Below are 56,371 nucleotides of genomic sequence, written 5' to 3' on the forward strand. Positions count from 1 at the left end.
CGTGCCGATCTGATCCCCACCGTCCGCGAGTTCCATGCCGGGCTCGATGCGATCTGGACGGCGCTCGCCGCCCGCGCCGGCGCCGAGCCGAACCACACCCGCACGGTGATGAACGCCACCATGTGCCTCGTACGCGGCATGATCAGCCAGACCGTGCTGCGCCCGGACGACCCGGTCTATTACGCGAGCCTGCTGCAGTTCTGGAAGGGGCAGGTCCGCCAGCATTTCCCGATCGAGCCTGCTGAACCGGCCTCGGCCGGTAGTGCCGCCCGAATCCGATGATATCGAGCCCGCCCGAAGGATCAGAACAGTGACCTCAACCCTCTTCACCAATGCCCGCATCGTCGACGGCACGGCGCCGGAACCCGGCGCCCCCACCAGCGTCCTCGTCGAGGGCGGTACGATCCGCGAGGTCGGCAAGACGGTCACCGCGGCCAAGGCGAAGGTGGTCGACCTCAAGGGCAAGACCCTGATGCCGGGGCTGATCGACGCCCATGTCCATGTCGTCGCCGGCGTCGCCGATCTCGGCCTCAACTCCCGCCTGCCCGACTCGCTCGTCACCGCCCGCTCCTTCGTGATCATGCGCGAGATGCTGCTGCGTGGCTTCACCACGGTGCGCGATGTCGGCGGCGCCGATTTTGGGTTGAAGCAGGCGACGGAGGAGGGGCATTTCCCGACGCCGCGCCTCGTCATCTCCGGTAAGGCGCTGAGCCAGACCGGCGGCCATGCCGACTTCCGCGGCCGCTACGACGACCGTCCCTCGGTCATCGAGCGCCACAGGCTCGGTGCGCTCGGGCGCATCTGCGACGGCGTCGAAGCTGTCCGCCGCGCAGCCCGCGAGGAGATCAAGGGTGGTGCCGAGTTCATCAAGATCATGGCCAATGGCGGCTGCGCCTCGCCGACCGATCCGATCCATTTCTACGGCTTCTCGGTGAGCGAGCTCGAGGCCATCGTCGAGGAGGCGAAGATGGCCGGCACCTATGTCTCGGCCCATGTCTATACCGACGACGCCATCCGCCGCTGCGTCGAGGCCGGTGTGCATTCGCTCGAGCACTGCAACCTGATCCAGCCCGAGACCGCCAAGCTCGCCGCCGCCAAGGGCGCGGTCGCTGTGCCGACGCTGGTGACCTACGACAAGTTGGTCTCGGACGGGCCGAAGCTGGGCTTCCCGCCGGATTCGGTGGCCAAGGTCGATGTCGTCCGCTCGGCTGGCATGGAGTCGCTCGCGATCATGAAGAAGGCGGGCCTCGCCATGGCCTATGGCAGCGACCTGCTCGGCGAGATGCACCGCTACCAGTCCGAGGAATTCGTCATCCGCGGCCGCGCTCTGCCGGCGCAGGAGGTCATCGCCTCGGCGACCTTCATCGCTGCGAAGCTCCTGAAGCTGGAAGGCAAGATCGGCACGGTTGCTGCCGGTGCCCATGCCGACCTGATCGTCGTCGATGGCGATCCGCTGAAGGACCTGTCGCTGCTCACCCGTCAGGGCAAGCACATGCCGCTGATCATGAAAGGCGGCGCCTTCGTCAAGCGGAGCAGCCTGAACTGAAGAGCCCATCGGGCCGCGGCGGCTCCTCCGTCGCGGCTCGCAATGCACACTCGACAGGCAGGGTCAGTCCTGCTCATATATCAGTCAATCGGAGCTGGCGTCGCTTCCGCGCCGGCTTGCTCGGAGAGGGCTCATGACGGCGTTCCACTTCAAGAATTTCGCCCTGCTCGAACCCGCCTACGGCGAGCTGCGCCAGGGCTACGAGCTTCTGGTCGAGGGCGACACGATCCGCGAGCTCTCTGACAAGCCGCTGAAGTCGGCGAAGGCCGATGTGATCGACTGCGGCGGGCGCACGCTGATGCCGGGGCTGATCGACAGCCACGTCCATGTCTTCCTCTCTGAAGTCTATATCCGCACCATGGAGAGCATGCCGCTGACGCTGATGACGGCGCGCGCCGTCCGGCTGATGAAGGGCATGCTCGACCGCGGCTTCACCAGCGTGCGCGACACCGGCGGCGCCGACTGGGGCATCAAGGAAGCGGTCGAGAAGGGCGATGTCGCAGGCCCGCGCCTGTTCATCGCCGGCGCCGCCATCGGCCCGACCGGCGGCCACAGCGACCCGCGCCGGCGCACCGACTTCGGCGCGCGCTGCCATTGCTGCAACGCCATGGCCTATACGATGAACGTCTCCGACGGCGTCTCGTCCGTGCGCAAATCTGCCCGCGAGCAGATGCGGCTCGGCGCCGACCATATCAAGATCATGATGTCCGGCGGCGTCGCCAGCCCCTACGATCCGCTCGACTCGATGCAGTTCAGCGTCGACGAGGTGAAGGCTGCCGTCGAGGAGGCGAAGGCCTTCGGCCGCTATGTCTGCGCCCACGCCTATACGCCGGAGGCGATCACGCGGGCTGCGCAATGCGGCGTGCGCGCGATCGAGCACGGCAACCTGATCGACGAGGCCTCCGCCAAGCTGATGGCGGAGAACAACATGTTCCTGACCGCCAACCTCGTCGCCTATTATGCGATGAAGGAGCGGGCGGCCGAGTTCGGCATGACCGGCGACATGCTGGCCAAGAACGACCTCGTCATCGACGGTGGCCTGCGCTCGCTGGAGATCTGCAAGCGCGCCGGCGTGCCCGTGGCCTATGGCTCGGATCTGCTCGGCCAACTTCAGGTCGATCAGTCGCGCGAGTTCCTGCTGCGCCGCGAGGTGCTCTCGCCGCTGGAGATCATCCGCTCGGCGACGACGGTCGGTGCCCAGATCCTGCGCATGGAGGGCAAGCTCGGCACGTTGCAGGCCGGCGCCTTCGCCGACATGATCCTCGTGGATGGAGATCCCCTGAAGGATCTCGGCCTGTTCCAGGACCAGGGCAGGCATCTGGCGGCGATTGTGAAGGGAGGGGCCTTCTACAAGAACACCCTGCACTGAAGCCAGGAATGCTCCTGAATTGCAGGCTGCCTCATGGCTGGGCTCGCATGAGAGAAAAACAGGCTTCACTGTTTGTAAGTTGCATCGCAGAATTCGAGGCGAACGAGGAAGTGGCCTTGGCCTTCATGTCGAACAGGATGGATCGCGAAACCGGCTCGAGCCGCCGGGCAGGAGCGGGCGCGTGAGCGCCGGCTCGCTGCGGCTTGGGCGCTACGCGCTGAACGGCGCGGCCGGGCTTTCGCTCGGCTTCATCCTGATGCCGCTGATCTTCGTCACCTGGCTCGCCTTTTTCCGGCAGGAGATTCCCTCCTTCCCGCCGGAGGGTTATTCGCTGCAGTGGTTCGCGGCGGCGGCGAAGAACAAGCCCTTCATCGACGGCTTCCTGCTCAGCCTGCAGGTCGGCGTCGCGGCGACCCTGATCGGCCTCGCCCTCGGCGTGCCGGCGAGTCTCGCCCTCGTGCGCCACCGCATCCCGCTCGGCCCGGGCGTCTCCACCCTGCTGCTGCTGCCGCTGGTGATGCCGGGCATCGTGCTCGGCACCGCGACCTATGTCTTCCAGATCGAGATCGAGATCGCGACGGAAATTCCCGTTCTGGGTTCGCTCCTCGGGCTCGTCGCCGCCCACAGCCTCGTCGTGATCCCCTGGGTCGTGCGGCTGGTGACGGCGAGCCTCGTCGGCTTCGATCGCTCCATCGAGGAGGCGGCGCAGAACCTCGGCGCCGGCCCGTTCACGACCTTCTGGCGGGTGACGCTGCCGAGCATTCGCCCCGGCCTCGTCGCGGCGGCGCTGTTCGGCTTCGTGACCTCCTTCGGCAATCTAGAGATGAGCCTCTTCCTCGTCGGGCCCGGCCGTACGACGCTGCCGATCGCGATCCTCCAATATCTCGAATGGAAGATCGATCCGACGGTGGCGGCGGCCTCGCTGATCCAGATCGTCCTGATCGGCGTCGCGATGATCGTGACCGACCGCTATGTCAAACTGAGCCGGGTGGTCTGAACCGATGGCAAGATCCTAACGATGGCAAGATCCTAAGATGGCACGTCTCTCGATCTCGCATCTGAAGAAGATCTACGGCGACTTCATTGCAGTCGACGACGTCGATATTTCCGTCGCCGAGGGTGAGTTCCTGGTACTGCTCGGCCCCTCGGGCTGCGGCAAGACGACGACGCTGCGCATGATCGCCGGCTTCATTCCGCCGACCGCTGGCAGCATCACCATCGGCGAGCAGGACGTCACCAATCTGCCGCCCTGGAAGCGCCATTGCGGCCTTGTCTTTCAGAGCTATGCGCTGTTTCCGCACATGACGGTGGCGCAGAACGTCGCCTTCGGCCTGGAGATGCACAAGGTGCCGCAGGCCGAGCGCGGCCCGCGTGTCGCCGAGGCGCTGCGTCTCGTCCGGCTGAACGGCTTCGATGAACGCTATCCACGCCAGCTCTCCGGCGGCCAGCAGCAGCGCGTCGCGCTGGCTCGTGCGTTGGCGATGGAGCCGAAGGTGCTGCTCCTCGACGAACCGCTCTCGAACCTCGACGCCAAGCTGCGCCTGGAGGTCCGCGTGGAGATCCGCGAATTGCAGCGCAAGCTCGGACTCACCACGATCATGGTGACGCACGACCAGGAGGAGGCGCTGACGATGGCGGACCGCCTCGTCGTGATGGAGAAGGGCCAGGTGCGCCAGATCGGCACCCAGCGCGAGCTCTATGAGCGGCCGGCCGACCGCTTCGTCGCCGGCTTCATCGGGCGCAGCGCCTTCCTCGATGGCGAGGTCACCGCGCCGGGCCTCTTCAGGACGGCCGGCGGGCTCGACATCGCCTGCGCCGCCGCCTCGGTGCCCGGCCCTGCGACGCTGGCGCTGCGGCCCGAGCGGATCGCCGTTGGCGCGGAAGTCGAGGGGCTGCCCAACCGCTTCACCGCGCGGGTCGAGCACGCTTCCTACCTCGGTGCGCTGCTCGACATCCAGGTTTCGCTCGACGAGCATGACCGCATGCTGCTGCAGATTCCGAACCGGGCGGGGCTCATCGAGCCGAAGCCGGGCGAGAGCATTTCGATAGGCTGGGCCGAAGACGCCGGGCTCGTCTATCCGCGCGGGGCATAAGTCCCGTTCGGCGTCCTAAAACAGGGGAACGATCATGACTAAATTCGACAGGCGCGAGCTTCTTAAGGGAGCAGGTGCGGTGGCGCTCGCCGCTGCCGCAGGCACGCCGGCTCTGGCGCAATCCGCTGGCCGCGTCGTCGTCGGCACCTGGGGCGGTGACTATGCCCGGCTGCTGACCAAGAACATCGAGGACCCGATCCTGAAGCCCAAGGGCATGGAAGTGGTTCAGGACCAGGCCGGCGATGCGCCGCGCCGGGCCAAGATGGTTGCCGAACGCCGCCTGCCGCGCGGCACGGTCGACATCCAGGGCCTCTCGGCCGCCAACATGTACGAGATGAACGAGGCCGGCGTCATCGAGACCCTCGACTTCTCGAAGATTCCCAACGCCAAGAATCTGCTGCCGACGATGAAGTATCCCTACGGCATCGGGCATATCTATTCGGGCAATGTGGTGATCTACAATCCCAAGATCATCAGCCCGGCCCCGACGGGCTTCAAGGACTGGCTCGATCCCAAGCACGGCAACAAGATCGGCTTCATCGACATCCAGTATCAGTCGATCATGATCGCTGCCTCCATGGCCGCCACCGGCGGCAAGGACATGAACGACATGGAGAAGGCCAAAGAAGTCCTCATGGCGGTCAAGAAGGCGGGCGCCCGCGTCTATCCGACCAACGAGGCCTTCGCCGCCGCGATGAAGAACGAGGAGATCGGCATCAGCGCGATCTGGAAGGCCCGCGTCGTGCAGTGGCAGAACGCCGGCATCCCCTGCGAGGCCGTCTCGCCGGTCGAGGGCATCCCGGCCTATGTCTCGGGCTTCGTGATCCAGAAGAACGCGCCGAACAAGGACAATGCCTACGCCTATATGAACGCGATGCTGGAGAAGGCGCCGCAGGAGGCCTTCGCGGTCGACATGGGCTATAACGGCACCGTCACGGGCCTCAACGTCGATCCGGCGCTGCAGAAGCGCATCGGCTTCACGCCGGAAGAAGAGAAGAAGCTCCGCGACCTCGACTACGGCTTCCTCGCCAAGAACGACTCGGCGATGAAGGAGTGGTGGGACAAGGTCTTCAAGGCCTGAGATGGCTCGCCCGTTCTACTATCGCGGCCGCCTGACGTGGCTTTCTGCGCTTCCGGTGCTCACGGACAGATGTCCGCTGCGCTCCGGTTCTCGAAAGCCGCGCCACTCGGCTCGCGCTAGCGAACGGTCCAGCCACGTCAACCGCGCGCTTCAGGAACTCCATTCATGAGCACGAGCGCTCCCGAAGCCGTGGCCGGCGCCCGGACGAACCTCGCCGGCCTGCTCGTCGTGCCGGCGACGTTCTTCGTCGCCGTCATGCTCATCGGCCCGCTGGCGATCCTGTTTCGCTATTCGCTCAACAAGTTCGTGCCCGGCCAGTTCATGGTCGATGCGTTCGTGATCGAGAACTACGTCAAGTTCTTCACCGACGCCTATTATCTCAACGTGCTCGCCCGCACCGTGCGAGTCGCGGTGATCTGCACGGTGGTCTGTCTCATCCTCGGCTTCCCGCTCGCCTATGTGCTGGCGCGCACGCAGAGCCGCTTCAAGAACCTGCTCGTCATCGCGGTGGTGCTGCCGCTCTTCGTCGGCAACGCCGTGCGCGCCGCCGGCTGGATGACGGCCTTCGGCAGCCGCGGCGCGCTCAACGCCTCGCTGACCGGGCTTGGGCTGATCGATCAGCCCCTCGAGATCATGTACACCGAGGTCGCGGTGCTGATCGGCATCATCGCGGTCAATCTGCCCTTCATGGTGCTCTCGCTGCAGAGCGTGATCGAGGGCATCCCCCGCAATGTCGAGGAAGCGGCTTTCAGCCTCGGCGCGAATCCGGCCGCGATGTTCCGTCGCGTGCTCTGGCCGCTGGCGCTGCCCGGCATCCTCGCCGGCACGATCCTGACCTTCATCCTGGCGATGAACGCCTATGCCACGCCCGTGCTGCTCGGCGGGCCGAAGTTCCAGATGATGGGGCCGCTGGTCTACGGCCAGTTCGCGCAGCAGAACAACTGGCCCTTCGGCGGGGCCATCTCCTTCATCCTGATGACGGCGACGATTCTGCTGACGGTCGCAGCCCATCTCATCGTCCAGCGTCGCTATCGCTGAGCTGTCAGCGCAGTGGTCTCGCGGGGGAGGGGCGCCTCCATCGCGGTAACGTTCTCTTCATCATGATCCGAGGCATTTGAGCCAAATGCCTCGGATTGCGGAACGAGCCTCACGGCATCGGATTATCTCGTCAGGACGGGAGTATCGATCCGATGCAGCACCGCATGACCCTGGACTTCTGGCTCTGGCTCGCCGTGGCGTTCAACCTGGCGCTCATCGCCTCGGTCAGCCTGCGCCCCACGGCCGCGATCCCTCAGGTCTTCTGATCGCGTTCTGAGCCGGGCTCGCGGCCGGCGGCCCCTTGCTATCGAGCCGACGCACCGACACTGAACAAGCGCTGCCGGGCCAGCAGCAACGCCGACAATTCGTGGTGCGTCTTGGCCAGCGCGCCCGCATTCGCGGCGGTCAGCGCGTCGGGATGCGACAGTCCCCAGCCGACGGCGATGCTATCGATGCCCACCCGCCGCGCGGCGTCGACATCGCGAACCTCGTCCCCGACGGATATCGCCTGCGCCGAAGACAGCTTCAGCTGCTTGAGCACCCGCTTGAATTTCGTGGACTTGCCGAAAAGCGAGGAGCCCGTCTCGTAGATGTCGATCAGGGCGGCCGAATCCGCCAGGATTGCGCGAACGTTCTCCTCGGTGTTGGAGGTGACGACGGCCAGATACAGCCCCTCGTCCTTCAGCTCGCCCAGCAGTTGGGCCACCCATCCGTAGATCTCGATCTGATCCAGGTTCCGCGCGGCGAGCCCGCGCAGGTGCTGCGCAATGATCGGGACCTTCCATTTCGGAACGCCCAGCGAATCGAGAATCTGCAGCGGGGTCTGGCGCCGCAGCTCTTCGCGCTCCTCGGGCGTCGTCTCACGGAAGCGGTAACGGCGGGCAACCTCGTTCAGGACGCGATAGAACCACTCCACGCTGTCCGCGAGAGTTCCGTCGAAATCGAAGATCACCAGGCGCTTCTGGCCCATCATGGCCTCAAACTTGTCCGCGCCGATCTCGCAAGATCTGTGCCTGATCAACGCCGCGCCCGTCCCTCTGCCCTTCGTGCATGACACTCTGCGGCAGGGAAGCACCTGCCTGCGCCGGGGGCAAGATGGTAGCCGCCGAAGGACTCATAGCGATATCACGACGCTGGACGCTTACCGCACGCTTACAAGTTTGATGGGACTCTCCGGGGCCTGTCGCCGTGAAGGCTTCGCCCGGTACGCGAAGCCCCCACGCTTGGTGATGGTAGGGTGTCTCAGACCTGCGCCAGCCCTCCATCGACGAAGACTTCGCCCCCGGTCATGTAGCTGCTGTCCGCGGATGCCAGGAACGCGGCGACGGCGCCGGTCTCCGCCGGATCGCCGAGGCGACCGAGCGGTGTCATCGCGCCGAGCGCCTCGAATGCCTCCTCTCCGACGACTTCGAGCGCGAGATCGGTCTTTGTCGGCCCTGGCGACAGCACGTTGACGCGGATGCCCGTGCCGCTCAGGTCCAGAGCCCAGCTACGCGCCAGGTTGCGGATCGCGGCCTTCGTCGCGCTGTAGATGCTGAACTGCGGCGTCCCCATCACGCCGGTGCTGGACCCGGTCAGGATGATCGATGACCCGGCCTTCATCAGCGGCAGGGCCTTCTGCACCGTGAAGATCACGCCCTTCACATTGACGTCGAAGATCTGGTCGTAATGCTCCGGGGTGATCTCGCCGAGCGGCGCGAACGAGCCGGTGCCCGCATTGGCGAACAGGATGTCGAGCCCGCCTCGTTCCGCCTTCACGCTCGCGTAGAGTCGATCGAGATCGGCCGGATCGGTTACCGAACCGCTCACCGCTCGCGCGTTGGGCCCAAGCTGGGCCAGCGCTGCGTCGAGCGCCTCCTGTCGCCGTCCGAAGATAAAGACAAACGCGCCTTCGTCGATGAACCGCTTGGCGGCTCCGAGTCCGATGCCGCTTCCGCCGCCGGTCACGACCGCTGTCTTGCCTTGTAGCCTGCTCATGATGTGCTCCTTCATTGAGGTTGCACTGAGCTGGAGGGCTACCCACTTATCGACAAGTATGCACCTTTTGGTAAGTATCAGAAAATGACATCAGATCGCTCCGACCGGGCGCCGGTGCCCGATTCTTCGCCGGCCCAGAACTGCACTCCGACGCTGCCCGGGTTCACCTGTGGCCTCGACGCGACGTTGCGGGTCATCGCCGGCAAGTGGAAGCCGCTGATTCTCTACTTCCTCGCCCAGGGCGGTCCGACGCGTTACGGCGAGTTGCGCCGAGCCATCCGCGACGTCAGCGACAAGATGCTGATCCAGCAGCTCAAGGAGCTGGAGGCCGACGGCCTGGTGAAGCGGACCGACTACAAGGAGGTGCCGCCGCGGGTCGATTATGCGCTCACTCCGCTCGGCCGCAGTCTGGCGGAAGCCCTCGTGCCGCTCTGTAGCTGGGGCACCGAGAACGTGGCCGAGGTCACCCGCTTGTTCGCACGGCGCGAGGCCCTGGCGCGGCAGGGGCCGCAAGCGGCCACTGCGCCGGATGCTGTCAGCAAGGAGTAAGCTTGGCCGCCAAGATCACGCCATCCTGACCAATCGGAGGCAATGAGCATGCTCGATGGCGATATCATCTCGAGGGGCAAGCGGGCGGTGCGGCCCGACAAGCCGCAAAGGACGGCAATTCACGCAGGCGCCGGGCGCTCGCCCGGGATGGTGGGCGGATGGAGCGGTCGCGCGCCGTGGCTGGACGGCTCCAGCCACGTATGCCCGGTGATCGGCACCTTCATCTCAGCCTGGCACGAAGGGCTGGCGGAGCAGGAGCGGGCTATTCTCGTGCCGCTGTTCCCGAGGATCGTGCGGACACGCACCACACCCCCTGTCGAAGAGCAGCGGGCGCTCCTCGCAGCGGACTGGCTGGTCCGAACTTATGCCCCGGCATGGCTCGATCTCGCCGGCCTGCGGGAGCTGGCGCAGATGCTCTACGACTTGCCCGAGATCACCGAGCTCACCCACGCCTTCGAGATCAGGGCGGTGCTGGCCCAGGTCAGCCATCGCGCGAATGCAGAGGCGCTTGGCGTCGGCGAGGCGGCCTGGATCAAGGCTTCCGATGATTGCTGGGCTTCCGGCTGGGCTGGGGCATTCGATGCCGCCCGGCTGGCTGCGAATGATCCTGCCTGGATCAGCGCCGCTGCAGCTTCGCGCGCGGCGGCGGGCCTCACGGCATGGACGATGCCGCATGCCTTCAAGCTCGCGCTGCAGACCTCAGCCGCCGAACTCCTCCTCAGGATGACGAGGCTCGGACACGGGTCTGCCGTCTGAAGGCTGCGGCCCGTTGCCGACAGGCGCATCTCCAACGCCTCGGGCTGCGCCGTCCGCTTCAGGCCGGCACAGGAGGCTGGAAGCCCAGCGTGAACGTCACCGTTCCCTCGCCGGAGGCGACGCCGACGGTGCCCCCGAGGCGCTTCATGACGGCATCGATGATCGAGAGGCCGAGGCCGCTGCCGCTGGTGCGGCGATCCTTCTTCCAGAACCGTTCGAACATCGCCTTCCGGGCGTCCTCGGGGATGTCGCTGCCGGTATTCGCGACCGAGATATTCGCCCCGTCGATGAGCACGCGAATGGCGCTTCCCGCGCGGGAGTGGCGCACGGCATTGTCGATGAGATTGCGCAACGCGATCTCCGCCAGCCCGAGATCGCCACGCGCTGTCGCTTCGCCGTCGCCGCTGCGCTCGATGGCGATCTCCTTGCCGGCGGCGATGACCGCCGGCGCCATATCCGCGACGACCTCTCTCGCCAGCGTCACCAGATCGAAGTGCCCCGCTGCATCGATTGAGCGGCTGTCGGCCTCGGCCAGCGCGAGCAACTGCGCCAGCAGGCGCGCGACCTTGTCGAACTGAACGGCGAGGATGGAGCGCGCCTTCGCGGGAACGATGGCCTCGACCTCTGCCCTGAGGGCGGCGATGGGCGTGCGCAGTTCATGCGCGGCGTTCGCCGTGAATTCCCGCTGGAGACGCCAGGCCCTGTCGAGACGCGCGAGAAGATCGTTGAAGGCGAAGACGAGCCCGCGCATCTCGGAGGGCACGTGATCGAGAGAAAGGCGGCGATCCAGGGTTGAGGCTTCCATCTCGGTCGCCTGCTGGGAAACGCGCCTTATGGGCTTCAGCGTGAACCTCACGATGATCGGGATCGCGATCATCGCCAGCAGCAGCGGCAGGAGCACCGCCAGCACGGTTCCCTCGGTGAAGGTGTACATGATGTCGGTGATGGCGATCCTGCTGTCGATCAGCGGCATCGACGCCTGCACGAGATAGCCGTCGCGGGCGGTGACGGTGACGACGATCCGCTGCGCCCCGTTGGCGTCAGGCAGGATCAGCATGACCGGGTCCCCGCTGTTCGGGTCGAGCCACCGCTCGATCGAGAAGCCGAAGGGGTCGTCCGTGTCGTAGCGCTCGATGACCGCCGGCGAGACGTCGACCCCTCTGACGCCGTGCGATTCGATCACGTGTCCCTTCGGATCGAGCAGTGCGTAGGAAATCGGTTTGCCGGCTTCTTTTGCAAACTCGCCGAGATCCAGGGTCGGCGGTCCCCGGGTGGCGCGCAGGCGGTCTTCCAGTGTGTCGACCTGCACGGTGAGGCTGTTTCGCTGGACGCGGAAGAGCCCGTACTTGGCCTCCTGCACCAGCACCGCGAATGCGCAGGAAAGGGAAGCCATGAAAACGAATGTCGTGGCGATGACGAGCCGCAGGCTGAGAGAGTTCAAGGTCCACCGCCTATGATGTCGATTCCGCGACCATGATGTAGCCGAGCCCGCGGACCGTTCGGATGGAGGGGCGGGCGCCGCTGCTCTCGAGCTTGCGCCGGACGCGATGGACATGCACCTCCACCGCGTTCTCCGTGTACTCCTCGTTGAACGAATAGATGCTCTCCGCCAGTTGCTCCTTCGTGACCACGCGCCCGAGGCTGCGCATGAAGCGCTCGATGACGATGCCTTCGGCGCGCGAGAGCGGAACATGGTCGCCATTGACCGACATCATGCGCGAGATCGGATCGAAGGATGCGTTCTCCACGGTCAGCGCCATCGCGACTGAGGTACCGAGCCGTCGCTGCAGGGCGCGCAGGCGCGCGATCAGTTCGTCGACCGAGAACGGCTTCACGAGGTAGTCGTCGGCTCCGGCATTGAGGCCCGTCACGCGATCATCCACCGATCCGAGCGCCGTCAGAAGCAGGACAGGCAGGTCCAGCCCCGACCTGCGCGCCGCGGCGAGCGCCTCGAGCCCGCTGCCGTCCGCCAGCATGATGTCGAAGACGGCGGCATCGTAGCGGTGCGTCTTCAGCGCATGCAGCGCATCGTCGCGATTCTCGACGAGATCGACGACGAAGCCGGCAGCGGTCAGCGAGGCCGCCGTGGCCCGGCCGACGGCCTCGTCGTCTTCGGCAAACAAGACGCGCATCTGCGGTATCCCCCATTCCCCAGCGCTGCTGCACTAAGGCAGCCAACTTACAGCAACCTTTCAGGGAAGGTGTGGCCGCACGGTGGTCGTTCGTAAGCGGCCTGTAAGCTTGGCGGCCGAACAGCGCATTCGCGAGGCACGAGCCTCTCGTCTCACGGAGATACGAATGCGCATTCTAGGAACCGCCATCGCCCTGGCGGCCGTGGCCGGGCCGGCAACCGTGCTGGCCGCCGATCTGACCAAATCCGCCGCACGTCAGCCGCAGCCTCAGCCGCCGGCGCCGCGCTCGCCCTGGAACGCGCATATCGCGGTCGGCGGCATGATGATGCCGGAATACCCGGGCTCGAAGGACTATCAGTACATGCCCTTCGGGCTCGCCCGTCTGGCTTATCAGGATTACTACATCGAGGTCGCTGGTCCTCGCGCCAAGATCAACCTGGTTCCCGGTGGCGTCTTCGAGGCCGGCCCCCTGGTGGGCTACGAGGGCGGGCGCGACAACGATGTGAAGAACCGTCGCGTCAAGCTCCTTCCCGAAGTCGACAGCTCCGTCGAGTTCGGCGGCTTCGCCAAGCTGAATTTCAAGCAGGTGATAACGCAGATCGATACGCTGTCCTTCGGCGTGGAGTTCGCGAAGGCTGCCGAAGGCCATGAGGGTTACAAGGCCAGCCTGAAGGCGAGCTACGGTCTCCAGTTCTCCCGAGCCTTGCACGTCTCCGTCGACGCCGAGGTGCAGTACGGCGACAAGAAATATTCCAACGCCTATTTCGGCGTCAGTCCGGTCGGTTCGGCCGCGAGCGGGCTGCCGGTCTATACGGCGTCGGCCGGCGTCACGCAGGCCGGGGTCGGGTTGAACGCCCGGTACATGTTCTCGCCGAACTGGGGCGTGACCGGTCGCGTCGCCTATGAGCGGCTGCTCGGCGACGCTGCCAAGTCGCCGATCGTGAAGAACGGGGGCTCCGAGAACCAGTTCCGCGGCGCTGTCGGCGTTCTCTACAGGTTCTGAGATTCGTCGGGCGGCGGCCAAGAGACGCCGCTCCCTATGGTGATGTCTCGAAGGCGGGCTTCGGTTCCCGCCTCGTCGAGGCAACCGCGACATCGCCATTCCAGCCTCCCGGCGACGAGCGCCCGCGCCCGTCGACGCAGTTCTGCGCGCTCATCGTTGGGCCGGGCGCGCCTGATGACAGGAATGCCCCATGCCATCTCTCCGGAAAACGTTCGCCCTCAACGGCCTGGTCCTCGTCGCAGCCCTCGCCGCGGCCTATGTCTTCGCCCTCACCCGCACGGAGCCGCCCCCGGTTTCTCCTTACAGCACGTCCGCCGGGCTGATGCCGATTCTCGCGACCGACGGCGTTGCGATCGCCTCCGCGCAGGAGGCGCTGACCTTCGCGCGCTACCATCGCGACGGCAGGCTGCGCCTGATGCGCGTGGACCGCTACGAGAAGGGCTTCGTCAGCGGAACGGACATCACCTGGCTGCAGACCTCCGGCGAGGCGGACCCGGTCACGCTGTGGCAGCAGTCGAGCTACGATGCGATCGCGCAGGCGACCGGCGCTGCCGTCAGCATCGAGGCCGCCAGGCTGTCCGTGCCGTTCGCGTCCACCGATCGGCAGATCGGCATGGGCGGCACCTACCCCGCCCATGCGGCGGAGACGAAGATCCCAACGCCTTTCGTGTTCCCCAAGCTGCAGCCGGCTCATCACTGGAGCGTGCCGGTCCCGACCCGCGCTTACTTGCTGGATTATGAGGTGGAGCTCGGCATCGTTGCCCTGGAGCCACTGAAGGCAGGCCGGAAAGCGCCGCATTTTGGCTTGGTCCTGGCGTCCGACTACACAGACCGTGATCGGCTGCTCCGCGACCTCGGCATCAGTGATGTCAGCACCGGCCTGGCCTTCGCCGCCTCCAAGTCGGTCGTGCCGGCAATGCCGATCGGCAGCCTGTTCGTGATCCCGCGGGATGTGCGCAGCTTCTACAAGACGCTCGAACTACGCCTGCAGGTGAACGGCCGGCTGCGCCAGATCGCGATGCCGAAGGATCTGCTCTGGGACATCGATCAGATGGTCGACGAATCGCTGGCGCGAAGCGCCCTGGCTTTCCCGATCGGCCGGAACACCGTGACACTGCCGATCAATGCCGATGGTGAAATTCCGCAGCGGACCATTCTGCTGTCCGGCACGACTGACGGCGTCGTCGTTCGCCCACCATCCGGGCGTCAGATCTTCATCGGCGTCGTGCAGTGGCTGGGCAGCCTCCGCTGGAACATGCCGGGCGTGCTGGTCGAGCGCGCGATCCTCGAAGCCCATGCCGATGGTCATTATCTTCAGCCGGGCGACCGCGTCATCATGCGCGCCGACTATCTCGGCTTGATCGACAACGCCGTCGTTCACTGACGTCTGTAGGTCGCATCAGGGTCGATATTTCCCCGCGTCGACGAGCGCCTCACTCTCCTGTTTGCGGCACGCGTTCCAGGCCGTCAAACCCGTCCCGATTTACCGACTGTTAACCATTCGCTCATACACCGAAGACACCGAAAATTTACCAAGATAACCGACGTGTTAACGCAACCCCGGCCTATCCGCCTCAAGGGGCGGTCCTACCTTGCACTCACGCTGACCCCGGAGCAGCCCTTCGAGGACTGGCTGGTGAGGCTCGACGATCTCGCCTCGCGCTCGGCCGGCTTCTTCCTGCGGCGGCCCGTCGTGCTCGATGTCGCGGGGCTCGATATCGACCGGGCTGAGCTTCGCGAACTCGTCACAAAGCTCACCGCGCGGCAGGTGCGGATCATGGGCATCGAAGGCGCATCGTCGGCCCTGCTCGGCTCGGACCTGCCTCCGGCCATGGCCAACGGGCGCACCACGGCCGACTTCGAGCCTCCGGCCGCAGCCGAAAAGACTGAGGACCATAGCAGTGTCGGCGCGGCGCCGGCCGTCCCGGACCTGCCGAAGGCGGCGCCTTCCCTGATCGTCACGCAGCCGGTTCGTTCCGGACAATCGGTGGTCTTCCTCGAGGGGGATGTGACGATCGTCGGCTCGGTCGCATCGGGCGCCGAGGTCGTCGCCGGCGGATCGATCCACATCTACGGGACCCTGCGCGGGCGGGCGATGGCCGGCACGACGGGCAACGCCGCGGCGCGCATCTTCTGCCGCAAGCTCGAGGCGGAGATGATCGCCATCGACGGGTTCTACAAGACGGCGGACGACATGGAGCCGGCGGATCGCGGCAAGGCCGTCCAGGCCTGGCTCGACGGCGAGACGTTCAAAGTCGAAGCGCTGGCCTGAAACGAAAACATCAACAGTCAAAGGAGCGGTCTATGGGCAAGGTCATCGTGGTCACTTCAGGCAAGGGCGGCGTCGGCAAGACGACATCGTCGGCCGCGCTGGGCGCTGCGCTCGCGCAGGGCGGCGAAAAGGTCGTCGTCGTCGATTTCGATGTCGGGCTGCGCAACCTCGATCTCGTCATGGGGGCCGAGAGGCGCGTCGTCTACGATCTCGTCAACGTCATCCAGGGCGAGGCCAAGCTCACCCAGGCGCTGATCCGCGACAAGCGGGTCGAGACGCTCTACCTGCTGCCCGCCTCCCAGACCCGCGACAAGGACAACCTCACGGAGAAAGGCGTCGAGGCGGTCATCGGCGCTTTGAAGGCGAATTTCGACTGGGTCATCTGCGATAGCCCGGCCGGCATCGAACGCGGCGCGACCCTCGCCATGCGCCACGCCGATATCGCTGTCGTCGTGACCAATCCGGAAGTCTCCTCGGTTCGCGATTCCGATCGCATCATCGGCTTGCTCGACTCCAAGACGCTCAAGGCGGAGACCGGCGAGCGCATCGAGAAGCATCTGCTGCTCACGCGCTACGACCCCGCGCGCGCTCTGCGCGGCGACATGCTGAAGGTGGACGACGTCCTGGAGATCCTGTCGATCCCGCTTCTTGGCATCATCCCGGAAAGCATGGATGTGCTGCGCGCCTCCAATATCGGCTCACCCGTCACGCTGGCCGATCAGACGAGCGCCCCGGCCATTGCCTATTTCGATGCTGTTCGCCGGCTCCGCGGCGAGCAGATTCCGGTCACGGTCCCTGGCGAGAAGCGCAGCTTCCTCGGCAAGTTCTTCGGAAGGAAGGCGGCATGAACCTGCTTCGTCTCTTCTCCCGTCCCCGCTCCGCTCCCGCCGCACGCGAAAGGCTGCAGGTGCTGCTGGCCCATGAACGCGCGGCGGCCGGCGATTCCGATCTCGTCGCCAAGCTACGCGATGAAATCCTGCGCGCCATCTCCATGCACATGCAGGTCGACGACGACAAGGTCAGCATCCGAATGGAGCGCGGTGCACAGGTCTCGACGCTCGCCGTCGATATCGAGATCCCGTTCGACGCGGGCAAGAAGGCGGCCTGAGCCGGGCGCTGAAAGATGCATCCTGTGCAGAAAAGAGCGCCGTCATTCCGGGGCAGGCCGAAGGCCTGAGCCCGGAATCCATGAACACAGGTCTTTGAAGAGCGGGCGGCAGTGATGCCGCCCTTTTGCGTGGACAGAATTCATGTGTTCCGGGGGCTCTTCGCTGACGCGAAGCCCCGGAATGACGATGTCGTTCCTTGCAAAACCCGTACGTCTCAGCTCCCGGAGAGAATCCGGAACGGAGCGCCAATGATGGTGATCGGCAGCTTCACTAAGGCTTCAAGCGATCCCTCTGCAATCTCCCCGGCTTTCGCGGATGGGTGCGGCCTGGCGGCGCCCCGTTCGAGAGCCGCAGCGAGCTTGGGCGCGACGGCGGCCAGTTGCGCGAATTTGCCGTGATTGGAGGAATCGAGCCCCTTCACCTCAGTCATATCGAGGACGATGGCGCCCAGCGCGGCCAGTTCCTCCGGGTCGGAATCGGCCCCGAGCCTGCCCCGGCCACCAGCGATGAAATTGGAGGCGCCCAGCGCCTTGTCGTCCTTCGAGAGCACGATGACGAAAGGCCTTTTCGGCTTGCCGAAGCGGCGCATCTGCGACTTGAAGACATCGATGTCGATATCGGGCGCGGCGAGCACCACATGCCCGACTTTGGATGCCTGCGGCACGATTCCGGAAATCCGGATCTGCCGCAGCGCCTCGACCGTCACCCAGTTTCCCATGGAATGCGCGAGGATGTTGACCTGATCCGCATTGCTGGCAAGGAGGAGCCTGATGGTGCGCTCGAGATCGTCGCGCGCCGCCGTGGCGCTGTTGGTGTCGTAGACATACTGTGTCACCTGGCCGCGCGACGCCCAGGTGAACAGGACCGGCACACCTTCCGCCCGTGAATCATGCACGAGCTGGGCGAAGCGATAGAGCCCCTCGGCGAACATCGTGTTGTAGCCGTGGATGAAGAGGAAGATGTTGCGCTTCCCCTTCGGCTTCGCGGCGAGCTGCGCGTTCAACGCGCTGACGAAGGCCTTCTCGCTATCGAGATATCCGGCCTGGCGGACGACGAAATCGGTTTTCGGATTGCCCGGCGCCGTCGATGCCCATTCGATCTCGCCCTCGGCATGCTTCTCCGGCACGGAGACGACGATCCGGGCAAAATCGAGCGGTGTGCTGCGCTCGCCGCTGAACAGGGTGCCCGGCCGATCGTCTCGCTTGCGCGTGGTTGCTACGAGCAGAGTGTGCGCCGTCGAGCCGGAATCGGCCTCGGCGACCGGCGCGAGAAAGCCCGTTTCGGGTCGTGATGCGCAGCCGGCTGCCAGAACCGAAGCCACGAACACCAGCGCCAGACAGGCGCGCTTGCCGGCGACAGGCCTCCTGGCGGCCCATAGCCTTCCTGTCGACGCGGCGAAGAGAAATCGCATGTAACGCTTCTCACCGAAAAAAAACACGGCCGCTATCTGCATACGCCGACTTCACTCTTTGACATAGAGCGACATCGAAGCTCGGCTGTCCAAAGGCGATGAAATGTCGTTCTCGACATCACGCTCCTGGCGGGTAGGGCGTCTCCTTGGATGTCGGTGAATCGGCCAAGTGCGCCCGGCACGCCGCGCCACTATCATAGCTCGGGCACAGTCAGCTCGGCGTTCTCTTTTGTCCGCAATCGGAAGCAGGATCGGGTAACCGATCCTGCTTCCGACCACTTCATAGAGCAGTCGCTCTCAGCTCCAGAAGGCGCTCTTCCATAGGCTCAGCTTCTCGCCGACGCCGTTCTTCAGCGCGTTCTCATAGACGCGATAACCGCACATCACGTCGTAGATCGCCATGCCGCGCGCGAAATAGACGATCACATCCTTGTCGTCACGACGGCCGCCGGTCTCGCCGGCGATGATCTTGCCGAGATCGATGATCTCTTCTTCCTTGGCGAGGCCGCGATCGACCATGACGCTCGGCGTCATCGTCTTGCGTTCCATGCTGATCGCCGAGTTCATGACATAGCCGTCGGCGCGGGCGAGCGTCTCGAAGGTCGCATCCCAGATCGAGAGATCGACCAGCAGGCTGCCGGGCTTCATCCAGTCCGGAGCGATATAGGCATCGTCGATGGTCTGGACGTTGGTGGCGGGGATAACGACGTCGGCGTCGGCGACCGCTGCGCGCGCCGAATCGACAGCACGGACATCGATGTTCAGCTTGCGCGAGTATTCGGCGGCGAAGGCTTTGGCGCGCTCGGTGTTGAGGTCATAGACATAGGCGACCTCCAGCTCCGGCATCACCTCGGCAGTGCAGGCGATGGCGGCCTGGTTGATGGGACCGACGCCGATCAGGCCGACGCTGCGCGAGCCCGGGCGGCGCAGATGCTTGACGCCGATCGCGCCGAGCGCGCCGGTGCGCATGCAGCTGATCACCATCGCGTCCATCAGGGCGATCGGATAGCCGGTCTCGGGATCGAGGATCGTGACCAGGCCGGAGGCGCGGGGTCCCTTGCCGTTGATCGGGTTGTCCGGATTGCTCGGGATGTTCTTCAGGGCGACCTTCATCACGCCGTTATCGTCGAGATAGCCGGCATGGATATTCGCGCGCTTCTTGCTGGGATAGCCGACGAAGTTCTTCAGCTTCTCGGCCGGAACGCCCCAGAACAGCGTCGCAGTCGGGGCCTCGATCGCCTTGCCCTGATATGCGAGCAGCGTCGTGCGCTCGGTATCGGCGACGGTGGCCGCGACGTCGCCCGCGCCGCAGCGCACGGCGTCTTCCTGGCTGAGATAGATGAAATTGGCTTCGCTCATGACAAGGCTCCGGGTGGTCGTTTCGCGCGGGGCGGCGTCAGTCGCGCTGCCGCAGTTTCGGGTCGGTGGCGTCGCGCAGGCCGTCGCCGAGAAGGTTGAGCGCCAGCACGGTCAGGAAGACGAAGACGCTCGGGAACACGGCCAGCCACCAGGCCTCGAGGATGTTCTCGAACCCCTCGCGGATCATGCCGCCCCAGGTGGCGGTCGGCGGCTTGACGCCCAGCCCGATAAAGCTGAGCGAGGCCTCGGTCCGGATCGCGGTCGCCATCCACAAGGAGCCCATCACCAGGATGTCGGCGATGAGGTTCGGCAGGATATGGACGCGCATGATGCGCTGGTGGGTACAGCCCATCGAGCGGGCCGCCTGGACGAATTCCTGCTCCTTGAGCACGAGCGTCGGCGCTCGCGCCAGCCGCACGAAGGGCGCGATCTCCGTGATCGCGATCGCGATGATCAGGTTTTCCAGGCTCGCCCCCAGCACCGCGGCGACGAGCATGCCGAGTAGGAGGCTCGGGAAGGACAGCATCAGGTCGACCAGCGCCATGACGAAGGCGTCGAAGCGGCCGCCGATATAGCCCGAGATCACGCCCAGCGCCGTGCCGAGCGTCATCGCGATCAAGATCGAGACAAGCCCGACGAAGAGCGATATCCGTGCGCCGTAGATGATGCGCGAGAGCACATCGCGGCCATAGGAATCGGTGCCGAGCCAGAACTCGCTGGAGGGCGGCATCAGGCGGTTCACGATGTCCTGCGTCAGCGGGTCGTAAGGCGCGATCAGCGGCGCGAAGACCGCCATCAGCACGATCGCCGCGAGCAGGCCGAGGCCGACCCAGGCGAACGTGCCGCCCCGTGAGATGAAACGCGTCGTATCGCGCATGATGGAAAGGGTTGCGCTCATGGTTCAGGCGTTCCTGATCCGAGGATCGACCGCCGCATAGGCGAGGTCGGTCAGCACATTCGCGAGCACCACGAAGGAGGCAAAGATGATCATCAGGCCTTGCAGCAGGGTGTAGTCGCGAGTGTTCAGCGCACTTAGGATAAGCCGCCCGAGCCCTGGCCGGTTGAAGACGATCTCGGTCAGAACCGCATTGCCGATCAACGTGCCGAAATAGAGCCCGACGACGGTGATGATCGGCAGCAGCGAGTTCGCGAGCACATGGCGCAACGCGACCGTGGTCGGCCCAACGCCCTTGGCGCGGGCAGTGCGGACATAGTCCTCGCCCAGCGTCGCCAGCATCGAAGACCGCGTGACCCGTGCAACATAGGCGCTCATGATGATGCCGAGATTGAGCGCCGGCAGGGCGACGCCGAGGAAGCGACCCCAGGGCCCGGCGTTCTGGCTGGTCCCGATCACCGGGAACCAGCGCAGCTGTATCGCGAAGGCCAGCAGCAGCAGGATGCCGGAGACGAAGGCCGGCAACGACAGGCCGATCAGCGAGAACAGCCGGCCGACATAGTCCGGCCAGGCATTGCGGTGGACGGCGGCGTAGACGCCGAAGGGCAGGCCGAGCGCCAGGCCGACGAAGATCGAGGCGGCGGCGAGTTCCAGCGTGTTCGGCAGCACGCGAAGCGCCTCTTCGAGCACGGGTCGCTTGGTGACCAGCGAGGTGCCGAGATCGCCTTGGAGAAGCCCGCCGAGAAAGCCGAGATATTGCTGCGAGAGCGGCCGGTCCAGCCCCAGCTCGACGCGCAGCGCATCGAGCGCGGCGGTGCTGGCCTGGTCGCCGAGGATGACGGCTGCGGCATCGCCCGGCACGACGCGGATGATCACGAAGATCGCCGTGAACATGGCGAGCAGTGTCGGCAGGCCGAGCAATATTCGTTTCAGTGCGTATTGCATGGCGGTTCTTGCAGTCGCGGTGGCGCGACCTCCTTCTGGCGAATATCGGCAGGCGATGCTAAAACGTCCAACAACGTTTTTGGCCCAGTGTATTCCAGAGAGTTATGCCAAGAAGCATCAATCTGCGGCAGGTCGAGGCCTTTCGCGCGGTGATCGAGAACGGCACCGTCAGCGCTGCCGCGCTCGCGTTGAACGTGACGCAGCCGGCGGTCAGCAAGCTCGTCTCCAATCTCGAATATGATACGGGTCTGCGCCTCTTCGACAGGGTGAAGGGCAAGCTCACTCCGACGATCCAGGGTGTGCGGCTCTACGAGGAGGTCGATCGCGTCTTCTCCGGCCTGCACCAGCTCGAACGCGCGGTCGAGACTGTCCGCCGGGAGGAGAAGGGCCGGCTGGTTGTCGGCGTGCTGCCGGCGCTCTCGGGCCATTTCATCCAGCAGGTGACGATGCGCTTTCTCGAAAGCGAACCGCATGTCTTCGTTTCGCTGATCGTGCGCGGCTCGCCGGGCCTCACCGACTGGCTCGCCACGCGGCAGGTCGATGTCGGCATCCTGAACGCCAGGGTCGAGCATGCCTATCTCGAGACCGAACCGTTCCTCTCCCATCCTCTGGTCTGCATCATGCCGCCGGCGCATCCGCTGGCGCGGAAATCCGTGATCAGGCCGGCAGACCTGCATGACGAGCCATTCGTCGGTTTCGATGAGGGCGTCGAAATCCGCCGCGTGGTCGATGAGGTCATGGCGAATTACGGCTCACAGCCGAGGCTGGTGCTGGAGGTGACCACCGCGCCGACGCTGTGCGAGTTCGTCGCGCATGGGCTCGGCCTGTCGCTGGTCCACCCGCTGATGGCCGGGCCGGTGCAGGGGCGGGTCGCGATCCGGCGCTTCGAGCCGGCGATCGACAATCATTTCCTGCTGGTCAAAGCGCAGAAGGCCCGCAATGCGGGCCTTCTCGATCTCTTCATCCAGCATGCCCGCCGTTGTGGCGGAGAGCTGATGCGCGAGGCGCTCAGCGCGTGACGGTCGTCTTCTCGGTGATCTGCGGGGCGATGTTGATGGCGCCCTTCAGCTCGTAGCCGTAATCGACCTTCTTGCTGCGCGCCCAGACCTGCTGCAGCTCGAACAGCGGCACGGCGCAGACATCGTTGTTGATCTTCTCCTGAGCCGTCTTCCACACCGCCATCTGCTTGGCCGCATCGGTCTCCTTGCGGGCCTGCTCGATCTCGGCATCGGCGATGGCACAATGCGAAAAATTGGTGATCGCTGTCGGCTTACCGACCGTGGCGGCCGAGTGGTAGAACTCGGTCAGGTAGGTGTCGGCCACGGGGAAGCGTGCGGCGCCATAGAAAACCAGCGCACTGGCGTTCTGGCGGATCTGCTGCTGATAGGTGGGGTGATCGACCACCTTCATGTCCAGCTTGATGCCGGCCTTGCCGAGCTGGTTCTGGATCACCTCCATGATCGGCAGCTGCGAAGAGATGTTCGAGACCACGACCGTCAGCGTGATGCCGTCGGGATGGCCGGCCTCCTTGAGCAGGGCCTTGGCCCGCGCGACATCGGCCTTGACCGTCCAGGAGCAATCCTCGCCGCGATAGCCCGGCGGCACGATGGAACAGCCCTTCTTGGCGACGTCGGGGCCGACGAAGCGAACGATCTGGTCGACGTCGATCGCGGCCGCGATCGCCTGCCTCACGCGAATGTCGTCGAGCGGCTTGATGCTGCGGTTGATGTGCAGCGTGCGGAACTCGCCGAGGCCGAAGATGTCGACCACCGTGTCGGGGCGGGCCTTGACCTGCGTCACCCAGCGCTGTTCGCGCCGCCCATAGATCATGTCGAGCTGACCGGACTGGAAGGCGAGGTCGCGGCTGCTGTCGGAGAGGACGAAGCGCCAGAACACCTCGTCGATCTTCGGCGCGCCGCGGAAGCTGTCCTTGTTGGCGGTAAGCCGGACATATTGCTGCGGCACATGCTCGGCGATCGCAAAGGGCCCGGTGCCGACCGGCTTGGCCGAGAAGCCGGCGCCCAGCTGTTCGGCCGCCTTCTTGCTGACGATGCGCCCACCATTGAAGTTCGAGAGCAGCCCGAGCAGCCCGGCGTCCGCATATTTCAGCTCGACGCGGACGGTCATCTCGTCGACCTTAACCACATCCGCGATCGCCGAGAAATTACCGGCGAAGGACGAGGTCTTGGGATCGGCGGCGCGCTTCAGCGAGAACACGACGTCGTCGGCGGAAACCTCGCCGAAGCCGCCCTGGAACTTCACGCCCTTGCGCAGATGGAAGGTCCAGGACTTGCCGCCCGGCGCGGTCTCCCAGCGTTCCGCGAGATCGGCCTCGAGTTTCGCAGGATCGGCGCTGCCCGGCGGAAACCGCACGAGGCCGTCGAACACGTTGCTGAGCAACATTGAATCGAAGCCGTTGGCGCGATGGGGGTCGATGTTGGTAATATCCGACGTCCCGACAGCAACCTGCAAAGTTTCCGCCGCCACCGGAAACGAGGCAAAACTCGGTGCAGCTATCAGGCCGGCCAGAACGGCCATCGTGGCTTTCTTCATCGCGATACTCCCCGTGCTTTGGTGCATGAGGCCGATAGCATCACATGCCGTCAAATGAACTTTGGGAAGCACCCTATAAACAACGGTTATGAAAAGCTGGATGCAAAGGGAGCGCTGCCTGTCAAAGGCACTAACTCTCGGGAGCAGATCCCTCCAGAAGCTGGATTTCTGCCGGAAGTGGCCCCGAAATCTGCATTCATCTGCAATAATTTAGGTGAGATCTTCGCCTTTGCACTGCGGTTGCAATGTCTTTCGGCATGCCAACGCCACGCGCACAACTCTGCAAATCCCGCATTGCCGAAGCAGCGCCAATCAGCTATCCAGCCTTCACGGTTAGCGCCCGTAGCTCAGCTGGATAGAGCGTTGCCCTCCGAAGGCAAAGGTCACACGTTCGAATCGTGTCGGGCGCGCCATTTGATCTCCCAAGGCATCGATATTTTTGGCGACGCTTGGTGATTTGGGCCTTGCGGTCCGATCAGGCGGCGCCGGGCCGCCGCTGCCGTCGGACGGCGATCTCCAAGGGTGATCGGCGCAATGTCGAGCGCCTTCGCGCCGCTAAATGCAGGCGCGCCCCGGTTCAACCGGCCTGAACCGGCACATAGCCCGGCAGTTGCGAAACGACGCCGACCACGGGGCGCAGGTGCTCTTCCAGGACCAGCCGGGCGCGATCCTCGTCATGGGCGCGCAGCGCAGCCAGGAATTCGCGGTGCTCCCGGCGAATGCGGTCGATCCGGCTGGGGTCCGCCGCCAGCGCGCGCATGGTCACGCGCTGCTGGCGCGACCCCAGCGACTGATAGACCTCCGACAGCACCTCGTTGCCGAGAAGGCGCACGAGGATGAAGTGAAACTCGCGGTTCAGCTCCGCCCGCGGGAAATAGTCGCTGTCGGCAATGATATCGAGGTCGTCGAGAATCTCGTCGAGCCGCGCCGGAAGGGGCACCTTTTCCCGGCAGATCCGGGCGATGGCATAGCCCTCGATCATCCGGCGCGTCTCGTAGAGGTCGGCCAGCTCCTGCGCCGTGACCTGCCGGACCAGCGCGCCGCGGCGCGGCAGCAGATCGATGAAGCGCTCTGCCTCCAGGCGGTGGAAGGCTTCCCGGACCGGCGTGCGCGAAACGCCCATGATCGATGAGATCTGCTCTTCCTCGATGAAAGAGCCGCCCTCGAAGAGACCGCGCAGGATCTGCTCGCGCAGATAGGCGTAGACGCGCTCGCGCGCGGGCCTGCCCTCGGCTGGCCGCGAATCGCCCGGGACATTCTCCGGCCGCCCCTCGGGAGGCGCCCCGCGCCGCGTCAACACATCCACCGTCTCTGGTCTCCCAATGCTCGCACAGGATACGCGCTCGCCGCGCCGGTATCAAAATCCACCGTGTATACATGACGCATAACGTGTATGCATTCAGCGACTACCCATGAGAGCCGAATGGCGCTTTTCTTGCTGCCACGGGAGAGCCGGGACAGCGCAAACGCGACCGGCTCAGGATGAGTGAAACGAGGAGAAGGCTGATGACGATCTCACGCCGCACGCTGCTGGCAGCTGGCATGGCCACGCCTCTGGCGACGCTCCCGATCCTCGGTCGCCCAGCCTTTGCGCAGCGCGCCAGCGGGATCCTGCGTTACGGGCTGTCGGCGTTTCCGCCGAACCTGCAGCCCTGGGTGTCGACCGGCGCCTCGGCCGGCACGGTCAAGCTGCTGATCCATCGCAGCCTCGTCTCCTACGGGCCGGACGGCAATCTGCGCGGGGAGCTGGCCGAGTCCTGGTCGCTCGACGGAGAGGGCGCCTGGGTCTTCAAGCTCCGCCAGGGCTGCGTCTTCCACAATGGGGATCCGGTCACCGCCGATGACGTGAAGTGGTCGATCGAGCAGATCGCCGGCGAGAAGTCGACGGCCTATATGCGGGCGCAGTTCCAGGAGGTCGCGCGCGTCGAGATCGTCGATCCGGCGACCGTGCGCCTTGTCACCAAGACACCGCAGGCGACGCTGCCGAGCTGGTTCGGCAACTACAACACCTTCATCCTCTCGCGGAAATCGACGCCTACCGAGTTCATCGGCGCGGGGCCCTTCCGTCTCGTCGGGCAGGAGCGCGGCTCGTCGCTGGAGCTCGCCCCCTTCGACAAGTTCTACCGGCCCGGCATCCCGAAGGTGAAGGGCATCAAGTTCGTCGTCTACGCTGACGAGAACCTGCGCAACGCCGCCCTGCAATCGGGCGATGTCGACATGATCGAATACGTCCCGTGGCAATCGATGGCCGCGGTGGAGGCCGATCCGCGCCTCAAGCTGACGACGCAGGAAGGGCCGTTCATGGACGTGCTCTTCAACGGTACGAAGCCGCCCTTCAACGATGCGCGCGTGCGCCGCGCCGTTGCCCACGCCGTCAAGCGTGACGACATCGTCAAGGTCGCCTTCTTCGGGCGCGGCAAGCCGCTGGAAGGCGTGCCGATCGTCGAGGGCACGCCGTGGTGGGACAAGGAGCTCGCCCATGGCTGGAACTACGATCCGGCCCGCGCCAAGGCGCTGCTGACCGAGGCCGGCTATGGGAACGGCTTCCAGACGACGCTGCTCGCCACGGCGCAGTTCGGCATGCACAAGGACACGGCCGAGATCGTGCAGCAATATCTCGCTGCCATCGGCATCCAGTGCGAGCTCCAGCTCCCCGACTGGTCGACCCGCGTCGCGCGCGGATCGAAGGGCCAGTATGACATCGCAATCCATGGCGTCTCCGCCGACAACAACGACCCGGACGGGCTGACCGTGGTGCTGGACACCTCACTCTCTCCGGCGCATGGCCGCTCCTACCGGGTCGACGCGCCACGCACCATCGCGGCGCTCGCGAAGGGGCGCGGCGAGTTCGACCAGGCCAAGCGCGTCGAGATCTACAAGGAGATGCAGCGCGCCGCCCTGGAGGAGGTCCCGCTCGTTGGACTCGCCTGGCGTTCGCAGGGCTACGGCATGGACAAGAGCGTCGAGGGCTTCGTCAATCTGCCGGGCGCTCTCTCGAACTCGTCCGGGAATATGCTCGAGCAGACTTACTTCGGATGAGTGCGACCTGGCTTGCGCGCAAGCTGTGCGTGGCGATTTTCCTCGCCTGGCTCGTCGCGACCATCGTCTTCCTGTCGCTCCACATGGTGCCGGGTGATCCGGCCGAGCTGTTGCTGTCGACCGGCGGCACCTCGCCGGACCCTTATGCCGTGGCGGAACTGCGCGAAAAGCTCGGCCTGGAGCGGCCGCTGATCGCGCAGTACGGCTCCTTCCTCGCCGGCGTGCTCAGGGGCGATCTCGGCAACTCGCTGGTCGACGACTATCCCGTGCTGCAGGAGATCGCGCTGCGGCTGCCGCGCACGCTGGAGCTGATCGCGGCCGGTTCCCTGCTTGCGATCCTCGTCGGCGTGCCGGCGGGCGTTTACGCCGCGCTGCATCGCGGCGGTGCTTTCGACCGGGCCGCATCCTGGGTCACCGCCCTGCTTCTGGCGGTTCCCGTCTTCGTCGTCGGCACGCTTTTGGTGCTGCTCTTCGCGCAGACGCTGCGGCTGATGCCGGCCGGCGGCTTCGTGGCGTTTTCGCAGGATCCGGCGCAGCATATGAAGCTGCTGACGCTGCCGGCCATCGCCATCGCCAAGGGGCTGGCCGCCGTGCTGTTCCGGATGACGCGGGCGGCAATGCTCGACGCGTTGGCGCATGACTACGTCCGCACCGCCCGCGCCAAGGGCCTCGCGCCGCGGCGGGTGGTGTTCGTCCATGTGCTGCGCAACGCGCTCAACCCGGTCGTCACCGTGCTCGGGCTGCATATGGGCACGCTGCTCGGCGGCACGGTGCTGGTCGAATACGTCTTCAATTGGCCGGGCATGTCGACGCCGCTGCTGCGGGCCGTCGAGGGGCGCGACTACCCGATGGTCGTCGGCATCGTGCTGACCATCTCGGTGCTGTTCCTGCTGATCAACCTCCTCGTCGAGGTCGTCCATGCCCTGCTCGACCCACGGATCGCCCACTCATGAAGCGGCTCTGGTTCCCGGCTGGCTGCGTCGCGTTCGTCGTCCTGGTGGCGCTGTGCGCGCCCCTTTTGGGGTTGCCCGATCCGATCCGGCAGGATGTCGCCAACCGGCTGGCCGGGCCGATGGCGGGCTCCTGGCTGGGCCGCGACGAATTCGGCCGTGACGTTCTGTCCAGGCTGATCTGGGGGGCGCGCACCAGCCTGTCCGTCGCCTTCGTCTCGGCGCTGACGGCGGGGCTCGTCGGCGTGACGCTGGGGCTGATTGGCGGTTGGGGACGCGGCGTCTCGGCTTTCCTCTCCGTGCGCAGCATGGATGTCGTGCTTTGCTTCCCGCCAATCCTCCTCGCGCTGCTCGTCGTCACCCTGCTCGGCCCTGGCGCGGCGACGCTGATCCTCGTGCTTTCGGTGCTCTATTTGCCCGGCTTCGCCCGCGTGACCCATGCCGAGGTGCTCTCGGTCAGGGGGCGGGATTATGTCGAGGCGACGCGGGCCCTCGGCGCGCGGAGCGCCTACCTGCTGTTTCGCACCGTGCTGCCGAACATCGCCGGGCCGATCCTCGTGCAGCTCTCGCTGGCCGTCGCGGCGGCGGTCGTGCTGGAAAGCGGCCTTTCCTTCCTCGGGCTCGGCGTCGTGCCGCCGGCCCCGTCCTGGGGGCTGATGATCCGCGGCGCGCGCGCCACCATGGAGCAGGCGCCGCTGCTGCTCGTCTGGCCCTGCGCCGCGCTCACTTTCACCATTCTCGCGATGAACCTGCTCTGCGACGCCCTGCGCGACATGCTCGACCCGCGCACCAGGGAGCGCTGACATCTCTCGACCCGGCGCGACGCGCCATCAGGAAGGACACAAAGCCATGGCTGCGAAGACAGATCCCCTCGTGCATATGGGGACGATCACAGGCGGGGAGGGCCGCGAGATCTACAAGGACAACCCTGTCATCCTCCTGCCCATGGGCAGCCAGGAGGACCAGGGCCCGCACGCTCCCATGGGTGACTATCTCCTCGCCGAGAAGATCGCCGAACTCGCTGCGATCCGCGCCACCAAGGCCGGCACGCGCACCGTGGTCGCCCCCGTGCTGCCCTTCGGCGGCGCCGACTGGTTCGGCTCGATGGTCGGCGGCATTGCGATCTCGCAGGCGACGCTGACCACCGTTATCGCCGAGATGGTCGACTCGCTGCACCGCAACGGCCTGACGCGGATCATCGTGATCAACGGCCATGGCGGCAATGTCGGGCCGATCTCGGAGGTGGCGCGCGAACTCTATCTGCGCGAGCAGATCGTGCTGCCGAGCCTCTATCTCTGGCGCATCGGCTACGGCCTGCTGCCGGGCATCCTCGGCGGCGCCGACAAGGCGGCGGCGGTGGCCGGCCATGGCTCCGACCCGCTGACCTCGATCGGCCTGCACCTCTTCCCGGAGCTGATCCGCAAGGACCTGATCCCGGACGGCAAGCCGCTGAAGAAGGACCCGCTGCTCGACCTGCAGTTCACCGGCCTGGGCCTCGCAAGCTTCGAGGGCCACGAGGTCGCGATGCCGAACGAATATGACGAGACCTATAATCTCGGCGTCGCCAAGGGCGATCCGCGGCTGTGCTCGGCCGAGACCGGAGCGGCGCTGACCGAGAAGCTGACCGACATCTGCGCCCGCTTCATCGCGCATTTCGCCAGCAAGGTTCCGGCCTGATCCCAACGCCGCCGCGGTCTCCGCGGCGGCGTTTCGCTTTGAATATCGCCTCGCCACGATCGCCATCCGCAGGAGGTTCCCATGCCGACACGCCGCCTCATCCTCAAGACGGGCCTCGCGACCATCGCCATGCCGGCGGTGCTCCGTAGTCAAGGCGCCGGCGCGCAGGGCCTCTCGGGGCAGATTACGCTGATGTCCTACACCGGCATTTTCCAGGACAACTACACCAAGGCGGTTGTGGAGCCGTTCCTCGCTGCGAATCCCGGCGTGAAGGTGAACTACGCGCCGGGCGGCACCTCGGCGCAGATGGTCGGCTCGGTGCGCGCGCAGAAGGCCGATCCGCAGATCGACGTCGTCATCATGGACGTCACCACCTCCAGCATCGGCAATATCGAAGGGCTGTTTGAGAAACTGACGCTGGCCGAGTTCCCGGTGCTCGACGAATTGCTGCCCGAGGCCCGCGCGGCCGGTGGCGAGTTCGGCCCGGCCGTGACCTTCGACCATCTCGTGCTGGTCTATGACACCCAGAACCTGAAGCCGCCGCTGACCAAGCTCGCCGATCTCTGGCGCCCGGACCTCAAGGGGCAGATCGCAGTCTCGGCCCCGCCGAACATCCAGGGGCTGGCACTCACCGCCATGGTGGAGAAGATGGAGGGCGGCGACTACCGCAAGTCGATCGACGCCGCGATGAAGAAGCTCAAGGAGCTGGCGCCCTCGATCAACACCTTCGAGCCGAATCCGGACGGCTATTCGCTGATCCTCAACGGCGTCGTGAAGGTCGCGACCGGCTGGAACGCCCGCTCGCAGCTCTATGGCGACCAGTCCAGCGGCAAGATCGGCACGCTGCTGCCGCCCGAGGGCTCGGTCTTCCAGATCAACACCATCAACCTGACGGCCGGCTCGAAGAACCGCGCCGCGGCCGCCGCCTTCGTGAAATACGCACTCTCGCAACAGGCGCAGAAGGCCTTTACCGAGCGGATGTTCTACGCCCCGGTCAACGCCAAGGCGCAGATCGACCCGAAGGCGGTGGCGCGTACGGCGGCGGCGCCCGAGAGCCGCGCCAACATGATCCCGGTCGACTGGAACGACATCCTCAAGGTGCGTGATCAGTGGAACAATCGCTGGCGGCGCGAGGTCATCGCGGCAGCGCGGTGAGGGGGCTCGCTCACAGGCGTCATGCTCGCCCTTATGGCGAGCATCCACGCCCTGAACGGCGCCCTCGACGAAGGAAGACGTGGATGGTCGGGACAAGCCCGACCATGACGACAGAGCCCAAAGGCCCTCGGTCATGAGCTATCTCGAACTCTCCGGCCTGCAGAAGCGCTATGGTAGCGCGGTGGCCGTCGATGACGTCTCGCTCTCGGTGGCGAAGGGCGAGGCCGTCGCCCTGCTCGGGCCCTCCGGCTGCGGCAAGACGACAACGCTGAGGATGCTCGCCGGGCTGATCGAGCCGAACCAGGGCATGATCCGCGTCGACGGCAGCGAGATTACCCGGCTTCCCGCGCATAAGCGGAACATGGGCTATGTCTTTCAGTCCTATGCGCTGTTCCCGCACATGTCGGTGGCGCGCAATGTCGCCTTCGGGCTCGAGGAGCGGGGACGGCCGAAGGCGGAGATCGCCCGGCAGGTCGAGGAGGCGCTCGCCATGGTGCGGCTTGAGGGGCTCGCCCAGCGACGCCCGCGCGAGCTCTCAGGCGGCCAGCAGCAGCGCGTTGCGCTCGCCCGCGCGCTGGTCATCCACCCTTCCGTGCTCCTGCTCGACGAATCCCTTTCCAATCTCGACGCCAAGCTGCGCGACACGATGCGTCACGAGATCCGCTCGATCCAGCGTTCGCTCGGCATCACCACGCTGTTCGTCACCCATGATCAGGTCGAGGCGCTGACGATGTGCGATCGCATCGCCGTGATGCATCGCGGCCGGATCGCGCAGATCGGCTCGCCCGAAGATATCTACGAGCGCCCGGCCACACGCTTCGTGGCCGAGTTCGTCGGCCGCGCGAACGCGCTGCCGGCCGAGCGCGGCAGCGACGGCAGGGTCACGCTTTGGGGCGCCGCCCAGCCGGTGACGGCACCAGTGGAGCAGGCCTTCGACATCTTCGTGCGGCCGCAGCGCATGCGCATCCTCCCGCTCTCGGAGCCGGCGGGCGACGCGACCGCACGCGTGACGGGCAAGGTGCTGCGCAACGTCTTCGTCGGTGACCATGTCGAGGTGCTGGTCGAGGGCGCGGGGGGCCAACTCACGGTCGAGATGGCGTCCGGCAGCCCTGTTCCGCCGGAAGGGTCGGAGGTCGCGGTCGTCTGGCGGGCGCAGGACAGCCTGCCCTTCGCCCGCGAAGCAGCATGACCGCCTCGGCGCGCCTCCCGCTGCTGCTGATCCCGGCGGCTTTGTTCGTCCTGGCCATCTACGCCTGGCCGACGCTGCTGCTGATGCGGAACGCCTTCAACGAGGTCGGCCCCACCGGCGCGATGGTCGAGGCGTGGTCGCTGAAGACCGCTGCCGACACCTTCGCGGACGGCTTCACCTTCGAGCTGACGCTGAACTCGATCTGGCTCTCGCTCAGCGCCACCGCGATCGCGCTCGCGCTGTCCTATCCGCTCTCTCTGTTCCTGTTCCGCACCGACTCGCGCTGGAAAGGGCTGCTCGCGGTGATCGCGATCATGCCGATGCTGATCTCCAGCGTCGTGCGCGTCTTCGGCTGGCTCGCCATCCTTGGAGACCGCGGCTTGGTCAACGGGCTGCTGCAATCGCTCGGATTGATCTCGGCGCCGCTCAAGCTCGTCTTCAACTGGACCGGCGTCACGATCGGCCTCGCCGAAAGCATCATGCCCTATATGATTCTGGCGCTGCTCGCCGGCTTCGGCCAGCTTGACCGCACGCTGGAGGAAGCCTCGCGCTCGCTCGGCGCCTCGCCCTTCCGCACCTTCATGCGCGTGACGCTGCCACTCAGCCTGCCGGCGATCGCGCTCGCGGCGGGGCTCGGCTTCGTGCTCTCGATGTCGGCCTATATCACGCCAAAGCTGCTCGGCGGCGGGCGCGTCTTCGTGCTGGCGACAGAGATATTCGAGCAGGCGACGACCAACACCAATTGGCCGGTGGCGGCGGTGCTGGCGATCTACACGCTCGTTCTGCTGCTGGCGCTGCTCGCGCTTTCCAACGTCGTCGCGAAGGGGCTGAAGCGATGAACGGCGCCGGCCCCGTCCTCTCCAGCCTCGCCGCGCTGGTCTATGCGCTGATTCTGGCGCCGATCGTTGTCGTCTTCGCGCTCGCCTTCTCGGCCGATAATTTCATCCTGTTCCCGCCTTCAGGCTATTCGCTGCGCTGGTTCCAGGCGCTGGCGGGGCATGCGCCGTTGCTCTCGGCGCTTGGCTTGAGCGTGCAGGTGGCGAGCGTCGTGACGCTGCTCTCGCTGGTCGTCGGCGTTCCGGCAGCGCTGGCGCTGGCCAAGGGCGAGTTCCGCGGCAAGGCTGCGCTGACCGGCTTCTTCCTGGCGCCGCTGCTGCTGCCGACCCTGATCACGGGTCTCGCGCTGCTGCTCTTCTTCACGCCGTTGCGGCTCACCGCGACCCTGCCCGGCCTCGTGCTCGGCCACATGACGGTGACGGTGCCCTTCGTCATCAGGATGATGACGACCGCGCTCTCCAACCTGCCGCATGACATCGAAGCGGCGGCTGCGACGCTCGGCGCCACGCCCTGGCGCGTGGTGCGACGTGTGACGCTGCCTTTGGCTATGCCCGGCCTGATCGCCTGCGGCTGCCTGTCCTTCCTGCTCTCCTTTGACGAGACGGTGATTTCACTCTTCATCTCCGGCCCGCGCGCCTCCACCCTGCCGGTCGAGATGGTGCGCTATGTCGAAGGTCGCACCGACCCGCTGATCGCGGCGCTCTCCGTCGTGCTCATCATCGCCACCCTCATCGTCATCGTCGCGGTGGAACGCCTGGTCGGCGTCGCCCGCGCCGTCGGAAAGTAATTTGCCGGCAGGATGTTGTCCGAAAACCGGTTCCCACTTTTCGGCGTCATGCCATAGGAGAAGCCCCATGCCCGACTACCGCATTGCCCCCATGCCGGAGCAGCTTCCGGCGGCCCTCGTCGAGAAGCTGCTCAAGGTCGAGACCGCCACAGTCGGCCATTCGCAGCACTGGGGCTTCATGGACCGCGGCATTCAGCCCTTGCTGCGCACCAAGCGCATCGCCGCAGCTGCGGTGACGCTCGCGATTCCGGGGCAGGATTCGACCCTGCTGCACCACACGCTCGGCCTGCTGCGCCCCGGCGATATCCTCGTCGTCGACCGCCTCGGCGACGACAAGCACGCCTGCTGGGGCGGCGGCGTCACCGTTGCCGCGAAGGCGGCCGGCGCGGTCGGCGGAATCGTCGACGGTCCCTGCACGGACCTGACCGAGATTCAGGACAGCGACTTCCCGATGTGGTGCCGCGGCATGTCGCCGATCACCACGCGGCTCTACAATCTCGGCGGGACGCTCAACCACCCCATTTCCTGCGGCAACGTGCCGGTGAAGGCTGGTGACGTGATCCTGGCCGACGAGTCCGGCGTGCTGGTGCTGCCGCGCGACGAGGCCGAGGCCATTGCCGATGCGGCAATAGCCCGGCAGGAGCGCGGGGAGCGCAATCAGGATCGTGTCAGGGCCGGCGAGAAGCTCGGCGACCTCTCCGGTGCGACCAAGATGGTGCTGGACGCGCTCGCCGCCGCGAAAGGTTGAGGGCGAAACCCCTGGCACGATCGATCCCTCTACGCAGACATCGCCGGCGGCATGAGCTTCGCATTCGATGCGAATAGCACGCCGGCCGGCATGCCCTTCATCACCCGACACTCCTTCCGAAACCCGGACACCATCCTATGACCGAGACCATCGTCCTGCTCGACATGACCGCGCCCGAACGGGCCGACAAGCTGCGTGCCTTCCTGCCGCCGGGCTTCGTGCTGACGCACGGCACGGCGCGCGGCGACGAGCACATGAAGCAGATCATCGCGGAGGCCGACTATGCCATTTCCGGCCAGGTCGCCGTTTCGGGCGACGTGCTGCGCGCGGCGAAGAAGCTGAAGCTCCTGCACAAATGGGGGGTCGGCTACGACAATCTCGACATCGCCACGGCGAAGGAGCTTGGGATCAGGGTGGCGCGCACCACCGGCTCCAATGCCGTGCCCGTTGCCGAATTCGCGATCGGCCTGATGTTCTCGTCGCTGCGCTTCCTGGCCCATGGCCATGCCGAGCTGAAGAAGGGCAAGTGGATCACCGGCAACATCCCGGGCGAGACCTTCATGCTCTCGGGAAAGACGGTCGGCATCGTCGGCTTCGGCGCCATCGGCAAGAACGTCGCGCGGATGCTCAAGGGTTTCGGCTGCACTATCCTCTACAACAAGCGCCAGCCCCTGCCCGCCGACGAGGAGGCGGTGCTGGGCGTGTCCTACGCCACGATTCCTGAGCTGCTGGAGCGCGCAGACATCGTCTCGTTGCATTGCCCGATGACGCCCGAGACCGCGAACCTGATCGATGCCGCTGCCTTCCGCGCGATGAAGAAGAGCGCCATTCTGGTGAACGTCGCGCGCGGCGGCGTGGTCGATGAGGTGGCGCTCGTCGAGGCGTTGCGCGCGAAGGAGATCGCCGGCGCGGCGATGGACGTGTTCTCGGTCGAGCCGCTGCCGGCGGACAGCGAATTGCTGACCCTCGACAATCTGGTGGTGACGCCGCACCTGGCCGCGATGGCCTCCGATAATTTCGCGCCGACCGTGAAGCGGATGTTCGACAACATCCTGCTCTGCTCGCGCGGCGAAGCCGTTCCCGAGCGCGACATCGTCGTCTGAGATTATTTGGGAATCGGCCGCTGCATCATGCGCGGCCGATCCTTCCGCAGGTCGCGGATGCCTCGTTGAGAACGGGGGTTTACGGCGGCCCCTGCCAATGCCAGTTTGATCGCATCCGAGGGGTGCCCCGAAAGGGGCTGAGATGGCGCGTGCCGAACCCTTTGTACCTGATCCGGGTCATGCCGGCGGAGGGACTGGAACGCGGCACGCTCGTCGGGGCGAATCCGCAATACAGCGACTGAACCGTCTCGACATCCCGGATCTCCTGAACCTTGAGCCAAGGAGGAGATCCCGATGAACGTCCACAACAAGCCACAGAAGAACAGCGTCAACGCCGCGTCGAAGTTCGCGGCGCCGACCGGCGTGACCACCGGCCCGATCATCGGCTCCCGCAAGATCTACGTCGCGCCGCCCGAGCATCCCCAGATGCGCGTGCCCTTCCGCGAGGTGGTGCTGACCACCGATGCCGAGCCGCCGGTCCGCATCTATGATCCCTCCGGCCCCTATACCGAGACCGATGCGAAGATCGACCTCGCCGCCGGTCTGCCGCAGCCGCGCCGCGCCTGGCTCGATGCGCGCGGCTTCGAGCAGGTGGCGGGAAGGGTCGTGACCGCCGCCGACAACGGCAACATCTCCGCCGACCAGCTCGTGCCGGCCTGCCCGGCGCAGCGCCCGATCCTGCAGGCCAAGCCCGGCCAGATGACGACGCAATACGAGTTCGCGAAGGCCGGCATCGTCACGCCCGAGATGATCTACGTCGCCCATCGCGAGAATCTCGGCCGTGCGGCGATGCTGGAGGGCGCCCGCGAGCGCCACGCCGATGGCGAGAGCTTCGGCGCTGCCGTGCCGGAATTCGTCACGCCCGAATTCGTCCGCGACGAGATCGCGCGCGGCCGCGCCATCATCCCGGCTAACATCAACCATCCCGAACTCGAGCCGATGGCGATCGGCCGCAACTTCCTGGTCAAGATCAACGCCAATATCGGTAACTCCGCCGTCACCTCCGGCGCGGCCGAGGAGGTCGAGAAGCTGGTCTGGGCGATCCGGTGGGGTGCCGACACGGTGATGGACCTCTCCACCGGCCGCAACATCCACAACATCCGCTCCTGGATCCTGCGCAACTCTCCGGTCCCCATCGGCACGGTGCCGATCTACCAGGCGCTGGAGAAGGTCGGCGGCGATCCGATCAAGCTCGACTGGGAGGTCTTCAAGGACACGCTGATCGAGCAGGCCGAGCAGGGCGTGGACTATTTCACGATCCACGCCGGCGTGCGCCTGCCTTACGTCCCGCTGACGGCGAACCGCGTCACCGGCATCGTCTCGCGCGGTGGCTCGATCATGGCGCGCTGGTGCCTCGCGCATCACCGCGAGAGCTTCCTCTACGAGCGCTTCGACGAGATCTGCGAGATCATGCGGGCTTACGACGTCTCCTTCTCGCTGGGCGATGGCCTGCGCCCCGGCTCGATCGCCGACGCCAATGACCGCGCCCAGTTCGCCGAGCTGGAGACCTTGGGGGAGCTCACCAAGGTCGCCTGGGACAAGGGTTGCCAGGTGATGATCGAGGGCCCTGGCCATGTGCCGATGCACAAGATCAAGGAGAACATGGACAAGCAGCTCAGGGAGTGTGGCGAGGCGCCGTTCTACACGCTCGGACCGCTGACCACCGATATCGCGCCGGGCTATGACCACATCACCTCAGGCATCGGCGCGGCCATGATCGGCTGGTATGGCTGCGCCATGCTCTGCTACGTCACGCCGAAGGAGCATCTGGGTCTCCCGGATCGCGACGACGTCAAGACCGGCGTCATCACCTATCGCATCGCCGCCCATGCCGCCGACCTTGCCAAGGGCCACCCGGCGGCGAAGATCCGCGACGACGCGCTCTCGCGTGCCCGCTTCGACTTCCGCTGGGAGGATCAGTTCAACCTGGCTCTCGATCCCGATACGGCGCGGTCATTCCACGACGAGACGCTGCCGAAGGACGCCCACAAGGTCGCGCATTTCTGCTCGATGTGCGGGCCGAAATTCTGCTCGATGAAGATCACGCAGGATCTGCGGGCCGAGGTTCTGGCGATGAGCGACAATGAGCGCGCCAGTCTCGAAGCGATGGCAGCCGAGGGCATGGCGGCGAAGTCCGAGGAATTCCTTGGAAAGGGAGCGAAGCTCTACCTGCCGGCGGAGTGACGCTCGCATCGGATGAATCCGATGCGACAACCATGCGGCTAGATCACCGTTTTCGCGCCCTATCGGACGCGCGGCGATCTAGCGCAACGGGTGCAATCGCGCGGCTGGCCTCTCGAAGCTCAGCCGGCCTCCTTTGAAGCCCATGATCGGCTCGGCGATCTCGGCCAGAGCATCGCCGGGCGTCGTGGCGTCCAGAATCACCAGGTCGGCGGGATTGCCGATGGCGATGCCATAGTCGCCGAGCCGCATCAGGCGCGCCGGCATGGTGGTCACCATGTCGAGGCAGCGCTCGAAATCCTGCACGCCGCATTGAGCGACATTCGCGTAGAGGTTCGCCATGCGCAGCAGCGAGACGTCGCCGAACGGCGTGAACGGGTTGAGCACGTTGTTGGTGGCGATCGAGCAGGTCACGCCGCGCTCGACAAGGATATGAGCCGGCGCAAGACCGCGCGGAACGGCATGGTTCTCCTGCCGGCCCATGAGATAGACATCCGTCGCCGGCAGGACGGTGAGGGCGATGCCGGTATCGGAGAGCCTCTGCGCTATCGCGGCCAGGGCATCCGGCGGCACCATCGAAAGCTTGGTGACATGCCCGACCGCGACACGCCCGCCCCAGCCATGGCTTTCCGTCTGGCGGCAGACCTCGTCGAGATGCATCCAGCTCGGGTCGAGGTCGAAATCGAGGTGAAAGTCGAGATCGACATCGAAGCGGCGCGCGAGCGCGAACAGCCTCTCGATCTGGGCCGCCGGATCGGTGTCGGTGTAGGGGCAGCCGCCGAGCAGGTCCGCGCCGTCTTCCAGGGCCGCGACGAGCAACTCCTCTGTGCCGGGATCGTTGGTCAGGCCCTCCTGTGGGAAAACGCAGATCGAGAGATCAAGACCCCAGGCATAATCCGCCTTCAACGCCTTGATGGCGGCGAAGCTCCGCAGGCCGGCGCGGGGATCGACCTCGACATGGGTCCGCATCCGGGTCGTGCCCTTGCCGATCGCCTTCTCGATGACCTTTCCGCCCCGCTGGTAGACGTCTGCCTCGGTGAAGCCCCGCTTCATCGCGGCCACGGCGGCTATGGCGCCGGCAAGGCCGCCATGGCTATGGCCGCAGCGCCCGAGCAGGCAGGCCTTGTCGAGATGGATGTGGCTGTCGACGAAGCCCGGCACGGCCAGCCTGCCGCCGGCATCGATGTCGGGCGCGTCGCACTGGATCCGGGGGGCGATGGCCGCGATCTTTCCGTCCTTGGCGCCGATGTCCAGTGGCTCGCGGTGTCCGGCAATCGTGACCCTACGGAAGACAAGATCGAGGGCGTGGTCGGTCGGCATGCTGCTGCTTATCGATTGGCATTCAATTGAGCAGAAAACGCGCAAGCACGTTATGTGCCGCGGCGCCGCCCGGTTGCTCGGGAAGCTCTGCCCGGGAGATCCTGTCGGCGGCCATGATCCTTCGTGGGTGCATCGTCGGGCGCATGAATCGCGGGCTGGCCTCTGGAAACGGAGCGTTCCCGTTCCCGGCCGCTATGCGGTGCCTATGGTCGCCTGAACGCCCGAAGCGGCCGAGGACTGCCCATATGAGCTTAGGCTCATCGTCTTGCGGGATGAGCAAGGCAGTTTGCGCCAGGTCAAATCTGCGGCTTCCTGACCATTGCGCTGGCTCGGGATCGGTTCTATCGGAGCGAAGGGTACCGTGCCGGCCTTGTGGCGCGGTTTGCCGGGAGGGCTCGACTGCTGGCGCGGGCGAGCCTCATTCCTACTCTGGATGGCTCGATTCGGCATTCGCCGGCGCAAGGGAATAGACGAAATGCTGCTCCGGGTCGGGACTCGCCGAAGCCCCCTTGCTCTTGCTCAGACCAATTTTGTCATTGGTTTAATTAAGCAGATCGATCCCCGGATCGAGTTCGAGATCAAGTCCATCGCGACGGTCGCCGACAAGGACAGGGTCTCCGAGTTCCATCAGTTCGGGATGATCGGCGTCTTCACCTCGGAGCATGAGGAGCAGCTCCTGTGCGGCGAGGTCGACTTCGTCGTCCACTCGCTGAAGGACCTGCCGACCTCCCTGCGAGACGGCCTGGCGCTCGCGGCTGTACCGAAGCGCGAGGACCCGCGCGACGTGCTCTGCGGCGCGACGCTCGAGGGCCTGCGGCAGGGCGCGCGCGTCGGCACGGGCTCGCTGCGCCGCCGCGCGCAGATCATGAGCCTGCGGCCGGATGTGACCGTGGTGCCGATCCGGGGCAATGTCGGCCCGCGCCTGGCCAAGATCGAGGGCGAGGACGGGCTCGACGCCGTGATCCTGGCGCAGGCCGGCCTGAGCCGCCTCGGGCTCGGTGAGGCGACGACCGAGCTGCTCGACCCGCATGTCTTCCCTTACGCTGTGGGGCAGGGCGCTCTGGGTATCGAAGCCCGCGTCGAGGACAAGCACATCATGGAGGTGCTCCAGGCGATCGAGTGCAGGCAGACCCGGGCCGAGGTCGATGCCGAGCGCGAGATGATGCATGCACTGGGCGCCGGCTGCAGCCTGCCCGTGGGCGCCTGCAGCAACTGGAAGGACGACCGCCTCGTGCTTCAGGCCCAGATCACCTCGCTCGACGGCCAGGAGCGTGTCGTCGCCATCGAGGACGAGCCGGGCGAGAATGCCAAGCAGCTCGGTCTTGCTGCCGCTGAAACCCTCAAGCTCTGCGGCGGCGAGAAGATCCTGCACACCAGCTATCGGGAATTCTGCAGCCACTTCAAGATGCTGCAGTCCTGAGACCGGAGGCCGCCTTCAGGCGGCCACGCGATCCGAGACGCTTTCCAGCGCGGCCGTGATGGCCGTCTCCGTAGCCTCCATGTCGGCGGCGCTGTGTGCGCTCGACAGGTAGCAGAGGCCACGCGGCAGGGTCAGGACGCCCCTGCGCAGCAGGGCGCCGGTAAAGTCCAGGATCGCCTTGGGGTCCGCCTTCGCGGTGTCGGCCAGGGTCTGGACCGGCTCGGGCGACACGAAGATCTGCATGGCCGGGCCCGCTTGCCGGGCGTTCACCTTGGCGCCGAGCCGCGTGGACTCTGCATTCAGATGGGCGCAGAGGCGTGCGGTGTAGCCGTCGATCCGCGGATAGAGCGTCGCGCGCTCCTCGCGAAGGACGCGCAGGCAGGCGATCGCTGCCGCAATGGAGAGCGGGTTTCCGTTGAAGGTGCCGCGATGCATCAGCTTGCCGCTGGCGAGGACGTCCATGGCCGCCGCGGTGCCCGAGACGGCGCTGATCGGAAGCCCTGCACCCAGCGCCTTGCCGAGCACTGTGATGTCCGGCGTCACCCCGTAGCGTTCCTGCGCGCCGCCCAGCGCCATGCGGAAGCCGGTGATGACCTCGTCGAAGATCAGCATCGCGCCATGCTTGCGCGTCGCCTTGCGCAGCCGCTCGAGGAAGCCGGGCGGCGGCTCGAAGCAGCCCGCATTCACGGCGGCCGGCTCGGCGATCACCGCCGCGAAGCTGTCATCCAACGCGGCTTCGAGCGCATCTGCGTCGCCCCAGTCGACCAGCGTGATCGAGGCCGTCGCGCCGGGGTCCTGCCCCACTGTCGAGGCGCCGTCGCGCCCGATCGCATTGGCGACGTGAACATTGTCGAACCAGCCGTGATAGTTCGCGCGGAACTTGATGATCTTCGTGCGGTCGGTCGTGGCGCGGGCGATGCGCAGGGCGAGCTGGATCGCCTCCGTCCCCGTGCTGACGAAGCTCGTCATCTCGGCCGACGGCACGCAATCGGCGATCAGTTCGGCGAGCTCCGCCTCCCCGCGATGGACGGAGGCCGTCCGCAGCCCCTTCGCCAGCTCGGCCCGGACTGCGTCCATGACCGCCGCAGGCGAGTGGCCGAGGATCAGCGGGCCATAGCCGAGCGCATAGTCGATGAAGCGGTTTCCGTCCGGATCGAAGACATGGGCGTCCTCGCCGCGCTCGATGACGATGGGCACGGGCTGCTGCGTCGCCCGAGGGGTCGACGAAACGCCGCGGGGCAGATGGGAGAGCGCCCTTTCGCGATGCGCATAGGAACCGGCGAAGCGGCGCCTATCGGCAGTATCGGCACTCTCGGTCATCATGCGTCTTTCACGGCATCGGGAGACAAATAAGTATCAAAGATAGCATGATGTTACAATCCATCTTCGGCAGCGACTCCGTGCACGATTGGTATCGTCGAGCATACATGCTAGCGATTCGTTCAGGTGAACAGGAGGCGGCGCATGGCACGATCCAAGGTGGGTATGGCGGCCGACAGAACCCCGTCGGACAGGGACGTGATCCCGCTTTATCACCGGGTCTACGTCATCCTGCTTCAGAAGATCACGGACGGCTCCTACCCGCCCGGCGTCTCGATCCCCAGCGAGGACGATCTGGCCGAGACCTTCGGCGTCTCGCGGGTCACTGTCCGCAAGGCGATGGACCGGCTGGAACGCGAGGGGCGCGTGCTGCGCCAGCGCGGGCGCGGCACCTTTCCGCAGAAGCCGCCCGCCGAAGCCGAGAAGCCGACGAGCCAGGTGCTCAAGAACCAGCTCTCTCTCGCCAGCAAGACGAAGGTAGACCTGCTGGACTACGGCTTCGTCAGGCCGCCGCCGAACCTGGCGCGGCTGTTCGGTGTGTCGGAGGACGGCGAACTGCTGCGGATCGTGCGCGTGCGCAGCGACGCGCGCTCGCCGATCTCCCACACGGTCTGTTACCTGCCCTCGGATCTCGCGCCGCTCGTGCCGCGTTCGGCCGTCTCGTCGCTGCCGGTTTCTGCGACGCTTGCCGATGCGGGCATCAGGCTGGCGGATTTCGAGGAGCGGATCACGGCGGTGCTCGCGGATGCCGAACTCTCGCCGCATCTGGACGTCGAGATCGGCACCGCTCTGGTCGCGATGAGCCGCCAGGTGAGCGACGAGAGCGGTCGCGTGATCGAGCTGCTGCAGGCGCGCTACCGGCCGGATCGCTATGAATATCGCGTCGAATATTCGATCGATGACCAGAATCTGGGCACGCGCTGGAAGGCGATGATCACCGACAGCGGCGCTGGCTAGAGCATCTTCGAGCGAAGTGCGCACCGGTTCGCGTGAAGAAAATTCGACAAAACAAGTAGATGGAGCATTTCTGCGATTCAGAGAAACGCGGAAATGCTCCCGGGCGCCGCTGTCCTGTCCGCCGTCAGCGGCGGATGAACGGGTTCGGGATGTCGGTCGCGGTGGAGATCCAGACGCTCTTGGTCTCCATGTATTCCTTGATCCCGGCGATCCCGCCCTCGCGCCCGATGCCGCTCATCTTGAAGCCGCCGAAGGGCGAGGTCGTGCTGGTCGAGCGGTAGTTGTTGACCCACACCGTGCCGGCGCGGACGCGGTTCGCCATGGTCAGCGCCCGGCGCATCGATTGCGTCCAGATGCCCGCGGCCAGCCCGAACTGCGTGTCGTTGGCGATACGCACCGCGTCGTCCTCATCGGTGAAGCGGATCACCGAGAGGACGGGGCCGAAGACCTCCTCCTGCGCGATGCGCATGCTGTTCTTCACGTCGACGAAGATGGTCGGCTTGTAGAACAGCCCCTTCGGATAGCCGGGCACCGAGGCGGGCTCGCCACCGGCGACGAGCTGCGCGCCTTCCGACTTGGCGATCTCGACATAGGACTTGATCTTCTCCATCTGCGGCTTGGTCGAGATCGGCGCGACCTGCGTCGCCGGATCGGAGGGGTGGCCGAATTTCACATCGGCGATGAAGCTCTTCAGCCGCTCGACGAAGGCGTCGTGGATCGTGTCCTGAACCAGCAGGCGCGAGCCCGCGACGCAGGTCTGGCCGGAGGCCGCGAAGATGCCGGCAACCGCGCCCTTCACCGCCTGGTCGAGATCGGCGTCGTCGAAGACGATGTTGGGCGACTTGCCGCCGAGCTCCAGCGTCACCCGCTTCATGTGGCGGGCGGCTTTCTCGTTGATGATGCGCCCCGCCTCGGGGCCGCCGGTGAAGGCGATGCGCTCCACCTTGGGGTGGCTGATCAGGGCGTCGCCGACCTCCATGCCGTAGCCGGTGATGACGTTGACGACTCCCTTCGGAAAGCCCGCCGCCTCGACCAGCTTGGCGAATTCGAGCAGCGAGGCGGAGGTGAACTCGGAAGGCTTCAGCACGACCGTGCAGCCGGCGGCGAGCGCCGGCGCGAGCTTGAGGCTCGTCAGCGGCAGCGGCGAGTTCCACGGCATGATGCAGGCGACGACGCCGATCGGCTCGGGCTTCGTGTAGTTGAACACGCCGGGCTTGTCGGTCGGGATCACCGTGCCTTCGATCTTATCCGCCAAGCCACCATAGTAGTAATAGTAGTTCGCCATGTAGCGCATCTGCATGGACAGCTCGGCGAGGAGCTTGCCGTTGTCGCGCATCTCTATGCGTGCCAGCCATTCCGCGTTCTCGGTGATGAGGTCGCCGAGCTTGCGCATCAGCGCGCCGCGCCCGGACGCCGAGAGCGCCGGCCAGGCTCCCTCCGAGAAGGCGCGGTGGGCGGCTTCCACGGCCCGCTCGACATCGGTGGCGTTGCCGCGCGGCACCCAGGCCCAGTCCTCGCCTGTCACCGGGTCCGAGGTTTCCAGCCACTTGCCGCCCTCTGGGTCGACGAATGCGCCATCGATATAGTGCTGGTAACGATAGCGCTGGTCTGCATCCTGCTTGGTCGGGCGGATGGCCGGCGAGATCGGTTCGAGCGAGAGAGTGGCGGCTGTCATCGTGGAATCCTGGGAGAAAGCGGCGGTGGGCGCCGTTGACAGATATGTATCATCTTCATATCAAAGATACCAATGCAAGTGTCGAGATGGCAGGCAGGTCGGAAACCGGCCGGAACCCGCCGCCGACCGGTTGGCCGAACTCAGGCTTGCGATCCAAAAAGAGGGGATCAGGATGAAGACGACGATTTTTGCTCGGGCCGGGCTTCTCGCGCTCGGTCTCATGACGGCTTCCGCGCCTGCGCTGGCGCGCGATTTGATGGTGGTCGGCTTTGGCGGCGGCTTCCAGGACAATGCCCGCAAGCATCTCTTCCAGGGCTATGCCGCCGAGAAGGGCGTCAAGGTCGCGGACGACGTCTATAACGGCGAGATGGCCAAGGTTTACTCGATGGTGAAGGCCAATGACGTCACCACCGACGTCATCATGGTCGAGGCCCCGGAGCTGGCCCGCGGTTGCGAGGACGGCGTTTTCGAGAAACTCGATTGGAGCGCCATCGACAAGAACAAGTTCATTCCCGGCGGCACGACGGATTGCGGCGCCGGCGCCGTCGGCTGGGGCGTGAGCCTGTTCTACGACCAGGCCCGCATCGCGACCGGCCCGGCCAACTATGCCGAGCTCTGGGATGTGCAGAAGTTTCCCGGCAAGCGCTCCCTGCGTTCCGGCGCCAAGATGACCCTCGAGATCGCGCTGATCGCCGATGGCGTCCCCGCCGCGGACGTCTACAAGGTTCTGGCGACGGCGGACGGGCAGAAGCGCGCCTTCGCCAAGCTCGACCAGCTCAAGCCGCACATCGTCTGGTGGAAGTCCGGCGCGCAGCCGCTCCAGTTCGTCGGTTCGGGCGAGGCCGCCTATGCTGTCGGCTATGTCGGCCGCACGATCCGCGCCAATGAGGGCGGTGCCAAGTATCCGGTCCTGTGGAACACGCTGCTGTTCTCCTTCGACTACTGGGCCGTGGTGCGCAATTCGCCGAACAAGGCCGAGGCCATGAAGCTGATCAGCTACATGACCGACGAGAAGCCGCTGACGAACCTGGCGCAGGACTGGGCGGTGTCGCCCGCCAACGCCGCCGTCGCCAACAACCCCGAGATCGTCAAGAAGAACCCGGGCATGGTCGCCAACCACGCCAAGGAGGGCCTCTTCATCAACACCGAGTTCTGGGTCGAGCACGGCGAGGATCTCGAGGCGCGCTTCAACGCCTGGCTGGCGAAGTAAGCGCTGCGGACCTGGCGCGGTCATGCTCGGCATGTCACGGCGGAACCTGCTGGCGGCGGCGCTCATCGCGCCGCTGCTGCTGCTCGTCACGCTGAGCTTCCTCCTGCCGCTGGGGGCGACCCTCTACCGGGCGGTCGACGATTCCGAATTTTCGACCGCCCTGCCGCGCACGGCGAGCCTGCTGCGCGCCTGGGACGGGCAGGGCCTGCCCCCTGAGGAGGCCTTCGCCAGCCTTGTGGCGGAGCTGCGTCAGGCGCAGCAGGACCAGGCGGCTGGCGGCGTGCTCGCTCGCCTCAATTTCGAGGAGACGGGGCTGCGCAGCCTCCTGCTGCAGGCGTCCCGCGCTTCGGCTCGTCTCTCTGCGCCCGTCAAGGACAGCCTGATCGCGCTCAATCCGCGCTGGGGCGAGCCGGAGCTCTGGCGGCTGTTCAAGCGGGCGACCGGTCCCTGGACCTCGCTCTATCTGCTGCGCTCGCTCGATATGCGCCCGACCGATCAGGGCGTCGCGCGGGCCGCGGGCGGCGATGCGGTCTTCCTGCCGCTGTTCTGGCGCACCTTCGAGATCAGCCTCGTTACGACGCTGATCTGCGCGCTGCTGGCTTATCCGGTGGCCTTCACGCTTTCCGTCCTGCCGCAGGGCTGGGCCAATGCCGGGATGATGCTGGTGCTCATCCCGTTCTGGACCTCGATCCTGGTCAGGACCACCGCCTGGTTCATCATCCTGCAGCGAGAAGGGCCGATCAACGCGCTGTTGATGGCGATGGACATCGTCGACCAGCCGATGGCGATGATCTTCACCCGCTTCGCGGTCTATCTCGCTATGGTCCATGTGCTGCTGCCCTTCGCGATCCTGCCGCTCTATGGCGTGATGAAGGGCATCAAGCCTGATTATATGCGTGCCGCTGCCTCCCTCGGTGCGCCGGGCTGGCGCCGCTTCCTGCGCATCTATCTGCCCCTGACCATGCCGGGCGTCGCAGCCGGCTCGCTGATGGTCTTCATGCTCTCGGTCGGCTTCTACATCACGCCCGCGCTGGTCGGCGGGTCGGGTGACCAGATGGTCAGCTACTTCATCGCCTTCTTCACCAACACCTCGGTCAACTGGGGCATGGCGGCGGCGCTGGCGACATTGCTGATGGTGATGACCGGGCTTCTCGTCGTCGCGGCGCGCCTGCTCGTGCCCGGCTTCCGCTCCGGCGGCGTGAAGGTCTGAGCGCCGTGGCGAACACCATGTCCGTTCTGGGCCCACGCAGGAAAGCCTCGGCCGGCCGCCTCGCGCTCGCCCTCGTCACGGGGCTGATCCTGCTATTTCTGGTGGCGCCGATCGCGGTCGTGTTCCCGCTCTCGCTCTCCTCGGGCGAGCTCCTGGTGCTGCCGACGCCGGGTTATTCCCTGCGCTGGTATACGGATTTCTTCACATCGAGCCGCTGGCTCGATGCGACCTGGAACAGCTTCGTCGTCGGCATCGCGACCATGGTGCTGGCGACGCTGCTCGGCACGCTCGCCGCCTTTGGCATCTTCCTCGGCCGCTTCCGCGGCAAGGCGCTCCTGCTCGCCGTGCTCTCGCTGCCGATGGTGACGCCGGTGATCGTCACCGCCATCGCCATGTATTTTGCGCTCTCGATGGTCGGCTTGGGCAGCTCGCTCACCGGCCTCGTACTCTCGCATACCGTGCTGGCGGTTCCCTTCGTGCTGCTGACCGTTCTGGCGTCGCTGCAGAATTTCGATCAGAACCTGCTGCGAGCGGCCGCGAGCCTAGGCGCCAATCCCGTGGTGAGCTTCCGCCGCGTCGTGCTGCCGCTGATCGCGCCCGGCGTGGCGACTGGGGCGCTCTTCGCCTTCGCCACCTCTTTCGACGAATTGATCGTGGCGCTCTTCATCGCGAGCCCGGGCCAGTTCACGCTGCCGCGGCAGATGTATGCGGGCCTGCGCGAATTCCTCAGCCCGACCATCGCGGCTGCCGCTGTGCTGCTGATCCTGTTCTCGGTGCTGCTGCTGGCGGTCAACGAATTCATCCGCCAGCGCGCCGCGGCGCGCGGCGCCGCGCCGGGAGAGCCGACGCCTTGAGCACAAGCATGTCCGAACCCCTCATCGTCTTCGACAAGGTCACCAAGAGCTATGACGGCGCGACGCAGGTCGTGAAGTCGCTCGATTTCGCGGTGGAGCGCGGCGAGTTCGTCACCCTGCTCGGCCCCTCCGGCTCGGGCAAGACGACGACGCTGATGATGCTCGCCGGCTTCGAGGATCCCTCGGGCGGCACGATCACTTTCGACGGGCGCCCGCTCAACAACGTCCCGGCTCATCGCCGCGGCATCGGCGTGGTGTTCCAGAACTACGCGCTCTTTCCGCATATGAGCGTCGCCGCCAACCTCTCCTTCCCACTGGAGATGCAGGGCGTCGGCCGGGCCGAGCGCGAGGAGCGGGTGCGCGGCGCGCTCGACATGGTCAAGCTCGACCATCTTGGCGATCGGCGCCCGGCGCAGCTCTCCGGCGGCCAGCAGCAGCGCGTTGCGCTCGCCCGCGCACTGGTCTTCCGGCCCAAGCTCGTGCTGATGGACGAGCCGCTCGGCGCGCTCGACAAGCAGCTGCGCGAGCATATGCAGATCGAGATCAAGCACATCCACGAGAAGCTCGGCGTCACGGTGGTCTACGTCACGCACGATCAGGGCGAGGCACTGACGATGTCGGATCGCGTGGCGGTCTTCCATCACGGCCGCATCCAGCAGCTCGCTCCCCCGGCCGAGATCTACGAGAAGCCGGCCAACGCCTTCGTTGCCTCCTTCATCGGCGAGAACAACCGGCTGGACGGCGTCGTCGCCGCGCGTGACGGTGCCTCCTGCCTCCTGCGACTTGCGGATGGCGGTGAGGTCCGGGCACAGATCGGCGAGGATCTGCCCGTTGGAGCGCAGGCGGTGTTGGCGCTCCGGCCCGAGAAGGTCCTGATCGGCTCCGAGGCGCAGGGCGAGAACCGCTTCGAAGCCGAGATCGAGGAGCTGATCTATTTCGGCGATCATACGCGGCTCAGGCTCAGCTTCGGCGGTTCGGACGATTTCAGCGCCCGGCTGACCTTCAAGGACGGCCTCGGTCCGCTGAAGAAGGGTGACCGGATTCCGGTCGCCTGGTCCGCGGCGAACTGCCTGGCGCTCAAGCCCGAAGAGAGTTGACGGGCGCGTCGATCTTGGGTTGCTGAAACATATTAAGTAGCATACATAATACTTATACGCGTGGCATGTTTCGCCGCTGCGGAGGATGTCATGACGGCCAGTCTGAGAACCCAAGTGATCGTTGCAGGAGCCGGGCCGGTCGGGCTCGTCGCAGCCCTGATCCTCGCCCGAGCCGGGGTCGATGTCGTGGTGATCGAGAAACGCGCCGGGCTCAACACGGCCTCAAAGGCCTCGACCTTCCACCCGGCGACGCTTGAGATCCTCGACGGCCTGGGCGTGCTGGCGCCGATGTTGGACCAGGGCGAACTCGTGCCGCGCATCCAGTACCGGACGCCGGAAGGCCCCTTCGCTGAGTTCGCCCTCGCCGATCTCGCCGAGCGGACGGCCTTCCCCTTCCGGCTGCACCTCGAGCAGGCCCGGCTGACGCCTCTCCTGCTCGAGAACATCAAGGCCCACGACAACGCCCGCGTGCTGTTCGGCACCGGCTTCGAAACGCTGACGCAGGGCGAGAGCGGCGTCACCGTGACGGTCGATCGCGGCGGCGAGACGATGACCATCGCGGCCGATTATCTGCTGGGCACGGACGGCGCCCACAGCACGGTGCGCGAGAGCCTCGGCATCGCCTTCGACGGCGAGGTCTATCCGCACAAGATCCTGCGCGTGATGACGCAGGACGATCTCGACCGCGTGCTGCCTGGCATCGCGCCGATCACCTATCTGCACAATGGCGACAAGTCGCTGAGCTTTCTGAAGATGCCGGATTGCTGGCGCATCATCATCCGCGTCCCGGGCGAGATCTCCGACGAGACGGCGCTGGGTGACGACTGGTTCGTCGAGCGCCTGCAGGAGGTCATGCCGGGCTGGACCAATCCGCCGACCGTGGTCGGTCGCGATGTCTACCGGGCGAGCCGGCGCGTGGCATCGGATTACTTCATCGGCCGCGCCTTCCTCGCCGGCGACAGCGCCCATGTCACCAACACGCGCGGCGGCATGAACATGAATTGCGGCATCCACGACGCCCAGGCACTTTCCTGGGCGATCATCCGCGCTCTGCGGGAGCGCCGGCCCGAGCTGGTCGAGGCGGCCGCGCGCGAGCGCAAGCGCGTCGCCGAGGAGATGCTGATCCCGCGGACGGACCGCAACGTCGCCGGCGGCGAGGGCTGGCTGGAGACGATCCGCGCCATCGCAGGTTCCCGCGCCGCGGCGGCCGACTATCTCGCCACGGCGGCGATGCTCGACATGCTCGAGCGACCGGCCCAGGCGGCCTGACGGAGATGCCTATGCTCGATCTTGCCGATCTCGCTTCCCTGCCGGCGCTGGGCCTGCTCGTCCCGCCGGCCAACCCGACCGTCGAGCCCGAGATGGCACGGCTGATTCCGACCGGCGCCCGCCTTTTCGCGACGCGCCTGCCGGTGATGCCGGACACCACGCTGGAGGAGCGCAACCGCGCCTATATCGCCTCCTACGAGCCGGCGCTGAAATCCTTCGGCACGTTGAAGCTTGCCGCCGCCACGGTCGCGCTGACCGGGCCCAGCTACCGCCTGAAGGCCCACGAGGACGATGCGCTGTCCGCTCGCCTGTCGGAAGGAGCGGGCTTTCCGGTGATGACCGCGAGCGGCGCAATCCGCGCCGCGCTCAATGCGCTGGGCGCGCGGCGTATCTGCCTGTTCTCGCCCTATCCCGCCTGGCTGACCGACGAGGCTGCCGGCTACTGGGCGGGTTCCGGCCAGGAGGTCGCGCAGATCGTCAAGGTCTCCGAGACCTTCCGCGCCTATGAGCTGACGACCGCCGAGGTCGAGGAGGCGCTGAGCCAGGTTCGCACCGACGGTATCGACGCCATCGTGATGAGCGGCACCGGCATGATCACGCTGCCGGCGCTGGCTGCGCGGGGGGAGGGCGTGCCTTTGCTCTCGTCCAATATCTGCTGCGCCTGGTGGCTGATGAAGACGACCGGCGTGAAGCCGGGCGAACTCTTCCGCCACGCCGCCCCACAACTCGCGGCGACGCTGGGCTAAAGCGACGGCGCCGTTCCCGCGCTCAGCGCGCGGGACGGTGCGCCACGCACTTGATCTCGACGAGCAGGCCGGGATGGGCGAGCTCCGAGACCCCGATCCGCGTCCAGGCATAGCCCTCGCGCGGGACGAGGCGGTTCTTTGCCTCGCGGAACACGTCCATGTGGCGCGCCATCTCGACATGATAGGTCGTGACGTCGACCATGTCGGCGAAGCTGCAGCCGGCGGCCTCCAGCACGACCCGGACATTCTCCCATGCTGCGGCGAACTGCTCGGCCGGATCGTCGATCACCTTGAGATCGGGCGTGCGCCCGACCTGCCCGACGACATAGACGATGTCGCCGACACGCACGGCCGGCGCGTAGCCGGCCCGCTCGACGATGGCGCGCATCGATTCGGGAACGATGATCTCGCGGTCAGCCATGTCCGTCTCCGTCGCTTAGCCGTCAGCCCTGGACGCCGGTCGGAAGGTCCTCGCGCACGGCGAGCCCCGTCAGATAGTCCTTCACCTCGGCCGAGGGAATGACGTCGGCATATTTGCAGTTGAGGTCGAAGAGGTTGATCGCGTGGCTGGACTGGAAGCGGTCGAAGGCCGCCTCTTCCGGGATCACGACCTTGAAGTTGTAGGAGTAGGCGTCGACGGCGGTGGCGCGCAGGCAGCCCGAGGTGGTGCAGCCGCAGAGGATCAGCGTGTCCACGTCGAAGAAGTTGAGGTGGCTCATGAAGATCGTGCCGAAGAAGCAGGACGGCTTGCGCTTGCCGATGCGGATGTCCTGAGGGCGTGGCGCCAGCGGCGCGACCGTCTGCGTCGCATGGGTGCCCTCGGTCGAGGTCTTCTCGGTGCCGCGGTGGTTCTTGCCGACCTGGACGCCGGAATCGATCATGTCCGGCCGGCGGGCGCTCTCGGTGTAGAACACCGGGATGTTCTTTTCGCGCGCCATCTCCAGCAGCGGCACGATGTGCTCGACCGCAGCCCAGGCCTCGGCGCCGCAATGGGTGCGATACTGCTTCAGCCCTTCGAGGATGTCCTCGGGCTTGTCGCCGCAGAAATTGTACTGGACGTCGATGATGAAGAGGGCGGGGCGCTTGCCGAAGCCGCCGCGCTTGCCATAGCCGGCCTGCGCATAGACCTGCTTGTCGCGCTCGGTCAGAAAATCGTCCCAGATGCGTTTGGTCATCGTCTTGGCTTTCGGTGTCAGGAGCGGTGCAAATAGCGGCCGGCGGGCGTCGCGCGGGCTTCAGCGTCGACGACGCCGTCGACGGCGATTGTGCGGCCACGCAGGATGGTGCGGACGGGCGCGCCCTTGAAGCGCATCCCCTCATAGGGCGAGTAGTCGGAGAAGGATTCCTGGGTCGCCGGATCGACGACGATCTCCTTGTCGGGGTCGACGACGACGAGATCGGCATCCATGCCGACGGCGATGCCGCCCTTGTTCGGGATCGAGTAAAGCTTCGCGACATTGGCGCTGGTGACGGCGGCGATGCGCTCGATCGGCAGCCCGCGTCCGTGGACGCCCTCATGAATCAGGATCGGCAGCAGCGTCCCGATGCCCGGGAAGCCGGCGGAGGCCTTCCAAATGTCCGGCCCCTTGGTCTCGCGCTTGCGCGGCACATGGTCGGAGCCGACGGTCGTGATCGTGCCGTCGCGCACGCCCTCCCACAGCGCCTCGACATCGGCGGCGGAGCGCAGTGGCGGGTTGACCTTGCCGAGGAAGCCGATGGGCGACTGGCTGGTCAGTGCGAGATAGTGGCTGCAGGTCTCGACATGGATCGGCGCGCGGCCGGGCTTCCTGGCCCGGCGCACGATCTCGAGGCTCTCGGCGCTCGACATATGCACGATGTTGACGGGGCACTCGGCCTTCTCGCCGAAATAGATCACGCGGAAGACGTTCTCGGCCTCGAGGAAACCGGGGCTCTGCTCGTCCCAGACGGGCAGGTCGTTGCGGCCGGCTTCCTTCAGCGGCTCGCGGAAGACCGGGATGACCTCGACATTCTCGCAATGCACGCCCACGACGCCGCCCTTGATGCGGGCGCCCTGCAGCAGCGCCCAGTAGAGCAGCCCGTCATCGATTTCGGTGAAACCCTTCGCGGCGCCGGAGGCGCCCTTGTACATCAGGTAGACCTTGATCGAGGTCACGCCGAAGCGCTGGGCCGCCTCCGGCAGCGTCTCGATATGGAGCTTGCTCGTCACGCCGAAATGGAAGCCGAAATCGATCAGCGACTGGGCCTCGCCGCGCTCCTTCCAGGGGCCGGTCGATTGGCGCAGGTCGTTGGAGCGGTGGAAGGTCAGCAGGCCCGTGGCGCCGCCGATGGCGGCCGAGCGCGACTCGGTCTCGAAATCGGTTTCGTTGGAGCCGAAGCCGATATGGGTATGGGGGTCGATCAGGCCGGGCATCACCCATTTGTTGCGGCAATCGACCACCTGCTTGGCGGTGGCCTGCTCGCCGGGCGCCAGCAGCGCCGCGATCCGCCCGTCCTTCACGCCGATGGAGCCGGTACGCACGCCTTGATCCGGGAAGACGATCTCGCCCCCCGACAGCAACAGATCGAAACTCATAGGGGCTCCGTGACCTTTTCCGGCGTGTTCCGGCGGGTGAAGTGGGCGAGGACCTCGGCCATGACGCCGCCATGGCGCAGGCAGGCGCGCTCGCTCTGCGTCGAGACGTCGGCCGTGACATGGAAGTGGGTGCAGCGCCCGTCTGCGCTGGTCGCGACAACCGTCGCCGGCGCATGGCCGTCGACTGCAGCGGCAAGCCCGTCGATGTCGAAGCTCTCCGTGCCGTCGAGCCCGAGCTGGCGCCAGCCCTCGCCCTCGGCGAAGCGCAGCGGCACCACGCCCATGCCGATCAGGTTCGAGCGGTGAATGCGCTCATAGCTCTCCGCGATCACGGCGCGCACACCGAGCAGCGCGGAGCCCTTGGCGGCCCAGTCGCGGCTGGAGCCCATGCCGTAATCCTTGGCCCCGAGTACGATCAGCGGCACGCCGCGCTCGCGATAGGCCTCGGCCGCCGCATGCACGGAAACGACCCCGCCCTCCGGCAGCAGGCGCGTCCAGCCGCCCTCGCTGCCGGGCACCATCAGGTTGCGGATGCGCAGATTGGCGAAGGTCGCCCGCGCCATGACCTCATGGTTGCAGCGCCGGCCGACATAGGTGTTGAAGGCGCGCTGCTCGATACCGAGCGAGACGAGGTAGCGCCCGGCCGGGCTGTCGAGCGGGATCTCGCCGCTCGGCGAGATGTGGTCGGTCGTCAGCGAGTCGCCATAGGCGCCGAGCACGCGAGCCGGGCCGAGCCGATCCGGCAGGCCGGACTGAGCGAGCTCCTGCGCCAATGCCAGGAATGGCGGCTCGACCAGGTAGCTGGACTTCGGGTCCCAGCGGAAGCGAAGCCCCGTCGGCGCTTCCAACTCGTCCCAGAGCAGGCCCGACGGCGTCTCGCCATAGACCTCGCGGAAGAGTTGCGGATCACCGGCCTTTGCCACGAGCGGGGCGATCTCCTCCTCGCCCGGCCAGAGATCGGCAAGGTAGATCGGCTTCGCGGCATCCGGCCCGTTCAGCGGCTCGCGCTCCAGGTCGATGTCGATTCGGCCCGCGAGGGCGAAAGCCACCACCAGCGGCGGCGACATGATGTAGTTGGCGCGCACCTGCCGGTGGATGCGCCCCTCGAAATTGCGATTGCCCGAGAGTGCAGCCGCCGCGACCAGCCCGCCCTTGTCGATGGCTTCGGCCATGACCGGCAGCAGCGGCCCGGACTTGCCGCCGCAGGTGGTGCAGCCATAGCCGACGACGCCGAAGCCGAGCTGCTCCAGCGAGGCGAGCAGGCCGAGCTCTTCGAGATAGCGTGTCACCACGCGTGAGCCCGGAGCGAGCGAGGTTTTCACCCAGCCTGGCACCCGAAGCCCGGCCGCCACGGCGTTGCGGGCGAGTAGGCCGGCCGCGACCATCACGGCTGGATTCGAGGTGTTGGTGCAGGCGGTGATGGCGGCGATCGCCAATGCGCCGTGCCGCAGCGTCGCCGCGCCGGAGGCGGTCTCGACGGGCAACGCCACGGGCTCGGCCGCAAAGCCGCCATCGGCCGGGGCCTTCGGCAGGCGATCATCGAAATCCTGCGCCACGGCCTTGATATCGAGCCGGTCCTGCGGGCGGCGCGGGCCGGCGACCGAGCGCGTCACGCGCGCAAGGTCGATCTCGATCACGCGGGCATAGGCGGGTTCGGGAGAGCAGGGTTCGCGGAAGAGTGCATTGGCCTGCGCATAGGCGCGCACGAAGGCGGCGTGCTCGGGCGTGCGGGTGCGGACAAGGTAGCGGAAGGTTTCCTCGTCGATCGGGAAGAAGCCGGCGGTCGCCCCGTATTCGGGCGCCATATTGGCCAGCGTCGCGCGGGAGGGAACCGGCAGGGCCGCCGCGCCCGGTCCGAAATACTCCACCACCGTCGAGACCACGCCCTCGCGCCTCAGCTTCTCGGTGACGGTGAGGACGAGGTCGGTCGTGGTCGCGCCGGGCGGCAGGGAGCCGACGAGCCTGACGCCGACGAATTCCGGCACCGGGAAGACGTAAGGCTGCCCGAGCATGGCGGCCTGCGCCTCGATGCCGCCGACACCCCAGCCGAGCACGCCGATGCCGTTGATCATCGGCGTGTGGGAATCGCCGCCGATGACGAAGTCCGGGCAGGAGAGCGTGCCGTGCTGCGTCTCGACGCGCGTCACGACGGAGGCGATGTTCTCCAGGTTGACCTGATGGATGATGCCGGTGCCGGGCGGGAAGACGCGCACGGAGCGGAACGCCTGCTGCGCCCATTTCAGGAAGCTGTAGCGCTCGCCATTGCGCTCGAACTCGCGCGCCATGTTGCGCGCCATTGCGTCGGGCGCGGCCGAGACGTCGACCTGCAGGGAATGGTCGACGATGACGTCGACCGGGATGCGTGGTTCGACCGAGGCCGGATCGAAGCCGGCCTCCGCCACCGCATCGCGCAGAGAGGCGAGATCGAGCAGCACAGGCAGGCCGCTGGAATCGGGCAGGATGACCCGGCCGACCGTGAGCGATACGCCGGCACCACGGCTGTCGCGCCAGCGCAGCATCGCATAAACATCGTCGGCGCTGATATTGTGGTCGCAGAGATGACCGCGCGCGAGGTTCTCGACGAAGACGCGGCAGGCATAGGGCAGGGTGGTGATATCGATCCCGGCGCGCGCACCGACGGCGGCCAGCGAGACATGTCGTCCCGCCATCGCATCGCTCGCCAGCAAGTCTCGGAGTTTCATGCGCTCGGCCATCTGCCGTCGGTCTTTAGGAAAAGTCGGCGCAGGATGGGAGTCAGCCTTATAATTGTCAACACTTTTGGGGATTCAAGGAACGGGAGTCTTTGGCGCTGTTCTGGTCGATGGCATATGCCAAAAAGTATCTACATTTGTAGAGATGGCCGGGGTCGGATGCGGTGTCGGGCGGCAATGGTAGCTCGGTCACCATCGCGCAATTTTTCAAAACTGTTGACACATTTCGAGCGGGTGCCTAGCGTGATGAGCATGGAAGGCATGCATGAATCGG

52 protein-coding genes, 1 tRNA gene, 2 pseudogenes and 1 riboswitch (2 of these 56 only partly in view) are annotated in these 56,371 nt (G+C 66.1%); of the genes and pseudogenes, 36 read left to right on the top strand and 19 right to left on the bottom strand.

Annotated features, from left to right (window positions below):
- From BoBH3_RS18235 to BoBH3_RS18265, 7 genes are all read left to right on the top strand, one after another.
- On the top strand, positions 1-282 hold the final stretch of the coding sequence (locus BoBH3_RS18235; RefSeq protein WP_262332257.1) for a TetR/AcrR family transcriptional regulator. The gene continues 312 nt to the left of window position 1, outside the view; 282 of the gene's 594 nt are visible here — the last part of the coding sequence; the start codon falls outside the window, past its left edge; it ends in the stop codon at positions 280-282.
- 28 nt (positions 283-310) lie between these two features.
- Positions 311-1,546, top strand: a complete 1,236-nt coding sequence (locus BoBH3_RS18240) for a metal-dependent hydrolase family protein (protein ID WP_262332258.1) — start codon at positions 311-313, stop codon at positions 1,544-1,546.
- Between the two features lie 133 nt (positions 1,547-1,679).
- Positions 1,680-2,915 carry a metal-dependent hydrolase family protein gene (locus BoBH3_RS18245; RefSeq protein WP_262332259.1) on the top strand — a complete coding sequence of 412 codons (1,236 nt, stop codon included), beginning with the start codon at positions 1,680-1,682 and terminating at the stop codon, positions 2,913-2,915.
- 181 nt (positions 2,916-3,096) lie between these two features.
- The gene (locus tag BoBH3_RS18250; protein WP_262332260.1) at positions 3,097-3,912 is read left to right on the top strand and encodes an ABC transporter permease; all 816 of its coding nucleotides are present in this window, start codon (positions 3,097-3,099) and stop codon (positions 3,910-3,912) included.
- 37 nt (positions 3,913-3,949) lie between these two features.
- On the top strand, positions 3,950-5,008 hold the full coding sequence (locus BoBH3_RS18255) for an ABC transporter ATP-binding protein (RefSeq protein WP_262332261.1): 1,059 nt from the start codon (positions 3,950-3,952) through the stop codon (positions 5,006-5,008).
- 34 nt (positions 5,009-5,042) lie between these two features.
- Positions 5,043-6,089 (top strand): ABC transporter substrate-binding protein, encoded by a 1,047-nt coding sequence (locus BoBH3_RS18260; RefSeq protein WP_262332262.1) that lies wholly within the window; start codon positions 5,043-5,045, stop codon positions 6,087-6,089.
- A 165-nt stretch (positions 6,090-6,254) separates the two neighbouring features.
- Entirely contained in the window at positions 6,255-7,127 is an 873-nt protein-coding gene (locus tag BoBH3_RS18265) for an ABC transporter permease (protein ID WP_262332263.1), read from the top strand.
- A gap of 304 nt (positions 7,128-7,431) precedes the next feature.
- Here the strand turns inward: BoBH3_RS18265 and BoBH3_RS18270 are convergent, their stop codons facing one another.
- Complete coding sequence (locus tag BoBH3_RS18270; protein ID WP_262332264.1) at positions 7,432-8,100, bottom strand: HAD hydrolase-like protein; 669 nt, start codon at positions 8,098-8,100, stop codon at positions 7,432-7,434.
- A gap of 269 nt (positions 8,101-8,369) precedes the next feature.
- Positions 8,370-9,104 carry an SDR family NAD(P)-dependent oxidoreductase gene (locus BoBH3_RS18275; protein WP_262332265.1) on the bottom strand — a complete coding sequence of 245 codons (735 nt, stop codon included), beginning with the start codon at positions 9,102-9,104 and terminating at the stop codon, positions 8,370-8,372.
- Positions 9,105-9,188: 84 nt separating this feature from the next.
- Between BoBH3_RS18275 and BoBH3_RS18280 the strand changes: the two genes are divergently transcribed.
- On the top strand, positions 9,189-9,653 hold the full coding sequence (locus BoBH3_RS18280) for a winged helix-turn-helix transcriptional regulator (protein WP_410050620.1): 465 nt from the start codon (positions 9,189-9,191) through the stop codon (positions 9,651-9,653).
- A 42-nt stretch (positions 9,654-9,695) separates the two neighbouring features.
- Positions 9,696-10,409, top strand: coding sequence for a hypothetical protein (locus BoBH3_RS18285; protein ID WP_262332266.1), 714 nt, complete (start codon positions 9,696-9,698; stop codon positions 10,407-10,409).
- A 58-nt stretch (positions 10,410-10,467) separates the two neighbouring features.
- On the opposite strand, the gene BoBH3_RS18290 is transcribed toward BoBH3_RS18285, so the two are convergent.
- From BoBH3_RS18290 to BoBH3_RS24555, 4 genes and pseudogenes are all read right to left on the bottom strand, one after another.
- Positions 10,468-11,850 (bottom strand): ATP-binding protein, encoded by a 1,383-nt coding sequence (locus BoBH3_RS18290; protein ID WP_262332267.1) that lies wholly within the window; start codon positions 11,848-11,850, stop codon positions 10,468-10,470.
- 10 nt (positions 11,851-11,860) lie between these two features.
- Complete coding sequence (locus BoBH3_RS24545; protein ID WP_410050627.1) at positions 11,861-12,169, bottom strand: winged helix-turn-helix domain-containing protein; 309 nt, start codon at positions 12,167-12,169, stop codon at positions 11,861-11,863.
- A gap of 20 nt (positions 12,170-12,189) precedes the next feature.
- A pseudogene (locus BoBH3_RS24550) lies at positions 12,190-12,286 on the bottom strand (DNA-binding response regulator); the annotation flags it as partial.
- A pseudogene (locus tag BoBH3_RS24555) lies at positions 12,266-12,541 on the bottom strand (response regulator); the annotation flags it as partial. The pseudogenes BoBH3_RS24550 and BoBH3_RS24555, both read right to left, overlap by 21 nt.
- A 166-nt stretch (positions 12,542-12,707) precedes the next feature.
- On the opposite strand from BoBH3_RS24555, the gene BoBH3_RS18300 reads away from it, so the two are divergent.
- The 5 genes from BoBH3_RS18300 (at position 12,708) to minE (ending at position 16,924) form a co-directional block, all read left to right on the top strand.
- Positions 12,708-13,544 (top strand): MipA/OmpV family protein, encoded by an 837-nt coding sequence (locus tag BoBH3_RS18300; protein WP_262332269.1) that lies wholly within the window; start codon positions 12,708-12,710, stop codon positions 13,542-13,544.
- A gap of 415 nt (positions 13,545-13,959) precedes the next feature.
- Entirely contained in the window at positions 13,960-14,928 is a 969-nt protein-coding gene (locus BoBH3_RS18305; protein WP_262332270.1) for a fumarylacetoacetate hydrolase family protein, read from the top strand.
- Between the two features lie 153 nt (positions 14,929-15,081).
- A complete protein-coding gene (minC, locus tag BoBH3_RS18310) occupies positions 15,082-15,816 on the top strand; it encodes a septum site-determining protein MinC (protein WP_262332556.1) in 735 nt (244 codons plus the stop codon).
- Positions 15,817-15,848: 32 nt separating this feature from the next.
- On the top strand, positions 15,849-16,664 hold the full coding sequence (minD, locus tag BoBH3_RS18315; RefSeq protein WP_262332271.1) for a septum site-determining protein MinD: 816 nt from the start codon (positions 15,849-15,851) through the stop codon (positions 16,662-16,664).
- Positions 16,661-16,924 (top strand): cell division topological specificity factor MinE, encoded by a 264-nt coding sequence (gene minE, locus BoBH3_RS18320; protein WP_262332272.1) that lies wholly within the window; start codon positions 16,661-16,663, stop codon positions 16,922-16,924. The genes minD and minE overlap by 4 nt, the downstream gene beginning before the upstream one ends.
- Positions 16,925-17,139: 215 nt before the next feature.
- On the opposite strand, the gene BoBH3_RS18325 is transcribed toward minE, so the two are convergent.
- The 4 genes from BoBH3_RS18325 to BoBH3_RS18340 form a co-directional block, all read right to left on the bottom strand.
- Positions 17,140-18,336 carry an alpha/beta hydrolase gene (locus BoBH3_RS18325; protein ID WP_262332273.1) on the bottom strand — a complete coding sequence of 399 codons (1,197 nt, stop codon included), beginning with the start codon at positions 18,334-18,336 and terminating at the stop codon, positions 17,140-17,142.
- A gap of 297 nt (positions 18,337-18,633) precedes the next feature.
- The gene (locus BoBH3_RS18330) at positions 18,634-19,695 is read right to left on the bottom strand and encodes a hypothetical protein (protein ID WP_262332274.1); all 1,062 of its coding nucleotides are present in this window, start codon (positions 19,693-19,695) and stop codon (positions 18,634-18,636) included.
- Positions 19,696-19,732: 37 nt separating this feature from the next.
- Positions 19,733-20,572 carry an ABC transporter permease gene (locus BoBH3_RS18335; protein WP_410050628.1) on the bottom strand — a complete coding sequence of 280 codons (840 nt, stop codon included), beginning with the start codon at positions 20,570-20,572 and terminating at the stop codon, positions 19,733-19,735.
- Positions 20,573-20,596: 24 nt separating this feature from the next.
- Complete coding sequence (locus BoBH3_RS18340) at positions 20,597-21,535, bottom strand: ABC transporter permease (RefSeq protein ID WP_262332276.1); 939 nt, start codon at positions 21,533-21,535, stop codon at positions 20,597-20,599.
- Positions 21,536-21,639: 104 nt separating this feature from the next.
- On the opposite strand from BoBH3_RS18340, the gene BoBH3_RS18345 reads away from it, so the two are divergent.
- Positions 21,640-22,554 carry a LysR substrate-binding domain-containing protein gene (locus BoBH3_RS18345; RefSeq protein ID WP_262332277.1) on the top strand — a complete coding sequence of 305 codons (915 nt, stop codon included), beginning with the start codon at positions 21,640-21,642 and terminating at the stop codon, positions 22,552-22,554.
- On the opposite strand, the gene BoBH3_RS18350 is transcribed toward BoBH3_RS18345, so the two are convergent.
- Positions 22,544-24,088 carry an ABC transporter substrate-binding protein gene (locus tag BoBH3_RS18350; protein ID WP_262332278.1) on the bottom strand — a complete coding sequence of 515 codons (1,545 nt, stop codon included), beginning with the start codon at positions 24,086-24,088 and terminating at the stop codon, positions 22,544-22,546. The two genes, BoBH3_RS18345 and BoBH3_RS18350, sit on opposite strands and share 11 nt — an antisense overlap.
- A gap of 336 nt (positions 24,089-24,424) precedes the next feature.
- Between BoBH3_RS18350 and BoBH3_RS18355 the strand changes: the two genes are divergently transcribed.
- A tRNA-Arg gene (locus BoBH3_RS18355) sits at positions 24,425-24,501 on the top strand.
- A gap of 164 nt (positions 24,502-24,665) precedes the next feature.
- Here the strand turns inward: BoBH3_RS18355 and BoBH3_RS18360 are convergent.
- On the bottom strand, positions 24,666-25,394 hold the full coding sequence (locus BoBH3_RS18360; RefSeq protein ID WP_262332279.1) for a GntR family transcriptional regulator: 729 nt from the start codon (positions 25,392-25,394) through the stop codon (positions 24,666-24,668).
- A 200-nt stretch (positions 25,395-25,594) separates the two neighbouring features.
- On the opposite strand from BoBH3_RS18360, the gene BoBH3_RS18365 reads away from it, so the two are divergent.
- The 11 genes from BoBH3_RS18365 (at position 25,595) to thiC (ending at position 37,757) form a co-directional block, all read left to right on the top strand.
- Entirely contained in the window at positions 25,595-27,127 is a 1,533-nt protein-coding gene (locus tag BoBH3_RS18365) for an ABC transporter substrate-binding protein (protein WP_262332280.1), read from the top strand.
- Positions 27,124-28,080 carry an ABC transporter permease gene (locus BoBH3_RS18370; protein ID WP_262332281.1) on the top strand — a complete coding sequence of 319 codons (957 nt, stop codon included), beginning with the start codon at positions 27,124-27,126 and terminating at the stop codon, positions 28,078-28,080. Before BoBH3_RS18365 ends, BoBH3_RS18370 begins: the two co-directional genes overlap by 4 nt.
- Positions 28,077-28,880, top strand: coding sequence for an ABC transporter permease (locus BoBH3_RS18375; protein WP_262332282.1), 804 nt, complete (start codon positions 28,077-28,079; stop codon positions 28,878-28,880). Before BoBH3_RS18370 ends, BoBH3_RS18375 begins: the two co-directional genes overlap by 4 nt.
- 46 nt (positions 28,881-28,926) lie before the next feature.
- A complete protein-coding gene (locus BoBH3_RS18380) occupies positions 28,927-29,754 on the top strand; it encodes a creatininase family protein (protein WP_262332283.1) in 828 nt (275 codons plus the stop codon).
- An 81-nt stretch (positions 29,755-29,835) separates the two neighbouring features.
- A complete protein-coding gene (locus BoBH3_RS18385) occupies positions 29,836-30,909 on the top strand; it encodes an extracellular solute-binding protein (protein ID WP_262332284.1) in 1,074 nt (357 codons plus the stop codon).
- A gap of 133 nt (positions 30,910-31,042) precedes the next feature.
- Entirely contained in the window at positions 31,043-32,098 is a 1,056-nt protein-coding gene (locus BoBH3_RS18390) for an ABC transporter ATP-binding protein (protein ID WP_262332285.1), read from the top strand.
- The gene (locus BoBH3_RS18395; protein WP_262332286.1) at positions 32,095-32,937 is read left to right on the top strand and encodes an ABC transporter permease; all 843 of its coding nucleotides are present in this window, start codon (positions 32,095-32,097) and stop codon (positions 32,935-32,937) included. Before BoBH3_RS18390 ends, BoBH3_RS18395 begins: the two co-directional genes overlap by 4 nt.
- Positions 32,934-33,722 carry an ABC transporter permease gene (locus BoBH3_RS18400; RefSeq protein WP_262332287.1) on the top strand — a complete coding sequence of 263 codons (789 nt, stop codon included), beginning with the start codon at positions 32,934-32,936 and terminating at the stop codon, positions 33,720-33,722. Before BoBH3_RS18395 ends, BoBH3_RS18400 begins: the two co-directional genes overlap by 4 nt.
- A 67-nt stretch (positions 33,723-33,789) precedes the next feature.
- Positions 33,790-34,470 carry an RraA family protein gene (locus BoBH3_RS18405; protein ID WP_262332288.1) on the top strand — a complete coding sequence of 227 codons (681 nt, stop codon included), beginning with the start codon at positions 33,790-33,792 and terminating at the stop codon, positions 34,468-34,470.
- 137 nt (positions 34,471-34,607) lie between these two features.
- A complete protein-coding gene (locus BoBH3_RS18410) occupies positions 34,608-35,573 on the top strand; it encodes a 2-hydroxyacid dehydrogenase (protein WP_262332289.1) in 966 nt (321 codons plus the stop codon).
- A gap of 108 nt (positions 35,574-35,681) precedes the next feature.
- A riboswitch (TPP riboswitch) is annotated at positions 35,682-35,785 on the top strand.
- Positions 35,786-35,867: 82 nt separating this feature from the next.
- Positions 35,868-37,757 carry a phosphomethylpyrimidine synthase ThiC gene (thiC, locus tag BoBH3_RS18415; RefSeq protein WP_262332290.1) on the top strand — a complete coding sequence of 630 codons (1,890 nt, stop codon included), beginning with the start codon at positions 35,868-35,870 and terminating at the stop codon, positions 37,755-37,757.
- Between the two features lie 78 nt (positions 37,758-37,835).
- Here thiC and BoBH3_RS18420 read toward each other — a convergent pair whose 3' ends face one another.
- On the bottom strand, positions 37,836-39,074 hold the full coding sequence (locus tag BoBH3_RS18420) for an amidohydrolase family protein (protein WP_262332291.1): 1,239 nt from the start codon (positions 39,072-39,074) through the stop codon (positions 37,836-37,838).
- 475 nt (positions 39,075-39,549) lie between these two features.
- Here BoBH3_RS18420 and hemC point away from each other — a divergent pair, with 475 nt between their 5' ends.
- Positions 39,550-40,494 (top strand): hydroxymethylbilane synthase, encoded by a 945-nt coding sequence (hemC, locus tag BoBH3_RS18425; RefSeq protein ID WP_262332292.1) that lies wholly within the window; start codon positions 39,550-39,552, stop codon positions 40,492-40,494.
- A gap of 15 nt (positions 40,495-40,509) precedes the next feature.
- On the opposite strand, the gene BoBH3_RS18430 is transcribed toward hemC, so the two are convergent.
- A complete protein-coding gene (locus BoBH3_RS18430) occupies positions 40,510-41,817 on the bottom strand; it encodes an aspartate aminotransferase family protein (protein ID WP_262332293.1) in 1,308 nt (435 codons plus the stop codon).
- Between the two features lie 141 nt (positions 41,818-41,958).
- On the opposite strand from BoBH3_RS18430, the gene BoBH3_RS18435 reads away from it, so the two are divergent.
- Positions 41,959-42,771, top strand: a complete 813-nt coding sequence (locus BoBH3_RS18435) for a GntR family transcriptional regulator (RefSeq protein WP_262332294.1) — start codon at positions 41,959-41,961, stop codon at positions 42,769-42,771.
- Between the two features lie 124 nt (positions 42,772-42,895).
- Here BoBH3_RS18435 and BoBH3_RS18440 read toward each other — a convergent pair whose 3' ends face one another.
- Positions 42,896-44,446, bottom strand: a complete 1,551-nt coding sequence (locus tag BoBH3_RS18440; protein WP_262332295.1) for an aldehyde dehydrogenase — start codon at positions 44,444-44,446, stop codon at positions 42,896-42,898.
- Between the two features lie 172 nt (positions 44,447-44,618).
- Here BoBH3_RS18440 and BoBH3_RS18445 point away from each other — a divergent pair, with 172 nt between their 5' ends.
- From BoBH3_RS18445 to BoBH3_RS18470, 6 genes are all read left to right on the top strand, one after another.
- On the top strand, positions 44,619-45,656 hold the full coding sequence (locus BoBH3_RS18445; RefSeq protein ID WP_262332296.1) for an extracellular solute-binding protein: 1,038 nt from the start codon (positions 44,619-44,621) through the stop codon (positions 45,654-45,656).
- A 31-nt stretch (positions 45,657-45,687) separates the two neighbouring features.
- Positions 45,688-46,866: an ABC transporter permease gene (locus BoBH3_RS18450; RefSeq protein WP_262332297.1), complete on the top strand. Its 1,179-nt coding sequence runs from the start codon at positions 45,688-45,690 to the stop codon at positions 46,864-46,866.
- Positions 46,867-46,883: 17 nt separating this feature from the next.
- Positions 46,884-47,720 (top strand): ABC transporter permease, encoded by an 837-nt coding sequence (locus BoBH3_RS18455; protein ID WP_262332298.1) that lies wholly within the window; start codon positions 46,884-46,886, stop codon positions 47,718-47,720.
- An 8-nt stretch (positions 47,721-47,728) separates the two neighbouring features.
- Positions 47,729-48,817, top strand: coding sequence for an ABC transporter ATP-binding protein (locus BoBH3_RS18460; RefSeq protein WP_262332299.1), 1,089 nt, complete (start codon positions 47,729-47,731; stop codon positions 48,815-48,817).
- Positions 48,818-48,907: 90 nt separating this feature from the next.
- A complete protein-coding gene (locus tag BoBH3_RS18465; protein ID WP_262332300.1) occupies positions 48,908-50,086 on the top strand; it encodes an FAD-dependent oxidoreductase in 1,179 nt (392 codons plus the stop codon).
- Between the two features lie 11 nt (positions 50,087-50,097).
- A complete protein-coding gene (locus tag BoBH3_RS18470) occupies positions 50,098-50,832 on the top strand; it encodes a maleate cis-trans isomerase family protein (RefSeq protein ID WP_262332301.1) in 735 nt (244 codons plus the stop codon).
- Positions 50,833-50,854: 22 nt separating this feature from the next.
- Here BoBH3_RS18470 and BoBH3_RS18475 read toward each other — a convergent pair whose 3' ends face one another.
- From BoBH3_RS18475 to acnA, 4 genes are read right to left on the bottom strand one after another with little or no spacing between them, the layout of a single operon-like run.
- Complete coding sequence (locus tag BoBH3_RS18475; protein WP_262332302.1) at positions 50,855-51,253, bottom strand: RidA family protein; 399 nt, start codon at positions 51,251-51,253, stop codon at positions 50,855-50,857.
- A 22-nt stretch (positions 51,254-51,275) separates the two neighbouring features.
- Positions 51,276-52,007: an isochorismatase family protein gene (locus BoBH3_RS18480; RefSeq protein ID WP_262332303.1), complete on the bottom strand. Its 732-nt coding sequence runs from the start codon at positions 52,005-52,007 to the stop codon at positions 51,276-51,278.
- Positions 52,008-52,024: 17 nt separating this feature from the next.
- Positions 52,025-53,386 (bottom strand): dihydroorotase, encoded by a 1,362-nt coding sequence (locus BoBH3_RS18485; RefSeq protein ID WP_262332304.1) that lies wholly within the window; start codon positions 53,384-53,386, stop codon positions 52,025-52,027.
- Positions 53,383-56,088: an aconitate hydratase AcnA gene (acnA, locus tag BoBH3_RS18490; RefSeq protein ID WP_262332305.1), complete on the bottom strand. Its 2,706-nt coding sequence runs from the start codon at positions 56,086-56,088 to the stop codon at positions 53,383-53,385. Before acnA ends, BoBH3_RS18485 begins: the two co-directional genes overlap by 4 nt.
- A gap of 255 nt (positions 56,089-56,343) precedes the next feature.
- On the opposite strand from acnA, the gene BoBH3_RS18495 reads away from it, so the two are divergent.
- Positions 56,344-56,371: the start of a GntR family transcriptional regulator gene (locus BoBH3_RS18495; protein WP_262332306.1), read on the top strand. It continues 680 nt past the right edge of the window; the window shows 28 of its 708 coding nt (coding positions 1-28); the start codon lies at positions 56,344-56,346; the stop codon falls past the right edge of the window.

The organism is Allobosea sp. BH3 (assembly GCF_025499465.1).
In the GTDB taxonomy this organism is placed as follows: domain Bacteria; phylum Pseudomonadota; class Alphaproteobacteria; order Rhizobiales; family Beijerinckiaceae; genus Allobosea.

Coding starts and splice junctions, on each gene's coding strand:
- BoBH3_RS18370 (WP_262332281.1), top strand. CDS start 27,124: ATGAGTGCGACCTGGCTTGCGCGCAAGCTGTGCGTGGCGATTTTCCTC.
- BoBH3_RS18350 (WP_262332278.1), bottom strand. CDS start 24,088: ATGAAGAAAGCCACGATGGCCGTTCTGGCCGGCCTGATAGCTGCACCG.
- BoBH3_RS18445 (WP_262332296.1), top strand. CDS start 44,619: ATGAAGACGACGATTTTTGCTCGGGCCGGGCTTCTCGCGCTCGGTCTC.
- BoBH3_RS18270 (WP_262332264.1), bottom strand. CDS start 8,100: ATGATGGGCCAGAAGCGCCTGGTGATCTTCGATTTCGACGGAACTCTC.
- BoBH3_RS18430 (WP_262332293.1), bottom strand. CDS start 41,817: ATGATGACCGAGAGTGCCGATACTGCCGATAGGCGCCGCTTCGCCGGT.
- BoBH3_RS18395 (WP_262332286.1), top strand. CDS start 32,095: ATGACCGCCTCGGCGCGCCTCCCGCTGCTGCTGATCCCGGCGGCTTTG.
- BoBH3_RS18265 (WP_262332263.1), top strand. CDS start 6,255: ATGAGCACGAGCGCTCCCGAAGCCGTGGCCGGCGCCCGGACGAACCTC.
- BoBH3_RS18455 (WP_262332298.1), top strand. CDS start 46,884: ATGTCCGTTCTGGGCCCACGCAGGAAAGCCTCGGCCGGCCGCCTCGCG.
- BoBH3_RS18280 (WP_410050620.1), top strand. CDS start 9,189: ATGACATCAGATCGCTCCGACCGGGCGCCGGTGCCCGATTCTTCGCCG.
- BoBH3_RS18390 (WP_262332285.1), top strand. CDS start 31,043: ATGAGCTATCTCGAACTCTCCGGCCTGCAGAAGCGCTATGGTAGCGCG.
- BoBH3_RS18480 (WP_262332303.1), bottom strand. CDS start 52,007: ATGACCAAACGCATCTGGGACGATTTTCTGACCGAGCGCGACAAGCAG.
- BoBH3_RS18440 (WP_262332295.1), bottom strand. CDS start 44,446: ATGACAGCCGCCACTCTCTCGCTCGAACCGATCTCGCCGGCCATCCGC.
- BoBH3_RS18410 (WP_262332289.1), top strand. CDS start 34,608: ATGACCGAGACCATCGTCCTGCTCGACATGACCGCGCCCGAACGGGCC.
- BoBH3_RS18385 (WP_262332284.1), top strand. CDS start 29,836: ATGCCGACACGCCGCCTCATCCTCAAGACGGGCCTCGCGACCATCGCC.
- BoBH3_RS18405 (WP_262332288.1), top strand. CDS start 33,790: ATGCCCGACTACCGCATTGCCCCCATGCCGGAGCAGCTTCCGGCGGCC.
- minE (WP_262332272.1), top strand. CDS start 16,661: ATGAACCTGCTTCGTCTCTTCTCCCGTCCCCGCTCCGCTCCCGCCGCA.
- minD (WP_262332271.1), top strand. CDS start 15,849: ATGGGCAAGGTCATCGTGGTCACTTCAGGCAAGGGCGGCGTCGGCAAG.
- thiC (WP_262332290.1), top strand. CDS start 35,868: ATGAACGTCCACAACAAGCCACAGAAGAACAGCGTCAACGCCGCGTCG.
- BoBH3_RS18340 (WP_262332276.1), bottom strand. CDS start 21,535: ATGCAATACGCACTGAAACGAATATTGCTCGGCCTGCCGACACTGCTC.
- BoBH3_RS18300 (WP_262332269.1), top strand. CDS start 12,708: ATGCGCATTCTAGGAACCGCCATCGCCCTGGCGGCCGTGGCCGGGCCG.
- acnA (WP_262332305.1), bottom strand. CDS start 56,088: ATGAAACTCCGAGACTTGCTGGCGAGCGATGCGATGGCGGGACGACAT.
- BoBH3_RS18335 (WP_410050628.1), bottom strand. CDS start 20,572: ATGCGCGATACGACGCGTTTCATCTCACGGGGCGGCACGTTCGCCTGG.
- BoBH3_RS18245 (WP_262332259.1), top strand. CDS start 1,680: ATGACGGCGTTCCACTTCAAGAATTTCGCCCTGCTCGAACCCGCCTAC.
- BoBH3_RS18365 (WP_262332280.1), top strand. CDS start 25,595: ATGACGATCTCACGCCGCACGCTGCTGGCAGCTGGCATGGCCACGCCT.
- BoBH3_RS18380 (WP_262332283.1), top strand. CDS start 28,927: ATGGCTGCGAAGACAGATCCCCTCGTGCATATGGGGACGATCACAGGC.
- BoBH3_RS18275 (WP_262332265.1), bottom strand. CDS start 9,104: ATGAGCAGGCTACAAGGCAAGACAGCGGTCGTGACCGGCGGCGGAAGC.
- BoBH3_RS18330 (WP_262332274.1), bottom strand. CDS start 19,695: ATGAGCGAAGCCAATTTCATCTATCTCAGCCAGGAAGACGCCGTGCGC.
- BoBH3_RS18465 (WP_262332300.1), top strand. CDS start 48,908: ATGACGGCCAGTCTGAGAACCCAAGTGATCGTTGCAGGAGCCGGGCCG.
- BoBH3_RS24545 (WP_410050627.1), bottom strand. CDS start 12,169: ATGGCGCTGACCGTGGAGAACGCATCCTTCGATCCGATCTCGCGCATG.
- BoBH3_RS18285 (WP_262332266.1), top strand. CDS start 9,696: ATGAGCATGCTCGATGGCGATATCATCTCGAGGGGCAAGCGGGCGGTG.
- BoBH3_RS18475 (WP_262332302.1), bottom strand. CDS start 51,253: ATGGCTGACCGCGAGATCATCGTTCCCGAATCGATGCGCGCCATCGTC.
- BoBH3_RS18450 (WP_262332297.1), top strand. CDS start 45,688: ATGTCACGGCGGAACCTGCTGGCGGCGGCGCTCATCGCGCCGCTGCTG.
- BoBH3_RS18305 (WP_262332270.1), top strand. CDS start 13,960: ATGCGCGTGGACCGCTACGAGAAGGGCTTCGTCAGCGGAACGGACATC.
- BoBH3_RS18255 (WP_262332261.1), top strand. CDS start 3,950: ATGGCACGTCTCTCGATCTCGCATCTGAAGAAGATCTACGGCGACTTC.
- BoBH3_RS18470 (WP_262332301.1), top strand. CDS start 50,098: ATGCTCGATCTTGCCGATCTCGCTTCCCTGCCGGCGCTGGGCCTGCTC.
- BoBH3_RS18420 (WP_262332291.1), bottom strand. CDS start 39,074: ATGCCGACCGACCACGCCCTCGATCTTGTCTTCCGTAGGGTCACGATT.
- BoBH3_RS18325 (WP_262332273.1), bottom strand. CDS start 18,336: ATGCGATTTCTCTTCGCCGCGTCGACAGGAAGGCTATGGGCCGCCAGG.
- BoBH3_RS18400 (WP_262332287.1), top strand. CDS start 32,934: ATGAACGGCGCCGGCCCCGTCCTCTCCAGCCTCGCCGCGCTGGTCTAT.
- BoBH3_RS18485 (WP_262332304.1), bottom strand. CDS start 53,386: ATGAGTTTCGATCTGTTGCTGTCGGGGGGCGAGATCGTCTTCCCGGAT.
- BoBH3_RS18345 (WP_262332277.1), top strand. CDS start 21,640: ATGCCAAGAAGCATCAATCTGCGGCAGGTCGAGGCCTTTCGCGCGGTG.
- BoBH3_RS18260 (WP_262332262.1), top strand. CDS start 5,043: ATGACTAAATTCGACAGGCGCGAGCTTCTTAAGGGAGCAGGTGCGGTG.
- BoBH3_RS18375 (WP_262332282.1), top strand. CDS start 28,077: ATGAAGCGGCTCTGGTTCCCGGCTGGCTGCGTCGCGTTCGTCGTCCTG.
- BoBH3_RS18435 (WP_262332294.1), top strand. CDS start 41,959: ATGGCACGATCCAAGGTGGGTATGGCGGCCGACAGAACCCCGTCGGAC.
- hemC (WP_262332292.1), top strand. CDS start 39,550: ATGCTGCTCCGGGTCGGGACTCGCCGAAGCCCCCTTGCTCTTGCTCAG.
- BoBH3_RS18460 (WP_262332299.1), top strand. CDS start 47,729: ATGTCCGAACCCCTCATCGTCTTCGACAAGGTCACCAAGAGCTATGAC.